The sequence below is a fragment of the Methylobacterium sp. E-045 genome, from assembly GCF_022829685.1.
Taxonomy (GTDB): domain Bacteria; phylum Pseudomonadota; class Alphaproteobacteria; order Rhizobiales; family Beijerinckiaceae; genus Methylobacterium.
Window position 1 is genome coordinate 1 of sequence record NZ_JAKSYE010000025.1, and the last position, 57,154, is coordinate 57,154.

Below are 57,154 nucleotides of genomic sequence, written 5' to 3' on the forward strand. Positions count from 1 at the left end.
CCGGCATCACCCAGGTTCGCATGATGCGGGGTGAGCGGATGATGATGAAGAAGCGCATGATGCGGAAGCAGATGATGAAGCGCCGCATGATGAAAAGCCGGATGATGAACCGCGGGATGTGAGCCTACGGGAAGCTCGGAAAAGGGCTTCCCACTCGCCTACCAACGATGCGGGGCGGTGAGACTTACTCTCCTCACCACCTCGCTTTTGACGAAACGGCCTACAGACCTTCGGCGTGCCATGACCCTGACCCAGCAAACTGGTCCGCGCTGAGCGCAAGTTTTTCGGGCATCTGGAGTTGACCCCGTTTGTGGTACACGGCCTATGCAAGTTCTCGGGCTATGACAGCTTGGTTGGCGAAGGCTCGGGGCGTCAAGCCGCCCAGGGCCGTGTGGGGTCGATCTTCGTCGTAGTGGCGCCTCCAGTCCTCGATGCGCTCGTGGGCATCAGCCAGCGACAGGAACCACGAGGCGTTCATGCATTCCGCCCGCAGACGGCCGTTGAGCGACTCGATGTAGGCGTTGTCGGTCGGTTTACCCGGTCGCCAGAGCCGGAGGCGTGGAAAGAAGTTGTCTTCAGCTATTCACCAACGGTAGCGTAGCGTCGCCAGCACGGTTTGACGATTGCCGTAGAAGCAGCCGGTCGCGGCGATGCAGGTCGACACGTAGGTCGTATCGAACAGGTTCGTCGCATTGACGGCGAGGTCCACGCCTTTGAGCGCCGGATAGCGGTAGCCGAAATCATACCGGACAGCCGCGTCGACCAAAGTGACGACCGGGATATGATAGAGGTTGGCGTTGTCCCCCACCGACGCGCCGATGTAGCGGACACCCGCCCCGAGACCGAGCCCGGCCCAATCGCCGGTTCGGACCGTGTAGTCGAGCCAAGCCGATGCCTGGTGCTGGGGCACGAAGGGGAGTTCGTTCCCGATGATGCTTGCCCCGGACGCATTCGCATTGGCCTTGGTGATCTCGCTGTTCATGGCGGCATAGGAGGCGATCAGGTCGAGGCTCTCGGTCAGGCTGGCCTTGACCTCCAGTTCCACACCGCGGACGCGCGCCTCGCCGGTCTGCGCATTGAACCGGAAATCCACCGGGTCCGGTGTCAGAACGTTCTTCTGCGTCAGATCGAACACCGTTCCCGTCATGAGGAGGTTCGTGCCGGGCGGCTGAAACTTGATGCCGCCTTCGATCTGCTCACCCTCCGTCGGTGCGAAGGGCTGACCGGCGCGGTTCGTCCCGGCCGTCGGCTGGAACGAGGTCGCGTAGCTGATGTATGGGGCCAATCCACCATCCAGCAGATAGCTCAGCCCGACGCGACCCGTGAAGGCGGCGTCATCCTGTTTCACGCGCGTGAGCGCGCCGGTCGCGGCATTCGTCGTGCGGGTCACCGCGTCGGCCCAGTCCTGACGCCCGCTCACGGTCAGGCGGAAGCCGCCGAAGCGGATCTCGTCCTGCGCGTAGAGTCCGGTCTGGTTTCGTCCCTGGGTGATCCGCGTACCGAGCGGGGGACGCGTGACCGTGCCGGCATAGACCGGGGCGAACACGTCGACGGAGGGCACGATCCGGAGCTGGGACTCATCGTACCGGGCGTCTTCGCGCAGGTAGTCCGCACCGAAGAGAAGCGTATGCGCGACGGGGCCGGTGGAGAAGCGGGCTTCGGCCTGATTGTCGATGTTGAACAGGTCCGACCGCTCCGGGAAGGCCCAGGCGTAGCGGGAGAGCGTGCTGTTATCGGCGCCGAGGCCGATCGCCTGCACGCGCTGCGTATCGGCATCGACATGCGAGTAACGCAGGTTCTGCCGGACGGTCCAGACGTCGTTGAAGTGATGCTCGAACGCGTATCCGATGAAGCCCTGCTGCAGCTTGAACCGGTCGTAATTCGGCTCTCCGATGAAGCGGCTGGTGGGGATGCGGCCCTTCGGGTTCGCGTAGAGCGTGCCGAGGGCGGGCAGGCCCTGAGGCGCTCCGCCTCCGGGCGAGTCGATGTTGAGATACTGCGACAGGATCGTCAGGGACGTATCGGCATCCGGCCGCAGGGTGAGGCTCGGCGCGATGAAGACGCGGTCTTCCTCGAGATAGTCGAGCTGCGTCCCCGTGGTGCGCGCCAGACCGGTCAGCCGATAGAGGATCTTGCCATCCGGATCGATCGGCCCGGACAGGTCGAAGGCAGCCTGCGCACGCCCGAAACTGCCGGTCTGGAGTTGGATTTCACGCAGAGGCGTCGCCGTCGGGCGCTTGCTCACGAGGTTGAGCAGGCCCCCTGGGGAATTCTGACCATACAGTCCCGATGACGGACCCTTCAGCAACTCGACACGCTCGAGACCGTAGGATTCGACACGCGGTTGCGAGTAGCCTCGGGCTCCGAAGGGCAGCCGCAATCCATCGAGGTAGCGGCCCGGCACGAAGCCGCGGACGTAGAGCCAATCATAGCGCACATCCGTGCCGTACTGATTCATCACGCCGGGCGTATAGAGCAGGGCCTGACTGACGCTCTGGGCCTGACGGTCCTCGATCTCCTTACGCCCGACCACGTTGATGGCCTGAGGGGTCTCCAGGATCGGCGTTCCGGTCTTGGTCGCGGTGGCGCTGCGGCGGGCGACGTAGCCGTGGACGGGACCGATGGCGTTCTCGCCCGTCACCTCCAGCACGTCGAGGGCAACGGCCCCGGCCTGATCCGGGGCGACGATACCGGCCTGTGCCACCACGCGCAGGAGGGTGGCGGAGCGCCCGGCGGTGAACTGGGGTGTCAGTCCCGTGCCGGCCAGGAGCCGTTGCAACCCTTCGGCACGGTCGTAGCGTCCGATGACCGCGACCGAGCGTAAGTATCGGGTGGCGCTGCTGTCATAGATCAATTGAACGCCACTGGCCGCGCCATAGGCCGCGAGCGCTTCGTCGAGGGGCATGGCGGGAAGGGCGAAGTCGATCGCCGTGTCCTGGGCCGGCATGAGTGCCGATGCCTGGACGAGGTATGGTCGACCCATCGCTGCGGCCGGGCCGGCATGCTCGATCGCCGCCGATGCCGGAGCCGGCAGGGCGGCGACCAATGTCGCGAGACCGCTCAATCCAATGGCCATCCGGTACTGGTCCCGTCCCCGGTCTTGTCTGTTACGCCGCACCGTCATCAGCCCCATCGTCTCAAGGCGGCTTGCCACCGCTGTGCGACGGGTCGTGATCGCCCGTCTGATTCCTGAGACGCTGCGGAGCCCGTCACCCCGCAAGAAAAGTCCATGACGGGTCAGCGCAGGATGACGAGCCGGTCGCTGAGCCTGACTTCGGAGAGAGCGAGAGCGGTGCGGATGCTCGTGAGAGCCTCCTCCGGACGGGACAGGTGGAAGATGCCCGTCACCCTCCGGGCGGAGGCCGCCGAACTGCCCAGCACGATCCGACCGGGGCGATAGCGGTTGAGATCGTCGACCACCTGAGACAACGGGGTGTCGCGGAAGACGAGAAGGCCGCGCCGCCACGCCGCTGTCGCCGCCGTGTCGATGGAATGAACGCTCCGTGCCCCGCGCTTCGTATCGACCCCCTGGCCGGCGGCCAACACCATCGGCGGTGCGCCCGGCTCCGCGACCACCTCGACGGAGCCTGAGAGGCAGGAGAGCTCGGCGTCCGTCCCGCCTGTCCAACCGGTGAGCCCCTCGGCCGGACGGCATCGAACGACGAACTCCGTGGCCATCCCGGGTCGCGTGGCCACATGCGCCGGACCGACCGTCAGGAGGATCGGACGCGCATCGGCGGGGACCGTGACAGCGACAGCCCCTGCATGCAGGACGAGGGCGCCGGGGTCGGCCGTCCTGGCGTCGAGAGCCGTTTCGGCGTCGAGCTCGATCCGGACCCCTCCCGGCAGATCGACCGTCCGCACCTCTCCGGTGCCGGTTCGAAAATCAGCGCTCAGTTCGGGCCAGTTCGCAACCAAGGCGGCCCCGCTCGCGGCGATGGAGGCCGAGGCAATGCCCAGACCCGCGCCCCGGAGAACCCGGCGGCGGGAGATGTCACGCGGTGCCACACGGACAAGGGCGGGGGCGACCTGCTTCGGGAGCGCGATACCGGCTTGGCGCCACAGCTTCGATGCGGCGAGGAAGGCGGCATCGTGCTCGGGCCGCGCGCGCCACGCGGTGAGGGCCTCGGCATCGGCGTGCGTTGCCGTCCCGGACGTCAATCTGACGATCCAGGCACGAGCCTCGCGTTCGACGGCCGCTAGGTCGCCGGACCCATCTTCACGATCGTGATCCCCGGCGATCATAGCCTTCGCGCCTTCTCCTCGTGGACACGCCGCAAGAGCATTCCGAGGCTGCTGCGTGCAAGGGCCACTCTCCCGGGACGACGGCGTGGACAGCCTCTCCGACCGGATGCTCGGAGCCTTCGCTCGGCATCGGCATGGCCCTGTAACACAGCCCCCCGGTTGCGGGCCGATACGTTGGAAGACGCCTCCGCCGGTGCTGCCCCACAATCAGTGTCCATGGTGATCGATCCGTAGACGCTCGGCGCAATGGTCCAGTGCCATCCGAACCTCCGATTCGACCGTGCGCAGTGAAACACCGAGATGCGTGGCTATGGCCGCATGGGTCATGCCCTCGATCCGGCTGAGACGGAATGCGGTCGCCCGGCGAGGCGGCAACTCGGACAGCGCCTGCGTCAGACGGCGGAGATCGGCACGTGCCTTGGCATCCCGGTCCGGTCCCGGTGCGTCATCCGGCACCGAAAGATGGGCGGCAATGTCCTCCGCGGTGAGCAATCGTGTCCGACGTGCCTCGGCTCGCCGATGATCGATCGCCAAGTTCGCCGCGACCTTGAACAGGAATGCACGTTCGTTCTGCAGCGGGGGATCGTCCAGGGCAATGTGGGCGACGCGAAGAAACGTCTCGTGCGCGAGATCGGAGGCTTCGTGAACGCCCACCTTCCGACCGAGAAAACGCAAAAGTGCCTCGCGATGGGTGCGATAAAGTATGCCTAGCCGGGACTCCTGTTCGGACTGCGTTCGAGAAACGCGGAGCATTTCGAGTGCCGAGTTCAAGCATCCTGGAACAGATGCGCGTAAAGGATCGAATTGCAAAATTCCGTTACACACACAAGAGGTAATCCACGCAGGGACGCGATGTTGCAAATATTAGAATTAGTACAATTTAACGCTACATCAAATTTCGGGCGGGGGCGTACGCAGCTATAAATTGGATGCGTTCCTCAATTTTCTCATTGAAGATTATTGTTGTATGTATTGTAAATTAAATTACGGCCGGTTAATTGTGTATCGCAGCATAAACAATTACGTTGAGCCGTAGTATTCCTATAAAGTTTTCGGACGGTAACCGGAGAATTCGCCGCTTTCTGTAATGGATTTATATTAAGGCAATTTATATCACAGAAAAACGTTGCGATACGGTTTCGGCGATGGATCACCGATCCCAAGGCGGGCGCGGCTGCCAGGACGCCGTCAGAAGGTCCACGAACGCCGTGACCTTGGGAGGCAGTAGCCGGCGGATCGGGTAGACGACCGACAGGGGCTCGCCTTCCGCGGCATGGCTGGCAAGGATCGGGACGAGCCTGCCATCGCGCAACGCGTCGGCGATGAGGAACGTGGCCAGCTGCCCGATCCCGAAGCCCGCGGCGACGATATCGCACAACCCCTCGGCGTTGGTCGAGGTCAACGGCCCCCCGACCGAGACCTTTCGCGGAGCATCGGCGACCCGAAAGCGCCATTCGACCGGGCGGCCACCATGGGAGAACGTCAGGCAATCGTGGTTCGCCAGATCGTCGACCGTCGACGGTGTCCCACGTCGGGCGAGGTAGTCCGGCGAGGCGCAGGTCACGAGCGTATGGGGCGCCACCTTTCGACTGACGAGGTTGCTGTCGCTCATGCCACCTACGCGGACCGCGACGTCGATGCCCCCCTCAATGAGGTCGACGTAACGGTCGTTGAAGCTGATGTTCACCTCGACCGCGGGCCAGAGGCGCATGTACCGCTGGACGATGGGCAGCACCTGCAGGCGTCCGAGCGACACCGGGACGTCGATCCTCAGGCGACGCTCGGCGAGATGCCGCGTGCCGTCACCACCGCCTCGGCGGCTTCGAGCGCTTCGAGGATCTCCGTACAGCGCCCGTGGAACGTCGCGCCCTCGTCGGTCAGGGTCACGCTGCGCGTCGAGCGATGCAGCAAACGAGCGCCGAGGCGTCCCTCAAGGCGCGTGATCCGCTTGCCAACCGTAGAGCGCGACAGGCCGAGACGCTCGGCGGCGACCGTGAAACTCCGTGCGTCCGCCGCGTGCACAAAGGCGACGATATCCTCGATGCGTTCAGGCGACACGGCCGAGCCACCGTTCGAACCATTCCCGGTCGCGACGAAAGGCCCGCCAATTCCATGCCGCTCCCGTCCGGGACGCCGCGCGGGCACCTCGGACAGGACCGTCAGCGACCCAGGAGTGTACCCGTATGCAGAAGGTGGAGGACATCGGCGGCGATCTGGTTGCGGGCACCGAGCCTCTCAATAAGCTGGGCCGGACGGCTGCCCCGGAGCCCGGCGAGCGTGAGCTGCTTGTCACGGACATACGTGTAGACGCCGCTCACCGCAAAAGGCGAGGCATGGGCGATATCGGCCGCCCGGCAGTCGCCCGCTGCGTGTAGTACAGCGCGGTCATCTCATCCGCGGCGTCTTTGGAGGCCCTGGACCGGGTCAGCGGCGCCATCACGATCCGATTGGTCAGTTCCAGGCCGGCCAAGGAGAACGGGGAGAACAATGGTGACACGAGGTTCCTTCCGAACTAGGCGACCGATCCATGTCTGTGCTCGCCGCGATCTCCCGCTAAAGTATGGGTGCCTCAGAACTACGGAAGGCGCACGAGATCCGATCTGATGGGACGCCGGGTTCCCAATCGAATGGCTGGCGGATAAGGGCCTTCCGCGGGCCCATCATACGTTGAGGCTGGCGTAGCCCGTGCTTGATGGCCGTGACCAACCTTGCACCTCATCTCTCTGGACCAGGCGAACGGGCCAGACTCCGTTTCACGAGCGACGTAGCGAACGTGCGCCTCAGGAAGCCATTGGGGTTCCCTCCTGCGACCAAATCGGGATGGGACCCGTCCGTTCTATGCCCGCATAGGGTGGAGGCTGTGTGAAAAGAGCGTCTGGTGATTAGGCCGAGCTGACGTCGCGGAAGTTTGCCCTGAGGTTTTGCAGGACATATGGGTCGTTGGTGGCGACCTCGTAGAAGCTGTTGTCGATGGTGCGCACGATCAACATGGGCACCGTAGCGCTCGCATCTCCCCGGCCGCAGCCGCGAAGACCACGCCGGCGGCGAAGTGTTGGATCGCGCTGACCAGGATTGTGCCCGGCCGGAGGTTGACCGCCACGGCGGCGCCGAGGATGGCGGCCGCCGGGATCAGGATGTAGGCCCAGGCCTGCATGACCGCCTCAGACGACGTGGTCGGGTTCGAGGGCGCAGTTCGCGTTCGCGCTAGTCTCGACCTGGAGGGTGGTGTGCCCGATCCCGAACTTCCGCTTCATCTCGTCGGCCGTCCGCATCAGGAAGTCGTCGCCTGGATGGCCTTCCGGGATGACGAGGTGGGCGGTCAGCGCGGTCTCGGTGGTGCTCATCGGCCAAATGTGGAGGTCGTGCAGGCCGACGACCCCCGGCATGCCCCGAAGGTGTCCGTCCACGGCGACGGGGTCGATGCCGGGCGGCACGGCGGCGAGCGCCATCACGATGCTGTCGCGCAGGAGTCCCCAGGTGCTCCAGACGATGATGGCCACGATGACAAGGCTGATGACCGGGTCGATCCATTCCCACCTGGTGAACAGGATGGCGAGACCGGCCAAGACCACGCCGGCGGAGACCGCGGCATCGGCGGCCATGTGAAGGAAGGCGCCCTTCAGGTTGATGTCGCCCTTGGCCCCGGCGACGAACAGCCATGCCGTGACGCCGTTGATGACGATGCCGATGGTGGCGACCACCATCACGGTCGTTCCCGCGACCGGTACCGGTTGGCCGAACCTCTGGACCGCCTCCCAGGCGATGGCGCCCGCAGCGACAAGCAGGAACACCCCGTTGAACAGGGCGGCCAGGATCGAGGACCCCTTCATCCCGTAGGTGTAGCGCGAGGTCGGGGCACGCTTCACCAGGACGCTGGCACCCCATGCGACCAGCAGCCCGAGGACGTCGGACAGGTTGTGCCCGGCGTCCGCCAACAGGGCCACCGAGTTGGCGAACACGCCGTAGGTGGCCTCGATGGCCACGAACGCGATGTTCAGTGTGATGCCGATGGCGAACGCCCTGCCGAAGCTTGCGGGGGCATGGGCGTGGCCCGGGCCGTGTGAATGCCCGGCATGGTCATGTCCGGAATGCGCAGCGTGATCGTGCGCTCCATGGTCATGTCCGGCGTGAGTGTCCTGCGCTGTCATCGTCGTCCCGTCCGGTCTTCGTCGCCTGATGGATCGCGTCTCGCGAGGGAACGGCTGCGCGCCGTCCCTTTCAAAGCGTCGGAAACGAGACTACAACCTCTAGCGACTAGAGGTGCAAGGAAAAAGATCATGGACATCTCAATCGGTGAGTTATCCCGCCGGACCGGCGTGAAGGTGCCAACCATCCGCTACTACGAGCAGGTCGAACTGATGCCTGCGCCTCCTCGAACTGCGGGCTCGCAGCGTCGCTACGGCGAGGCCGAGGTGAGACGGCTCTCGTTCATCAAGCATTCGCGCGACTTGGGCTTTGATGTCGATGCCATCCGCGAACTGTTGGAGATGAGCTCGCATCCGGAGCGCCCTTGCGCCGAGGTCGATCTGATCGCCCGTCGTCATCTGGTCGAGGTGGAGCGCCGGATTGATCAACTCACGGCGCTGCGGGGCGAGTTGAACCGGATGCTCGCCGATTGCGGCCAGGGTCATGTCGGCGAGTGCCGCGTAATCGAAACGCTTTCGAATCACGCTCGATGCGCAAACGAACACCACTGACCCATTCGCGCCGAGGGTGGCTTGCGGATTGGCATCATAGGCGGCGCGGACCTTTTTTCTATTAGTAGAGCGATGGCTTTAATATTAAAGTGCAATAGTCCGGCTTATGCAGTATGCAATAAATCTATTTTGATGGATTTGTCATAAATTTGATAATAAGGGTAGTTGTTTGTGCATAGTTATATCAGAAATTTGGCTGCCCCGTAATGCCGAAAATTACAATTCAGCGATTGTTGTCAAGCTTAAATATATAGACTTACCATTTTATATCTACATTCTGCGAGTCATTGAAGGCGCGTCCGCTTTGCAGATGCCCTGGCCGAAAGCAGAAAGGCAAGAATTCACCCAACCAAGCCGTTCGGTATAGCCTCTTCGCGCCATTAATTGCCGTTAAATAGAGCCTCGTCAAATTTTGGCTTCTAGGCATCGCTTGCTACAGCTGATGTGATTATACTAAACTGAACGCAGCCAAAAACACCGAGTAAGCTATTGATCCGCTAGCTACTTGGCTACAGCACGAGCCGGTAATCGAAGGCGAGGAGGTCCTCGCTCGCGCCGATCCAGCGCGCGTCGTCCGCTCGGGGCTCGACGAGGTACAGGCCGTCCCCCAGATCGTCCGGCCGGCGCACCAGATACCGGTACGCCCTGCGCCACGTGACCCGTCGGACGCGCTCGCCTTGCCTGAGCCAGACGAGCGCCTGTTCGAAGTCGTGTCCGCTTTCCCGGACAGGCCGGAGGACGACGAGAGGGCCGGTGCCGACGTCGGCAAGCCCGATGCTTCTGTCCGCATATCCGGTCAGCATGTGGTCCTACCGCTCATCGATCATCAGTGCGGCCCTGGCCTACGGGGTCGAGGGCCTCACGAAGCGGAGCGCGATGGACCACGGCCGCGGGCTCTGGGAGGCCAACATCTCCAGTGTGGGTGTCCGGTACTCCGAGGCATTCAGGCAGCGCTTGAGGCGGTCGCACCGTTCGATCCTGTCCTGCGCCGGACCGGGCGACATCATGATAGCGGTGCCGAGGAGATGCAGTTTGAGACCGCCTTTGCGGACGCACACGACGAGGTCGCCCGCCGCCACGGGGTGCCCCTCGCCCGGCGCGCGCTAACCACGGACGAGGCCGAGGCGGAGGTCCTGGCGGAGCCGGTGCGGGCAACCTGGTTCCTGCGTCTGTTCCACCGGCGCTGGTGGTTCCGGGGCGACGAGTACCGTTCCGAGGCAGGGGCGGTCTGTGCCCGACAAGAGGCCGCCCCGAGACGCCCGGACCGCAGTGATGGTAGCTAACCCCGATTTATGCCAACATTCTGAAGTTGTTGATATTCGTTCCTGTTAGCGACAGTCATCAGCACGAAGCGCTCCTCGTGGTGAGAACAAAAAGCCAGGCCGCCGTCAGGGCGCGCCGGGCTTTTCAACGATGAAGCGGTGATTCGGGCTTTGGACTATTTCGGCTACGAGCAGTGGCGAAAGCCAGATGCGGAAAATCTTGCCGTGGCATCCCAACAAAAAGCCCGGCGCGGAGTGATCCGGCCGGGCTCAGAAGGGTCAAGCGCCAAATGTGAAAAGATCGTTGATGTGAGCGCGAACGTCGACCACGGTCACATCGTGAAGAATAATCTTGTTGGTTCCTTCCACGCCAGCGAACGTGACGATGGTGTCCTGGCCGCCGTGGAACGACGTGAGCTGGATATCGGTGGCATCGACACCGGCAATGTCGATGGCGATGTGATCGGAGGCAGCGTTCAACCCGTAGACGTTGTCGCGACCGAAACCGACCTGAAAGTGGAAGGTATCGGCGCCCGAACCAGCGAACAACTTGTCATCCCCAGTCCCGCCATCGATCGTATCATTACCCTTGCCAGCGAGGATACGATCAGCGCCGGACGTACCAATAATTTCGACGACGTGGCCAGTCGTAGACGTTGATACAATCCTTTCTCCAACATCGACGGCCGACATATCTACTTTTGTGTTATCTCTAACGTAAACTGCTTCAATGCCTTGAAATGCTGACTCCGCAAGAAGAATAGTTCCGCCTCCTTGAACAAACAAGAAATCAGTTCCCGAACCGCCGTCGATCGTCGCCGGTGTGTCGGTAACGATAAGGCGGTCGTTTCCGGCCATCCCATACAAAGCATCATTACCGCCATTGCCATTGAGCGTGTTAGCCGAAGCGTCACCAGTCAAGCTATCAGCATGCACGCTGCCGATCAGCTTCTGTATGTTAGCCAAGCTATCCCCCGCAGCATCTCCGCCAGTATTAACATTCGTGGTCAGGTTGACATTCACACCTGCAAAAGACTGCTGATAGCTTGCAGTGTTGATACCCGTGCTGCCATCGATGGTATCAGCACCTGCGCCCCCTTTAAACAAATCATTGAATATTGTCCCTTGCAGTATCTCTCCGCGATCGGATCCCATAATCAGATAATTATGCCCCGGATCCAACCGGAATATAGTGGTTCCCTCAACTGATGTTTCATTCCAGTACCAGGCGTGATGAATCCCAATGTAGGAACTCGTGCTGGTCTGAAGGTCATTGTCATAAACGGGCAATGATCCATCGGCCAATGGATCACCGAGTATAGTAGTGGTATGGTGGCCAGATCCATCTTTCCATACCATCCTTACAATATCGCCCGGCTTAGTCAGCGTGGACCAGTCTTGGACACCATTTGGGCCGTCGCCCCGGTAAACGACGCGCCAGAAGCCGCCGGAGACATTCTGGCTTGGTATATCCGAGTAATTATCGTACGGCATAGCTGCGCCTGCGGCCGCAGCAACGTCGTCTGCTATCCAGTTGCAATTATTTTCGTTCAACCAAATTGGATATTCATTATTGAATTGGTAAGCAGATGTGACGATATCGATGGGATCAACATTCCCTGAGTCAAACTGCGCGCCCATGACTTTGAACTGCGTAGTCCATATATTATAGGTTCTGTATAGCTGGGTATTATCTTGGCCAACCTCTGAAACTGGCACACTGAAGGCCACAGTGTTCATCATGCTATTGCCGACTACCAATTCGACGTCGCCGATGTTTGAGGCATCGATTGTTACGGGCGACGTTATCTTCTGGCCATTTACGAGCCAATATGAGTCTTGAGCGGCATTATTGTACCCCCAATAAGAAGTCTCGGTTTCTCCAGGAGCGCCCTTTGGTTGGTTGTCGTGCAAATTTTCCAGTGTATACGTTTCGAATCCTTGCGGACTATTCGTACCAAATGAGTTTTCGAGTAAAGTAGAGAGTTCTATTTTTTCGCCAACATACCCGAGGGCCGACAGTGGCAGGGAATCGAGCTGGTATATATTTTGCACGGTTCCTAATGCGTTGCTTATAGACGATTGATGTGTGGCATCTGTATTGCTAACGCTTGCTGAAGTTGTCGCATCGGGCTCGCCCCCCTTGTCTGAGGTTCCATCGAGCAAGTTGTAACGATTTGCGCTCATTTCAATTTAACCTCAAATCATAAATTTTGACCTGGGCGAGGGAGAAGCCCGCGCTTAGCGTTCAAACCTACTTCGAATTTGTGAATATAATGTGGATTCTGCTGTTGGCTTCAAATTTCCGAGCTCTCATGCTGCCTAGCGAAGTCGTTAGGCCAACAGATTTTTCGTCCGAAGCCAGTCGAGCACGATCGCAGCGACCGCGTCACTGTTGCGGTCGCACATAAGAGCGTGGCTATTGCCCGTGATGCCTTGTGCCGGCAGATTGATCCAGGTTACATCGCAACCCGCGGCATTCAGAGCATCACGCCAGCGTTCGACGGCCGGACGTGCATGCACCCAAAAGCTATGCTGATCGAGGTAGTCGCCCCAGATGAAGAGGTGGGGCACTCCCTTTAGGCGACCGGGATCCTGTCGTGTCGGATCTGGTGCACCGGAAGGTTCCAGGGAGATCACCGCGCGGACGCGATCAGGAGCCGTGAGCGCGGCCGTTAGCCCGAAGTTGCCACCCTGACTATGTGTAAGAACGATGGCGCCTGTCTCGATCCGCTGGATCAGCGTGTCGTAGGCCGTCTGTGTCAGAGCATCATTGCAGCCCCAGCGCGGGACGCTCTGGCTGAGGAACGTCTCGAAGCACTCTGCCGGGAAATTCAGGCCCGGATGCGAGCGCCTTTGGGCAGGGTCCGCGTGCCAGGATCCCACCGGACCAAACCGGAAGGTCTCCTCCCATGCCTCTTTAGCGGTGCGAAAGTAGGGTGCCTCTGGATAGGCCTGTGGGAATGGTGCCCAGGAAGCGCGTCCTCGCTCAACCGCATCCGAGACATAGGTATCGAAGCCAGCGCGTAGGAACGCCATTTGCCATCCTGATCGGCCGTCGGGCGTGGTTTCCCAGTTCACCCCAGTCATTCCACCGCCGTGCCACATCAGGATCGGTGCGTCTGCACGAGGTTCAGCCAGACGCACGTACTGGACGTACAGTTGACCCACGATGATCTCACCGTTCGGATCAATGGGGTGGACAGGGCCACCGGTTGTGCTGACACGCTCCCGGAGTGGTAAGCCATCGAGACGAGTAAGGTGTCCACCAACGTGAAAGCTGCCGATTTCGCGCACCACAATATGATTGTGCTTAGTCATCGCTACCTTCCCAACAGTGGTTCACAATCGGGTTATGCACGCTCGGTCCCCAGCTCTGACATTAGTGGGCGAGCCATAATCCACATAGGCCAACCCCGTGCTCAACCTGCTTTCCTTCGTCGTCCCAGTGCTCGACGCACTGGTCCTGGACCTCTGTGAGATGAGCGCGCAGTTCGGCGTTCTCGGTCGCTGAGGCAAGCAGGATAAGGGGATCGGAAACGGCGCGCCTCCCAGGGATCGAGCAGGCCGTGGGCGTCGCCGATGAGTGTCAGCGTTGACTTAATCGCGTTGCCCGGCAGGCATGCCAGGATCGACCTGCTTGATCACTCCGAGTCGTGAGCCGGCATCAGGAGAGATCACCGAGGTGCTCTCCATCCGGCCGCCCTTGCCTTCTCCTCACTGCAGAACGTGCAAACGCAGTACCCAGTGACGTGAGGATGACGAAGGCGCGAAGGTGAATTAATTTTATCAATACCGGCTATCGATTTGATCTGTTTGAATGATGGTGCACCGCAGCGCATATCCCTCTCATCAGACGGGGCGCAGGCCCCGACACACCAGAGGGGTCAGTACCATGACCGTCCGTAAAATCGTTCTTGTCGCTCTCGCCGCCGCCACCCTGACCGGTACGGCCATGGCTGAGGATCGTATCAACATCACGCCGACGCTCTACCGTGAACAGGCTCGCGCCACGGCATCGGTTCGTCCGGCTTCCGAGCTGACGACCACGCCGTCCCTGACCCCGCGTGCCCCCGCGACCCGGCGCCTCGTCGCCGACGCAGAAGCCTCGGCTCGTTGAGACGGCTTCCCGGCCGGCTTGGTCCCAGCACAAGGTCGGCTAGGATGTGATGCTCATTCTGCCGGATCGCGCCGTGCGCCCGTCGCCACCACCTTCATCATGGCGTCGGGCAGCGGGCGCTGTAGCTTAAGGGCGATCTCGGTCGGCGCCTCAAGCCACGTCCGCCACTCCTCCGGCGTCGTCAGCAGGACCGGCATAGCCTTCGGGTGGACTGGGCCGACGACCCCATTCGCGTCACAGGTGAGGAACGAGAACAGCCGGTGCTCGGCCTCCTCCCTATCGGGGTTCTCGGCCTTGGTACCGCGCACGCCGGTCCAGGGCCGCCAGATGCCGGCGAAGGCGAACAGCGGCCGATCGTCATCGAGGGCGAACCACGTGGGTGTCTTCCTGGGCTTGGTGTCAGCGTACTCACTGAAGGAAGAGACCGGGACGAGGCAGCGGTATTCCGGCTTGAGCCAAGGCCGCCAGTGCGGGCTCTTTACATTCCGGACGTTCGTGACCGGGTGCTCCCCGTACTGCTTGGGACCGGGAATGCCCCATCGGAACATCTCAAGGACCCGCCTACCGTCATCGATTCGCACGATGGGCGCCATCTGGTCGGGGAAGATGCCGGGCATCCTCGGGAGGTTTCCGGCGCGATCCTCCGCAACGCCGAATGCCTCACGGATTTCCGCTTGCGACGTAACCAAGCTGTAGAGGTTGCACATCCTCACGTCCTTTGGGAGCAGTCAGTTGCTCTCTCGCACCTGGACTTTCACGCAGTCTGCGCGGACCGAAACACACCCAACTCATTTGCTCGACGGCAGCACGGAGTTCGATGGCATAGTCCGGAGGACAGGATCCGCCATCCCCAGCCTCAATGCCGCGCCTGCCCCGCAGGTTCTGGCGCGGCTGATCCTCACCCCCTATCCCGACCGGCCCATCACAGCCACCGGGCCTCTTGTCAGCATCACCAGCCTTCAAGATCGAGCCCGGCAGCCCGCAAGCATGGCGTGAGGCCTTCCTCGACATGAAGCCGAGCGTGGTCCCGTGCCCTGGACTCACGCCCGCCGGATGGCAGGCCGTTCACGCCGCGTCGCTCGATTTCCTCGACAAGCATGCTGACGAGGCTGGCCGGCTCGGCCGGACGACGCTGCAGCTCTTCGGCGTGCACCCTTCCCTCGGCGTGATCCGCTCCGACTTCTGCGGGGCCATGGTCCTGAGCGGCGATCTGGTGTCGAGGGTCGAGGCGGATTTCATCCGGTTCGAGGGGACGCGGTACTTTCGGGATGTGCCGGGCCGGCCGAAGGGCACCGTACCAATCTGGGCAGTGAAGAGGTAGGCGGTCCGAACGCCTGCCCTATGTCTTCGCGGTCGTCGCTAGGATTCCGATCATGAGTACCGAACGCATCGAGGGCTACCGAGAGGCTTTGTCGAACGTCAAAAGCACGATCCAGCGCAGGCTAAGCGCGGATGGGGTGCCAGAGGAGGGGAGACTCGAACTGTCAAACCTCCTGATCATGCTCGACGACATGCTGCAGCCCACCCGTAAGGTTCCTGAAGCTGGAAGCGATGCGCCGGAGCCGCTGAGTGGCAGCTTCTGAGCACACCACGATCCGCTTTTCCCTCCGCATCACAGAGGTAGGCGAGGCCATCGCCGTGCTCGACGCGATTGGTACGACTCGGCCGCCGCTCTGATACGCGCGATTTTCAATGCCCCGCAGTATGCCGTTCCAGCTCTCCTCTGAAAGGACCCACCGTGAACTTGTTCAAAGGGATCTCGGCCGGAATTGAAAACTGGCTCGATCAGAGCATAGCTAGCGCCGAGAAAAAGGAAGCGGACATAGCCCGCCGCAGAGTCGAATATCTCGAAATGGTGCAGCAACATAGAGCGGCAAAAGGCGTGGCCATTGAACCGACTGCGCATCCCCGCAGGCCGGGTCACCCCGCCACCTGATGCGAGCGGAGTTCGGAGCGTCGGCCAACCACCTCTTCGCCTGCGCCAGAGCGGCGGTTATGATTGCGGCCGAGATGAAGGGAAGTTGAGGTTGGCTCACCGCAACCGTTGCCTGTTCCCAGTTCGGGATTGCGGATGCCGGACGCTCGACCTCGGCCTTAACTGATCCGGGCCCATTCTCTCGGTCGAGCCATGTTGCGTACCGGCTCAGCGTGAGATGGGCGATTCACCCCGCCGGCCCCGTGAGCAGATCGGGGACGGCGGGGCTGCGTGCTTTAACGGTTGAATACTTATTGCATCGTACCAGCTTGGGAAACATGCTGAACTAGCTCGGCTGCTCCTCTGTCTTTTCGATCTCCGGATCGTCTTCCTCCGGGATCGAGGGCGGCTTGCGCTCAGGCGGTTGAGGCGTGGCTGGCTGATTGTCGATAGGCTGCAAATCGGCGCCTGGCTGCGGTGTATCGGCTGCGGTCACTGGTTCGTTCCCTCATCGTTGTAAGAAGCAAAGCCCCCTATGATCGGAAGCGTTCCAGAGCGTGACCGCCCCTCGGCTCTGCCCGCTGGAGCATCATGCACATCGCAGACGAAAAGGCCGGCATCAGCACTGCCTTTCGACCGGTCCCGGTACTTCAGCACGACGCACTAGTTCCGGTTTGCTCTACAAGCCGGTTCCAAGAGTGAGACCTTACTCTCCACAATCGGCTTCGAACTGAATTGCATCAGGCTGCTGGGGACTTTCGCGATCCAGTCCCGCCGTGGAGGAACACCTCAATCCCGCTTCCGTTGAAATGGAAACAGGGAGCGAACCAATGGTCGATGACGACGCATCAGGTGAACCTAAAACCCCGTCACCACTCCACCCCGCCGGAAAGGCTAGAGAACCTGATGGTCTCGCCGATGCGGGTCCAACAGGGCCGCGCTCTGTAGAGCCCTCGACGGATAAGGGGCCTTCGACAGGGGGGTATGACGACCATTCCCCGAGCAATCACTCAACCAACGAAAAGGGTGGCTACGGCGCAGGTTAACCCCTGTCCATCGACCGTGTCTCGAACGTGGCCCCGCGGCCATAGGCGTCGCGGGGCATTCTCGGTCAGGCTGATTGGACGGACGGGATTATCAGCAGTCGTCGCTGCCGGGCTTTACAACCTGCCCTTCAGCCGACTTCTTCTCGCCGGCGGCGGGCTGGGTGCTCGAGCCAACATTGTTCATGGCGCCGACCGTGCCGGGCGACTCGGCCTTCGCGCCAGGGGTCACCTTGGCGTCGGAGCCGCCGTCTACCTTGGAACTCTTGTCAGCTGCGGCTTGCTTGTCCTGGCTGTTCGAGGTCGTGCCGACGGCGCAGGGGGCTGCGATCGTGGCGGCGGCCGTGAGCGTCAGTAGGGCCGTTGCAGCGGCGAGCGAACGAATGATCGTCATGTTTCCTCCTGGATCGTTGTCCAGGCGACCAACCATGTGATGGGTTTGCCTGTTCCTCCACGAATAAGTCGCACCCAAAAAGCCCTCAAACTCGATGGGCGTCGTGACCCTTTTCAGCGCCGATGCGTTGGCTGCTGCCGAACAAGGAGACCCTCATGGCAGCGAACGACAAGGCCACGACCTATACCCTGAAGCAGGCTCTTGCGGCGAAGGTTGGCAACCACGTTGAGATCGCTGTGGAAGCCGAGGATGGTACTAAGTTCAAGATCGTGGCAACCGCCGAGCAGCTCGACGCTCTCACCGGCGATCTGGAGGGTATCCTCGACGAGGACGACGCCAAGGCCGAGGCTGCGGAGTAGCGGATCAGGGCCCGTCATTGATCGTCAACCAAATGATCTCCATATGAGGATCACGCCGATCACGACCCACGTCGTTTGATCGGGAACGGCCACGATGCCGGGATGGGGTGACGCCGGATGTACGCGCACCTCGGCCCAGCGTCCGTGGCCGTTGGCTTTGACAGGGCCTGAAAGCACTTTTTTTGAGCTTACATTCCCTTTTCCATACTCTCGAGCGGCTACTTCCATCGACGGGCGCGAAGGCACGCGCCACCGAGCGGTCGCCCTCTTGAATGCACTTCGTTCACGATCGGTGTTCCACGGTATCCCGATATGGTGACGGTTTTCGACTACGGCAAAATCGGCGCTCCGGCATCGGTGCGCTGATGAGCCATGCATCCGCCCGCAAAGGTCTCGAAGCCTGTTCTCGATGATGTGTTTCGCCGATTGCCGAATTTCCGCGCTCGCCGCCGGCATTGCGTTAATTGCGGTCCGTCTCCCGTTCTAATCCACCGCTTTGAGAAGGATCTGCGACTTGGATCGATCGACGGATGTCTCCGATGTCACGCATGTCGAGCCGAACGAGGCCGTCGAGACCGCGCCGGACGCCGTCCTCGAGCCGCTAGCCGACTTCCCTCATATTGATCTTCGCACCGGTGTAGAGCCCTGGGAAAAACGCCGGGCCGCCGGCAAGACCTTGCGGGCGAAAGTGCCTCATGCGGTCCATGCCGCTCTGAACACAGGCTCTGACCGCCCCGATCCGGTCTCGCTGATTGAGGGTGCGCATCAGGGCAGGCAAGGCCATCTGATCCCGCTGAGGATCGCTCGGATGGCGAGTTCTCCCTTCGCATTCCTGCGCGGTGCAGCGCATGTGATGGCCTGGGACCTGTCACAGGGCGCACGCGGTGCGATCGACGTCGTCATGAACGGCGACGCGCACATCTCGAATTTTGGGTTGTTCGGGACTCCGCAGGGCGAAGTGGTGTTCGATCTCAACGATTTCGACGAGGTGACGATCGGACCCTGGGAATGGGATCTGAAACGGCTCTGCGCCAGTGTCGAAGTGGCGGCGCGTGACGATGGTGTGCGGGCCGTGGAGCGGCGGGAGGCCGTGCTCGCGGCCGTGGCCGGGTATCAACATACCATGGACGATCTGGCGCCCCGCGGCTCCCTTGATGTGTGGCAGCGAGCGGCGCGGGCCGACCAGCTCGAATTTTCCGGTATCGAGATCGACGCGCAATCCCAGACGGTGGTGCGCAAGGCCGTCGAGAAGGCGCGTCGCAAGAACAATAAGAGCCTGCTCGACCGGGTCGGCGAGCGGCGCACGGATGGCAGTTGGCGGTTTCGCGAGGAGCCGCCCATCCTCATGCGCGTCGACGAGGCCACGCGCCAGAACGTAACCTCGGGCCTTGAACGCTATGCCGAGACTTTACCGCGCGAGCGCCGCTTCATGCTCAACCGCTATCACGTGGTGGACGTCGCCCATCGGGTGGTCGGGGTCGGAAGTGTCGGAACCCGCGCCTACGTGGCCCTGCTCTGCGGCAATTCCGATCAGGATGCGCTCTTCCTTCAGGTCAAGGAGGCGGTTCGACCGGCCCATGCACCCTATCTGGTCGGCATGCCCGAACCTTATGCGAGCCACGAGGGCGAGCGCGTCATCTACGGGCAGAAGCTCCTGCAGGCAGTGGGAGACCCCCTCCTCGGTTGGACATCGATCGACGACCGGCCCTTCTATGTCCGTCAGATGAAGAACATGAAGGGGGAGATCCCCATCGCCAGGATGGCAGGGCAACCCCTGCTGTACTTTTCCCACGCCTATGGAGCGCTCCTCGCCCGCGCCCATGCCCGCACGGGCGATGCGGCGGCGATTGCTGGCTATTGCGGTCATGACGGACGCGCGGATCTGCGCGAAGCGTTCGCAGATTGGGCCCACGCTTACGGGGATCAAAACGAGGCGGACTATCATGCGTTTCTGTCCGCGATCTCTGCTGGCCGCCTCGAGGCTGCACAGGACGCCTGCCTTTGACCAATGGGACGGCTGTTAAATGTCGGACGTCTGAATCCGGCAGGCGCAGTGCCTATTTCGGTGGTTAGGCCTCAGCGGCCTTGCGCGACCGACCTGCGACGCTTCCGAGCGGCCGCGAGGAGTGCTTCGGAAACACCACGCTCGGCCTGGAAGCGGACGAATTCAGGGAAGGACATGGAACGGATTGCAGACTGCACGACAGGCTCCTCGGATAGGGATTCAGGGTGCGCGAAGTGTGCCGGATTAGGGCTGTGGCGAGATACGTCGTGATTTCCGCAGCGTGCGGGTTCAGCCCCTTTGAGTCCGTCCGATAAACTGCCAGTGAGGAATCCTCCTCCCACCCCAATCCCGCCACCCTAAGCGTGATGCCCGCTTTGCCCGTTTTCAGCGATCTGGCACAGGTCGTGCCTTGTGGTTTTTGACCACTTTGACGGATACGTGGCTTTGGGAGTTTCGGGATGGCCAACGTGATGGATCGCAGGCGGTTTCTGCAAGGCAGTGCGGCACTGGCCGGGGTCAGCCAGATCAACCCGGATTTCCTGATCTCCTCCGCTTTCGCGCAAGGGGGAAAGCCGCTGGTGTTCCTGTCCGCCGAGAACATCACCGGCAATTGGGATCCGACCGCTCACACCACGCTCTCGCAGAAGAACATCGAGGGGTTCGTGATGGGCTTCCTCACCCGCACGCCGATGACCCTCGATGACCCGAGCAAGGTGGTCTACGAGCTCGCCACCGACATCCAGCTCCTCGAGCCCACCCGCCTGCAGATCAAGCTGCGCAAGGGCATCCACTTCCATGACGGCAAGCCGTTCAAGGCTGAGGACGTCAAGGCCACCTTCGAGTACGGGTCGGGCAAGGATCGGCCGGCGCAATGGTATCCCGGCCCGACCGAGTCGCTGACCATCACGACGCCCGACGACGAGACCGTGATCGTCGACACGTCGAAGGGCGGCTATCCCGCCCATCTCTTCATCTTCCTCGCCTCGTTCCTGCCGATCATGTCGGCCAAGGACATCGCGGAGGGGCCGGGCGGTGCCCTGACCCGCCGGCTCAACGGCACGGGACCCTTCCGCTTCGTCGAGCAGCGCGGCAACAGCACCGTCCTCGCCGCCTTCGACGGCTACTTCAAGGGCAAGCCGGCGATCCCCGGCATCGACTTCACCTTCACCGGCGATTCGACGACCCGGATGCTGTCGCTGATGAACGGGCAGGCCTCGATCGTCGAACGGCTCGAGCCCGAGCAGGTCGAGACCGTGAAGGCCAATCCGAAGATCGCGATCAATCAGGTCGTTTCCGTCGAGAACAAGTATCTCTGGTTCCGCTGCTCCAAGCCGCCCTTCGACGACGTGCGCGTCCGGATGGCGGCCTGCCACTCCATCGACCGCGCGATGATCGTCGAGCTGCTGGGTGCGGCCGGCCACGCATCCGCGAACTACGTCTCGCCGGTGAAGTTCGGCTACGTCGATCTCAAGAACTACCCGGCCTACGACCCCGCAAAAGCACAGGCGCTGCTGGCGGAGGCCGGCTTCCCGAAGGGGAAGGGATTGCCGCCGCTCGAATACATCACCTCGGTGGGCTTCTACCCGAAGACCAAGGAATACGGCGAGGTCATCACCGCGATGCTCAACGAGCAGGGGTTCCCGGTGAACCTCACCGTCCTGGAACCGGCGGCATGGAACGAGCGCCTCTACCATCGCCCCGGCGGCGGCCCCGGCCATATGGTCGATTGCGGCTGGTCCACCGGCTCGCCGGAGCCGGATCTGGTGCTGCGCACCCATTTCCACTCGTCCTCGCACCGCATCACCGGCATCGAGGACGCCGCGATCGACGCGAGCCTCGACAAGGAGCGGGCCGCGCCCACCCTGGAGGCGCGCAAGGCGATCCTTCAGGACGAGACCATGCCGCTGCTGGCAGCCAAGGTGCCGGCGCTGTCGCTGTTCACCTCTGTCATGATCCACGCGATGCAGAAGGAACTCCAGGGCCTCTACGTCTATCCCGACGGCTCCATCGACGCTTCCAAGACGGTCTGAACAACCAGCCCGCTCTCATGCGCGTCGGGCGCGCGCCACGGTCCGCTCGGGCGGAAACCGTGTCGCGCCCTACCGAACCCGTCACCGGACCTGCACCCGATGTTCGTTCTCAGTTTCCTCGCCCGGCGCCTCGCGCAGGGTGCGGTCATCATTTTCCTGGTCTCGCTTCTGATCTTCACGCTGCTGCGGGTCGTGCCGGGCGATCCCGTGCGGCTGATGGCCGGCGGCATGGCACCCGAAGCGCTGATCGAGCAGATCGCCACCCAGATGGGGTTGCGCGATCCGATCCCGGTCCAGTTCGGCCGCTACATGGCGCGCGTCGTCCAGGGCGATCTCGGACAGAGCTTCGTGCGGCCGGCCAACGGCGCGGCGACAGGAGGCGCGAATTTCAACGACACGACCCGCGGCGAGCGCGCGAAGGTCATGGACCTCATCCTCGACGCCCTGCCGATGACCCTGCAACTGGCGGCCCTGGCCCTCGTCTTCGCCCTGGTCTTTTCGAGCCTTCTGGGGATCGCGGCGGGCCTGCGCCCCGGCGGCATCGCCGACAAGCTCGCCTTCACGGTCTCGTCGGTTTTCGTCTCGCTGCCGAACTTCTGGCTCGGCATTGTCCTGGCCCTGCTCCTGTCGGTGAAACTCGGCTGGCTGCCGGCCATCGGCTATGGCGGCTTCTCCTACACGGTGCTGCCGGCGCTGGTGCTCGCGGTGGAACTGTCGCCGGTGCTGATCCGGACCCTGTCGGGGGCCGTGGCCGCACAGATGGGCGAATCCTACGTTACCGTCGGGCAGGTCCGCGGGCTGTCGCCGACCCGGATCGTCGCCGCCCACGCCCTGCGCAACGCGTCCGTCCCCCTGCTAAACCTCCTCGGCGTGCAGTTCTCCAGCCTGCTCGGCGGCGTGATCATCGTCGAATACATCTTCGACTATCCCGGCCTCGGACTGCTCACCATCAACGCGGTTCTGCAGCGCGACTTCCCCCTGATCCAGGGCATCGCGATCGTCACTAGCGCGATCTTCGTCCTCATCAACATCCTCGTCGATCTCGCCGCCACCTCCATCGATCCGAGGCTCGAATATTGATGGGCGCCCTCGAAACCACCCTGATCGTCGCGCCGCCGCCACCGGTCGACGTCGCCGCCTCCCGCTCCATCGGCCGGCGCATCCTCTCACATGCCGCCCGCTCCACCGAGTTCCGAATCGGGTTCGCGCTGTTCACGATCCTCGCACTGGCCGCCGCCTTCTACCCCGAGCTCAGCGGCATCGACCCGCTGAAGATGAACGTGCGTGCCCGCCTGCTGCCGCCGTTGTTCGTGGGTGAGACCTGGAGCTGGGCTCACCCGCTCGGCACCGACCAGATCGGCCGCGACATGCTGGTGCGCAGTCTCGTCGGCCTGCGCTACTCGTTCCTGATCGGCGTCGCCTCGGTCGCCGTCACCCTTCTGATCGGCTGCGCGCTTGGCACGATCTCCGGCTATTTCGGCGGCCGCACCGATACGGTGGTGATGCGGATCACCGACGCGCAGCTTTCGATCCCGATGATCATCCTGGCGATTGCGGTGCTAGGCGTCTCGCGTCCGACGATCCCGGCGATCATCCTCGTGCTCGGCCTGTCGAACTGGCCGGTCTATGCCCGGGTGATGCGCTCGGTTGTCATGGCCGAGCGGGGCCGCGAATACGTACGGGCCGCCCAGGTCTCGGGCGCCACGCACCCGCGCATCATCCTCACCCTGCTGGTGCCGCTGCTGGTCCCGCCCCTGCTGTTCACCTCCGTGCTCGACGTCGCCCGGATGATGATCTTCGAATCGACCCTCGGCTTCCTCGGCCTCGGGGTGCAGCCGCCGACCCCGACCTTCGGCAACATCATCGCGGATGGCCGCAAGTACCTCCTCAACGCTTGGTGGATCGCCACCATGCCGGGGGTGTTCCTGTGCCTGACGCTGACCAGCATCAACCTGATCGGCGCCGCCTTCGAACGGGCTCGCAACGCGATCCACGGAGGCGCCTGATGAGCCCGGTTCTCTCCGTTCGCGGCCTGCGCATCGATCTCACCCTTCCAGGACGCGAGCGCCGGATCCTCGACGACATCTCCTTCGACGTCGCGCCGCGCGAGATCGTCGGCGTGGTCGGCGCGTCCGGCGCCGGCAAGACGGTGCTGTCCCGGGCGGTGGTCAACTGGATCGCGCCGCCCCTCACCATCGGCGCCGGCGAGGTGCGTTTCCGCGATCGCAACCTGCTGACGCTGCCCCCGCGGGAGATGCGGCGGCTGCGCCGCGACATCGCCTATGTGGGCGCCAATCCCATGGGCGCCCTCGATCCGACCCTCCCGGTGGGTCGCCAGATCGTGGAGAAGATCCGGGCGGTGATGCCGGAGGTGACGGCGGCCGAGGCGCAGGACCGCGTCATCGCGCTACTCGACGCTGTGCGCATCCCCTCGGCGAGGGCACGCTTCCACGATTACCCCTCGCAGTTTTCTGGCGGGATGATGCAGCGCGCCCTGATCGTCGACGCGATGATCTCGAATCCCGCGCTCCTCGTCGCCGACAACGTTACCCAACCCCTCGACGTCACCGTCGCCGCCCAGGTGATCCGCCTGATGCGCGAACTCACCGAGGGCTTCGATACCGCGATCCTGTTCGTCTCGTCCTCGCTCCCCGTCGCCAGCGAGGCGGCGAGCCGCATCCTGGTCATCGACGAGGGCCGGCTGGTGGAGGAGCAGCCGACCGAAGCGCTGATCTCCGCGCCGCGCCACCCCTATACCCGCGAACTAGTGGCGCAGATCCCCGCGATTTGGAGCGTGCGGCCCACCGTCCCTGCCGTCCCACGGGAGGCCCGGCGGCCAGATACCGCCATCGTCAGCCTGCGGGACGTGTCGCAAACCTACCGAGTGAGAACGCGCGGCAGCTTCGCCGGGACGAGTGAGCTGCGCGCCGTGCGCCACGTCACCTTCGACATCCACAAAGGCGACAGCTTCGCGGTAGTCGGTGAATCGGGCTGCGGCAAGTCCACCCTGATGCGCCTCCTCAGCCGCCTGGAGCGACCCACCGGCGGCACGGTCCTGTGCGACGGCCGGGACATCGCCCGGTTCTCCGGGGCCGAACTTCTGGCCTTCCGGCGCAAGCTCCAGCTCGTGCTCCAGGATCCGTTCGACTCGCTGCCGCCACGCACCGGCATCGGCGCGATGCTGGAGGCGCCCCTGCGCACCCATGGCTGGCGCGACGCCGGGCGCATTCGCGACAAGGTGCGTGACGTCATGAACGACGTGGGACTACCCGTTTCGCTCTACGACCAGCTTCCCCTCGGCCTCTCCGCCGGGCAGCGACAGCGCATCAACGTCGCCCGCGCGATGGTGCTCGACCCGGAGATCCTGCTCATGGACGAGACGCTTTCGGCCCTCGATCAGACCGAGCAGTTCAAGCTGCTGGCGCTGTTCGACAAGCTTCAGCGCGCCCACGGGCTGACCTACATCTACATCAGCCACGACCTCGCCATGGTGCGCAAAGCCTGCAACCGCATCGCGGTGATGTATCTCGGCGAGGTCGTCGAACTCGCCGACAACGAGCGCCTGTTCTTCGATCCCGGGCATCCCTACACGCGGACCCTGCTGTCGGCGATGCCGACCCTGGAGAAGCGGCGCTACCGTCCGGAAGATTGCCTCCTCGAGGGTGAGCCCCCGAGCCCGATCGACCTGCCCACCGGCTGTTCATTCCGCTCGCGCTGCCCGCAGGCGTTCGAGGATTGCGTCACGCTGAGCCCGCATCTGGCCGTTCGCGGAACCCGCGATCTGGCCGCCTGTCATCTTGTGACGGAGCCGGTCACCGACTCCGTCGCCGGAGCGGCCTGATGCACGGCACGGTTCATCAGAAGTCCCGTCTCCTACCCAGCCACGGAACCGGCGGACGAGGCCCACGATCGGCGGCAAGGGAGGGAGCGCCCGCGATGGGGATCACCGAGCGACGCCTCGCGCTCGTCCTCGACGCCCTCGAGCGCGACGGACGGGTCAGCGTGAAGGATCTGGCGATCCGGCTCACCATCAGCAGCGAGACCGTACGGCGCGACCTGCGCGACCTCGAACTGCGCGGCCATGCGCGGCGGGTCTATGGCGGGGCCGTCATCGACCGGAGGGAGCGCGACCGGCCCTTCGACGAACGGGTCCGGGTGGGTGCCCGCGAGAAGGCCCGCATCGCCGAGGCCGCCCTGCCCTTGGTCAAGGACGGAATGACCGTCTTCCTCGATGCGGGCACCACGACGCTGGCCTTCGCCCGTCGGCTGCTGGGCCGGCGGGTCCGTGTCCACACCAATTCCATCGACATCGCAGCACTTCTGGCCGGTGATTCCAGCGCGCAGGTCACGGTACTGGGCGGCGACATGAAGCCCGACTACAGGGCGTTGTTCGGCCATCGTACGCTCGCCGCCCTTCGCGAGCACGTCTACGACCTCGCCATCATGGGCATCGTCACCGTGCATCACGAGCACGGGTTCATGGATCTGGGCGAGGACGAGGCGGTCCTGCGCCGTGTAGCCGTAGAGCGGACGCGCCGATCCGTCATCCTGGCCGATTCCTCGAAGTTTGGGCGGTTCGGCACGATCCGCACCTTCGGCCTCGACGCCGTCGATACCCTCGTCACCAACGCGCCCCTCAGCCGCGATGCGGCGCGGGCCTTCCAGCACACACAAGTGGATGTCATCCATGCCTGAGACGACGGCTCCTTCCTCCGTGCGGATCGATCCCGCACGTCTTCAGGCCATGATGGAAGCCGTCTCCGTCTTCGGCGGGGGAGCGGACGGCGCCATGACCCGCCTCACCCTGTCGGCCGAGGACGGGCAGGCCCGCGACTGGCTCGCCGCCTGGTTCCGCGAGCACGGCTTCGCGGGAAGGGTCGATGCCATCGGTAACCAGTTCGGCTGTCTCGATCTCGCCGGCGCCAACGCCCCCGTGGTGATGGTTGGGTCCCATATCGACAGCCAGCCCAATGGCGGCCGCTTCGACGGTGCACTGGGTGTGATCTCGGCCTGCGAAGCAATCCTCGCCGTCCGCGAAAGCCTGGCGGCAAGTGGTGCGCGGGCGGCCTGCAACTTCGTGGTCGCCAACTGGACCAACGAGGAGGGGGCACGCTTTCAGCCGAGCCTCCTCGGCAGCAGCGTCTTCACGGGGGCAGCGGACCTCGCCTGGGCCCTTGACCGGCGAGACGGCACCGGGATCTCGGTGGGCGAAGCCCTGGAGAGCATCGGCTATGCCGGGACCGACAAGGTGCCGGTTCCGGCCGCCTATCTCGAGCTTCACATTGAAGGCGAGTCGTTCCTCGAGCGCGAGGGTCGGCGGTTCGGTGCCTTCACGCGGTTTTGGGGAGCCGTGAAGTATCGCCTCGCTTTCCTTGGGCGGCAGGCCCATACCGGACCGACCCCGATGGCGGCGCGGCACGACGCCCTCCTGGCCGGGGCCTACGTCATCGCCGATCTCAAGGCGCTCGCCGGAGGGTACGGTCTAGACCTGCACACCTCCGTCGGGCGGATGGAGATCTTCCCCAACTCGCCCAACACCGTGCCGAGCGAGGTCGTGCTGTTCATCGAACTGCGCTCGGGTTCGCAGATCATCCTGGCCGAGGCGGAGGCGCGGCTGCGTGCGAGCATTGAGGCGGCGGCGGCGCGGGCCGAGGTGGGGCACGAGGTCCGCTCCATCGACCGTCGTGTGGCGGGAGAGATGGCGCCCGGTCTCGTCCGCCTCGCCGAGCGCGCAAGCGACGTCAACGGTGCCCCGGCTCGTCACCTCGACACGATCGGCGGCCACGATGCGATCAGCCTCGCGGCGGTGTGCCCGTCCATCGTGATGGCGGTGCCCAGCGTCGGAGGCGTGATTCACCACCCCACGGAATTCACCCGACCGGAGGACCACGCCTTCGGCACGCAGGTTCTGGCCGATATGCTCCTCATCCTGGCCAACGAGGGCCTGTCGGTCATCGAGATGGAGAAGGAGCGCCCGTGAAAGCGGTCGGCATGCTGGGGGATTCACAGGAGAGACTCGCCGAGGCGGCGCTCGCCACCGCGCCGATGCTGGCGGGGCGGAGGCTCCACTACCGCGAGGCCGTGCCGGGGGTCGCCTCGCCCTCCTACCATGGGGTCGAATCGACCTCCTACCTCGTCGCCGAGGTGGAGGGGGCGGCGCCCCGCTACTTCCTGAAGGTGGGTGAACGCGCGGCCGCCGCCCTGCTCGATCCCTCCGCCGCCTTCCGGGCGGCACAGAGGATCGCTTCCCTCGGCCTCGCACCCCAGCCCCTGCATCTGGCCGAAGCGGAGGGCGCGATCCTGTTCGCGTGTCTCGGCCCCGAATGGCGCCCGGCCACTCTCGACACCCTGCGCCGGCCCGAGCGCATGGGCGCGGTCATCGAGGCCTTCGGCCGGATCGGCGCGGGCGAACCGCTCGGACGCCGCTGGAATGTCTTCGAGGCGATCCGCGCGCTCCTTACCCGTCTCGGCGAGGAGGCCGACACCCTGCCCCAGGACGCGTGGTTCCTGATCGATTGGGTCGACGGCATCGAGGCGGCGCTGGTAGCCGCCGGGACCGAGAGCCGCCCGGCCCATGCCGACCCCCATGCCTCGAACCTGCTGTTCTCCCCAGACGGCGAACTCCGGCTGGTGGATTTCGACATGGCCTGCGACACCGATCCCCACTACCAGCTCGGCGTCTTTCTCAACGAAGCCTGCCAGTTCGACGCTCAGATGAAGCCCGGCATCGAGATGGCGGAGGGACGATTCCGCGAGGACGTCTTCCACCGATGCCTGGCCTATGCCGCCGCCGACGACCTCCACTGGGGCCTCCGGGCCCTGGCGATGGACCGCCTGTCACCCCGCCGCACGCTGGAGTTCCGCAAATACGCGGGCTGGCGCTTCCTGCGGTGCCGGATGCGGGTCGGCAGGCCGGGCTTCGAGGAAAGCCTGAGATCCTTGTGAGGTAGCGAGCATGATCTCTCTCGGCGACGCCACCACCGAATCCGAGCAGGCCTTCGAGGCGATTCTTCGCTCCGTCGCGCCCTGGCAGGGACGCCCGATGCGTTACCGCCCGGTCCTAGGCGGCATCAGCAACATGAATTGGCGCGTCGAGATCGACGGCGAACCGCACGCCTACTTTGTGAAGATGCCCGGTCGCGGAACGGAGATGTTCATCGACCGCGCCGCCGCCCGTGCCGCCAGCCGGCAGGCGGAGGCGATCGGCCTCGGCCCCCGCACCTTCAACCATCTCGACGCGCAGGACATCGAGATCGCCGAGTTCGTGGAAGGCCGGCGACCCTCGACCCACCGCGACTTCGCCGACCCTGCGCTGCGGACCGAAGCGATGAACATCTATCGTCGCTTCCACGCGGCGGCATTGCTGCCGCTCACCAAGACCGTGTTCGAGATGATCGCCGAGCACGACCGACAGGTCGCCCAACTCCAGGCGCCGGTGCCGCCCGATCACGTGTGGCTGACACGCCAGACCCATCTGGCGCAGGCGGCGCTCGAAGCCTCCGGTCTCGATCTCGTACCCTGCTTCAACGATCCGATGCCGGGCAACTTCCTCGTCGGCGAGGACGACTCCATCCTGCTCATCGACTTCGAATACGCCTCCAACAACGATCGTCTCTACGACCTCGCGATCTGGAGTGGAGAGATGTTCTTCTCCGAGAGCGTCGACCGCGAGCTGATCGAGGCGTATTTCGGACGCTACGACGAGGCGCTGTTCGCCCGCCTAATGGTCCACAAGGCGCTGGCCGACATTAAATGGTCGACCTGGGCGATGGTGCAGAACGCGATCTCCAGCCTCGACTTCGACTTCTACAAGTACGGCATCTGGAAGCACATGCGTGCCCGTTCGATCATGAATGATCCACGCTGGCCGGTCTTTTTAAAGGCGCTTTGATCGAAAGGCTCCCACTCCGCGCCGGACGAAACGCCCGTATCGAGCCCTGCTGCCTCGATCCAGGCACCTTCGACGAGGAGATGGAACGGTGCGGTCTCGGTCATCGCCTCCTTTGACGGGACGACGTGTTTCGTCACCGCCCTGCGCCCTTCGGCACCCTCATCCCCGGGCCTCGATCAGAACCTGGATATCGCCCCCCTCCCTGCGGGTCGGGTAGGTGCGAAGATCGGGGAAATTCCATCCAGGCGAGACGGCACCATTCGCGAGCGCGAACCATGCCAGGTGCCGCGGGCAGAACAGGCGCCCTCCGGAGCAATGGCCCAGGGCGAGATCCGCCCCCTCATGCGGGCAGGCCCGGTCCGTGGCGAAGATCCCGTCGCCGTCCTGCACGAGGACGAGATGACGGCCCGCCACGAAGACCGGGATGATCTCACGGCCGGCGAGAGCCTCGATACGGCAGACCCGAACCCAGCGCCCGCTGTCAGCCACCGAGATAGGCTTGGCGCACATGCGGATCCGCGATCAGCGTCGAGCCCGGCCCCGCCAGCACGATGCGGCCCGTCTCCAGCAGGTAGGCGTAATCGCAGAGTTCCAGAGCCGCGAAGGCGTTCTGCTCCACCAGGAGGACAGTGGTGCCGGTGTCGCAGATCGCCCGGATGACGGCGAACATGCGCTCAACGATGTTGGGGGCGAGGCCGAGGGAGGGCTCGTCGAACAGGACGAGACGGGGACGGGACATCAGCGCGCGCCCGATGGCCAGCATCTGCTGCTCGCCCCCCGAGAGGGTGCCGGCAGCCTGATTGCGGCGCTCGGCGAGACGCGGGAACTCGCCGTAGATGCGCACGAGATCGGCGGCGATTCCGGCCGGATCGCGCCGCAGATAGGCACCCATGGCGAGGTTCTCGGCGACGCTCATCTGCGGGAATACCCGCCGCCCCTCCGGGCAATGCGCGATGCCCTGGGCCAGCACCTTGCGCGGGTCGGTGCCGGTGATGTCCCGGCCGGCCAAGTGAATGCTGCCCGAGCGCGCCGGAATGAGCCCGGAGACGGCCCGGAGCGTCGTCGACTTGCCGGCGCCATTGGCGCCGACCAGAGCGACGAGCTGTCCCTCCTCGACCTTGAGCGAGAGACCCTTCAGGGCCGTCACCGCGCCGTAGCCGCAGACGAGATCGCGGATCTCAAGCATCGATCGTCTCCCTGGCGGCCTGTGCGGCTTCGCGGGCGGCACTGCCCTGGCCGAGATAGGCTTCGATCACGGCTGGATCGGCACGGATCGCCGCCGGCGGCCCCTCGGCTATGAGGCGGCCGTAATTCAGCACCACAATCCGGTCGGAGACCTCCATGACCATCGGCATGTCGTGCTCGACGAGCAGGATGGTGATGCCGCGCTCGCGGATCGAGCGGATCAGGCGCACGAAGACCTGGGTCTCGGAGGCGTTCATGCCCGAGACCGGCTCGTCGAGGAGTAGCATCGCCGGCTCGGTGGCCAGCGCCAGCGCGACCCCGACGAGGCGCTGTTCGCCATAGGCCAGCGACCCGGCCTTGTCCTGAGCCCGGCCGGAGAGTCCGACCCAGTCGAGGAGTGCACGGGCCCGGTCTCGCAGAGCCGCCTCGCCGGTGCGGTCCTGCCCAAGCAGCGAATCGACCAGCCGCCCGCGGCCCCGCCGATGCAGGCCGATCATCACGTTGTCGACCACGGTGTCGTCGGGGAACACGCTCGTGCGCTGGAACGTCCGGCTCAGGCCGAGCCGCACGATCTCGTGCGGCTGCAAACCCTGGAGGCTGGTGCCGCGGAACCGGACCTGACCCTGGCTGGGCTTCAGGAAGCCCGTCATCACGTTAAAGGCCGTCGTCTTGCCGGCCCCGTTCGGACCGATCAGGCTGACGATCTCGCCGGGATGAACGTCGAAATGCAGGTCGGCGATGGCGACGAGGCCGCCGAAGCGCACGCCGACATGGTCCACCGAGAGGATGGGAGCGTGGATCTCGCTCATGGCCTGGCCTCCGCGGGCATCCGGGCGGGTGCGCCACCGGGCGCGTGACGGCGCGTGGCGAGGCGGGCGAGGCCGGGCACGATGCCCCGGGGCATGACGAACTGGATCACGATCAGAACGACGCCGAACACCATCCACTGCGCCTCCGGCACCATGACCGGGCGCAGGGCGACGGGGAGCAGGCCGAAGATCAGGCCGCCCACGACGGGGCCGAGAAGCGTGCCCTTGCCGCCGCCCACCACCATGATGACCATGGTCACCGTGGTGGAGAACAGGAACACGTCGGGGTCGATGATGCGCAGGTAATGGGCGTAGAGACTGCCGGCTGCCCCCGCCATTGCCGCCGAGATCACCGCCGCGAGGGTCAGGGTCCGGGTGGCGTTGATGCCGACCGAGAGGGCCAAGGACTCGTTCTCCTTCAGGCCCCGCATGGCCCGGCCGAAGCGCGATCGGACGAGGAGGGCGATGAGGGCGTAGCAGAGCGTGCCGACCACGAGGACGAGATAGTAATTCTGCATCTTCGTCCGCAAGGTGACGGAGCCGAGGCCGGGCAAGCCGAGGCTGAAGGGCGGGATGCCCGTCAGCGCCAGGGGGCCTTGGGTCAGCTCCACCCAGTTGAGGGCGACGAGGCGCACCACCTCGGCGAAGGAGATCGTCACGATGACGAAATAGGCACCCCGCACCCGGAAGGAGAGGCGACCGACGAGGTAGCCGCAGCCGGCCGTCGCCAGCACGGCGAGGCCGAAGCCCACCACAGGCGGCCAGGGCTCGTGTACGATGCGAAGGCCCCAGAGCAGCTCTACGTCGAAGCCGAGGCTCGTGAGGGCGCTGACGTAGGCACCGATGCCGAAGAAGGCGATGTGCCCAAGGCTGAGCTGCCCGGTGAAGCCGAGCAACAGGTTCAGGCTCATGGCAGCGATGGTGACGATGCCCGTCGTGATCAGCGCGTTGAGCAGGTAGGGGTTGTGGCCCAGCGCGAAGGGCAGGGCGGCCAGTGCCGCCAGGAGGGCGAGAGCGGGGAGGTGCCGGGTCATCCGATGCGCTCCGCCTTGGCGAAGAGCCCCGTCGGCTTGAAGATCAGCACCGCGATGATGATCAGGAAGCCCATGGCGTCCCGGTAGCCCGACGAGATGTAGCCGGCGCCCAGTTCCTCGGCCAGCGCCAGGATGAAGCCGCCGATGGCCGCCCCGGTGATGTTGCCGAGCCCACCCAGGATGACGATGGCGAAGGCCTTCAGCTCGGCCATGCCGCCCATCTGCGGGAACACCACGTAAACCGGCCCGAGGAGTGCGCCGGCCGCGGCCGCGAGGCTGGAGCCGATGGCGAAGGTCGCGGTGTAGATGAGCCGTACGTTGACCCCCATCAGCGAGGCGGTGTCGTGGTCCTGGAAGGTGGCGCGCATGGCCAGCCCGAGGCGGGTCCGGTTGATGAGCCAGTAATTCAGCCCGATCAGCGCGAGGGCCGCGCCCAGCACGAACAGCCGCAGCCACGACACGGAGACGGGTCCGAGCTGGAGCGGCGCGTCCGGAAACGGCGTCGGGATCGATTTGGCGACGCCGCCGAACAGCCAGAGCGTGCCCGATTGCAGGACGATGCCGGCTCCGATCATCACCAGCATGGTCGTATCCATGTCCGCGCCGCGTAAGGGCCGCAGCAGCACGAGATCGAGGATTGCGCCGAGCAGGAGGCCGCCGAGGATCGCGGTCGGCAAGGCGGCGAAGAAGCCGAGTCCGAGGGCGGTGACGGCGAGGTACATGACGTAGGCGCCCACCGTGTAGAGCGCGCCGTGGGTGAAGTTCACCACGTTCATGATACCGAAGATCAGGGTCAGCCCGATGCCAAGCAGGGCATAGGTGCCCCCGAGGACCAGGGTGTTGAGGAGGTGCTGCAGGAATTCGGTCATCGAGGCCTCGCCTGTAAGCAGGTGATACGGTCGTCGGCTGAGTGTCAGTGAAGAGTCAGCAAGCTTGGCGCGGGTCCACTCTTCTTGAAGGAGAGGGACAAGGTGAGGTGTGTGACTTCTTCGGAGGTGGACGACACCTCACCCCAACCCTCTCCTTTCAGGAGAGGGGACCTGTTCAGCCCGTGACACCCGAGGCGAACACACACGGATCATAGAAACCCGGAGCCCCGGCCGCCGGAAGATTTGCGCTCGGCTAGAGTTCGGGCACCATGACCTTCCCGCAGTCGATCTTTACGAGGTAGACGTCGGGCTTGCTCTGGCCGCTCTCGGACCCGGCAGGGCCGGCCTTGGCGAAGCGGATCTGTCCGTTGAGCCCGGTGAAATCCACCGACCAGAAGCCCTTCTTGATCGAGGCCGCATCGGCGGCGCCGCCCTTCTCGATGGCCGCCGCGATGGCGCGGATGCCGTCGTAGCCCCGGAAGCTCTCGGTGACGCCGGCGAACTCGAAGCCGCGCTTCTTCCACTCGCCGATGAAATAGGCGGTGGCCGCAGGGTTCGGGGTCTTCTCGGGATACCAGGGCAGGAAGGTGGTGAGATGCATCGTCCCCTCTGCGGCAGCACCCGCCTGGGCGATGATCTGGTCAGGGTTCTGGGAGCCGCCGGTGGTGATGATCCGCTTCTTGAGGCCAAGGGCCGCCATCTGCTTGAACAGCAGGGTGAGCTGGTCGACGGCGGCCGTGATCAGAAGCGTGTCGGCATCCGAGCCCTTCAGCTTGGAGAGCTGGGCGCTCATGTCCTGCGCGCCCTGGTCCATGGTCTCCACGAGGCCGACCGTGACGCCCTTGCCCTTGAGCATCTTGCCGAAATCGGCCGCCGCCCCTCGGCCCCAGTCGTTGTTGATGGCGAGGAAATCGACCTTCTTCAGACCTAGCTTTTCGACCATCGGCGCGAAGGCCTCGGCTTCCAGGGCCGAGGGCGGAGAGATGCGGAAGACATAGGGGTTGCCCGAGGTGGTGATCTTTCCAGACGACGAGGTCTCCACCAGCATCGCGGTCTCGTAATCGGCGAGCTTGGGCATCACCGCGAGGGTCAGGCTGGAACCCCAGGCGCCCATCAGCACCGGGGTCTTGTCGCTGGTGATGAGTTTTTCGGCCACCGCCGCCGCTTCTGTGGGGTTGCTCTTGTTGTCCTCGACGACGAGTTCGAGCTTCTTGCCCAAGACGCCGCCCTTGGCGTTGATCTCGTCGGCGGCGATCCGGGCGCCGTTGACCACGTAGGTGCCCGACGCCGCGAAGGGGCCGGTCAGGGGCTCGTTGACGCCGATCCGGATGGCCTGCGCGTGGGCCACCCCCGCCGACAGGACGAAGGCGAGGGTCAGAGCGGGGATCGTGTGGCTGCGCGTCATAGTGGTCTCCGGTCTTTGGCAGAATCGCGGGCAGAATCGCGGGGAGGAGGCGACGGTCAGGGACGGCGGCCCCATGCGGCGAGGCGTCGGCGCAGGGAGGTCGTCAGCATCGTGAGGAGCAGGCGCAGGGGGTTGAGGCCTGCGGCGGCCGGGGCCGGCGCACCGGAGAGCCGGGCTTCCAGGTTCGCGGCGAACTCGGCCCCGAGTCGTCCGGCGAGGTCGCGCACGAGCCCCGGCCGCCCGAACTGCGCCAACGGTCCTTTGAGGGTGTAGCCGACGGCGAGATCGATCCGGGCCATACCGGGGGCCTCGCCCGATCCAACGCGGTAGCGGATCTCCCCCTGGGTGGCGGAGCGGCCACCCGCGTCGCTGCCCGCGCCGAGAATGCGTCCCGTACGGGCCACCTCATCGCGAAAGATCCGGGCACGGCCGCGAAAGCGCGCAGCGATGGGTCCGATCCGCACTTGCAGCGCGCCCTCGACGGCATCCGGGGTCGGCTGGCCCGTCAGCATGGCACCGGGCAGGCAGGCAGCCACGGCCTCCACGTCGCCGAACAGGGCGAAGACGGTGTCGGGCGGGTGCGCTACGGTGAAGGCCTGCTCGAAGCGGTGGGCGGGCACGAAGTCGCCGTCGAGATCGGCGATGTGCGGCACGGCTTCGGCCGGCGCGACGGGCCGCAGGGGCGTGCGAGCCGCCTCCGATGCGGGGCCGGACGGCGTGCCGAGGCGTGCGCCGACGGGACCGAGGCTGCGCTGTCCGCCGGTCATCGGAGCGATGCCGCGGGCGCGGCGCTCGGCGATGACGCCGCGCACCGCCCGGACGATGCCGACATAGCCGGTGCAGCGGCACAGGTTGCCCGAGAGGCCGGCGCGGATGCGGCGCTCGTCGGCGTCCGGCAGGCGCAGGACGAGGTCGCGGGCGGCGATGAGCATGCCGGGCGTGCAGTAGCCGCACTGAAGGGCGTGCTCGCGGTTGAACGCCGCCCGCAACTCACCGGCGACCGGGTCGTCGTCGAGTCCTTCGATGGTGGTCACCTCGGCGCCCGCGCAGGCGCCGGAGAAGGTCAGACAGGCCCGCGCCGGCTCACCGTCGAGGAGGACCGTGCAGGCGCCGCAGATTCCGTGCTCGCAGCCGAGATGGGTTCCGGTGAGATCAAGGGTGTCGCGCAGCACGTCGCCGAGATGCGTGCGCGGCTCGGCCCGAAGGCTCCGCGCCCGGCCGTTGACGGTGACGTCTAGGGGCGAGCTCTCGTCGCGGAGGGCGACCGATGCGGTGCTCATGCGGCCTCGCCGACTGTGCGTGTGAGGGAGGGTGGCGCGGCAGCCGCCTGCGCGATGGCGCGGCCCAGAACGGTGACGTGGACGTGGCGGTCGACGGCGTCGGACATCCCGGCCTCTCGCAGGAGCGCATCGGCCGCTCGGGCGTCGAACCGGTCGGCGAAGTCGGTGCCGATCCGGCCGCCGAACAGGTCGGATGCGTCTGGGATCACGAGGGGCGCACGCTCGATGGCCCCGATCACCACGCGGCCGCGCCCGGCGTGAGGCTCGATCCGCACGGCCCCGATGGCGTGGGCGAACTCGCCGATCTTGGAGCAATGCTTGACGTAGCCCCAGGCGGTGCCGGGAGGGAGGGCGGGAATCCGCACGGCGACCAGCATTTCGCCGGGCGCCAAGGCTACGTCGAGGGCGCCTGTGACGAAGTCCTCCAGGGCTAGCCGGCGGCGTCCGGATGTCGAAGCCAGTTCGACTTCAGCGCCGAGCGCGATCAGCGACGTGACCCAATCGGCGGCCGGATCGGCATGGACGAGGGAGCCGCCGATGGTGCCGCGATTGCGCACCGGCCGGTAGGCGATGGCCATCGCCACCCGCGCCATGGCGCCGCCGGTGAGGTCGGGAACGCGCCCGTCCTCGATATCCGCGTGGGTGACGCAGGCACCGAGCACCAGGGTCTCACCTTCAACGGACGCCCGGCGCAGCTCGGGGATGCCCGTGATGTCGAGGACGAGATCCGGCTCCACGAGGCGCAGGTTCAGCATCGGTCCGAGGGACTGCCCTCCGGCCATCAGCTTCACGCTGCGATCGGCGGTGGCGAGCCGAGCAAGCAGGGCGGGCAGGGCGTCGGGGCGCTCATAGGCGAAGTGGGCGGGTTTCATGCGGCCTCCCGGCTGTGGGCAGTGGCCGCAGCACGAGCCTCCAAGACGGCCTCGACGATCCGATGCTGGCTGACCGGCGAATGCAGCATGGCGACACCCAGCGGGCGCAGGGCGTCATTGATGGCGTTGGCGAGCGCGGCCGGGGGCGCGATGGCCCCGCCCTCGCCGATCCCCTTCACGCCGAACTGCGTGTAGGGGGAGGGGGTCTCCATGTGGTCGATGCGGGGTTCGGGCACCTCCGCCGGCCCAGGCAGAAGGTAATCGGCGAAGGTGGAGGCCAGCGGCTGGCCCCGGGAATCGAAGCGCATCTCCTCGTAGAGGGCCGTGCCGATTCCCTGCGCGAGGCCGCCATAGATCTGGCCGTCCACCACCAGCGGGTTCACCAGGGTGCCGCCATCCTCGACGATGACGTAGTCGAGAATTTCCACCGCCCCGAGATCGGGGTCCACGGCGACAAGGGCCGCATGGGCCGCGTACGAAAAGGTGCCGGAATCGCGTTGCGGCTTGTAACCGGCGGTGACTTCGAGGCCGCCCGGATTGACGTCCAGGCTCAAATCCTGCGGACGCCGGTACCAGGTGTGGGCGATCTGCGCGAGGCCGACATCGCCCGAGGGACCGACGACGCGGCCCGCCTCGAAACGGCAAGCGGCCGGGTCGGCCTGGAGGAGATGTGCCCCGATGCGGAGCGCCCGGTCTGCTAGTTCGCGACAGGCTGCCGCCACGGCGCCGCCGGCCATCACCATCACGCGCGAGCCCCAGGAGCCGGTAGAATAAGGCGTCATGGCAGTGTCGCCGTGGACGAGGCGCGTGCGGGCCACCGGCACGCCGAGGATCTCGTGCGCCACCTGCGCGAGGGTCGTCTCGAGGCCCTGCCCGTGGGAATGGGCGCCGATCCGGAGCTCGAGCCCGCCATCGGGAGTGAGCCGGGCGCCCGCCTGTTCGTGGCCCGGCACCATGGGGATGCCCCAGCCCGAATAGACCGAGGTGCCGTGCGCCGCCTGCTCGCAATAGATCGAGAGCCCGAGGCCGATACGGCGCCCGTCGGGCTCCGGTGTCCGCTGGCGCGCCCGTATGGCGTCGACATCGATGGCCTTCAGGGCGCGTCTCAGCGCCTGCGGGTAGTCGCCGCTGTCGAAATGCTTGGCGGTGATGTTGTCGAAGGGCATCTGCTCGGCCCGCACGAGGTTCTTCTCGCGCATTGTCCAGGGCTCGATGCCCGCCTCGGCCGCCACCGCGTCGAGGATCAGTTCCATGGCGAAGCACACGCCGGTCCTGGCCACCCCGCGATAGGGCAGGATCGGGCACTTGTTGGTGGCGACCGACCAAGTCCGACAGCGATAGGCCGGGAAGTCGTAGGGGCCGGGCAGGATGCTCGCCACCTGCGCGGCCTCCAGGCAGGCGGAGAACGGGTAGGCCGAGTAGGCCCCGGAATCGACGGTGGCCTCGCAATCGATACCCCGGAGGGTGCCGTCCCGCTCCGCATAGGCGGTGATGCGGTAATGGTGCTCGCGGCAATTGGCGTTGGCGGTGAGGTGCTCGCGCCGGTCCTCGAGCCAGCGCACGGGATGGCCGACCCGCAGCGCCAGCCATGCGAGGCAGACATCCTCAGCGAGTAGGATCGCCTTGTAGCCGAAACCGCCACCGACATCGGGCGAGACGATGCGCAGGCGCCCCTGCTCGATCCCAAGGCATTCGGAGAGGCCGTTGCGCACGATGTGGGGCATCTGGCTCGCCGTGTGGACCACGAGCTGATCCATGCGGTGGTCGAGATGGACCACCGTTCCCCGCCCCTCGATGGGCGCCATGCACTGGCGACCCGTGGAGATGGTGCGCGAGACCTTGATCGGGGCATCCAGCGCCGAGGCGAAGTTCACATCGACCAGGGTTTCAAGAAAGACGTTGTCGCCCCAATGCTCGTGGACCAGAGGGGAGTCGGGCTCGCGGGCGGCCAGCATGTCGTGCACGGCCGGAAGCTCTTCGAGGTCGAGGACGATGGCGGCGGCGATGTCCTCGGCTTGCGCCCGCGTCGGCGCGAGGCAGATCGCCAGCAATTCGCCGACCTGCCGGACCTTGTCCTTGGCGAGAATCGGCTGCTCGGAGACCTTGAAGCCGGCGAGCCCCGAAACGGCCCGGATCGGCTGCACGTCCGCGAGGTCGGCCGCGGTGAACACCTGCCCGCGAAACGCATCCGGTACGTGGATCGCCCGGATGCGGCCATGGGCCAGGGGGCTGCGGACGAAGGCGACGTCCTGCAGGCCGGGCAGGCGCAGGTCACCGACATACTGTCCGCGCCCGCGCATCAGGCGGTCGTCCTCCTTGCGGGGCAGGCGGGCGCCGACGCCTTCGGTGAAGCCTTTAGCGTCGCTCATGCTTCTCTCCCGTCGATGAGATCGATGGCGGCGCGCATGAGCACGCCGCTGGGACGACGCAGTTCGTTCAAGATGGAGAAGTGTTCGGCCCCCGCGACGGGAAGGAGCGGCCCCGGCGCGTGGTGGGCGCTACGCAGGGCGTGGAAGTCACGGGCGTCGTGGACGAGGGCCGGGCGCTCGGCGCTGCCATAGGCAATGGCCAGGGGTTTCCCCACTACCGGCAGGCGCAGCGGCGACAAGGCCGCGACCTCCGCGTCGGTAAGGGAAAGGGCCTGGTTCAGCCCGGTGTCGCGGATGGGTCCGAGTTCGTAGACGCCCGAAATCGCGAGCCCCGCCACAACGGCCGGATGATGGAGCTGCATCGCCGCGAGATGCGCCCCCGCCGACCAGCCGGCGATCACCAAGGGACCGGCAATGCCGTGCGCAGGCCCGTGCTCTGCCAGCCAGTCGAGGCATAAACCGATCTCATCGACGATCCGGGTGAGGCTCGCCTCGGGGGCGAGGGTGTGGCCGGGCATCGCCACGGACCAGCCGGCGGCGGCGGGACCTTCGGCGAAGCAGGCGAACAGGTCGCGGGAATTGCGCTGCCAATAGCCGCCATGAATGAAGACGAGGCAGGGCGCCGCCGGGTTTTTCGCCGGATAGAGGTCGAGGGCCGTGCGCGGCGCCGGCGCATAGGGGATGTCGAGGGCGCCCGGATGCGCGGCGCGGTAGGCGACGGAGGCCGCGTTCCGCGCAGCGGCCTGGGCGGCGGCATCAGGCACCGCCGCGTTGTTGTCGTAGGCGGCATCGCGCACTGCCCGGTCGAGGCGCGACCAGTCGTGCCGAGGGTCGGGCGGCAGCGGGGACGGATCGGCCCTCATGCGGTCGTCTCCTTGAGTGCCGGGGTCAAGCCGCGATAGCGCTGGGCAGGATCGGCGAGTCGGCGTCGAAGCGCTTGCCAGCGCGCAGGCAGAAGGCCGGCTGCAGCAGGCGCTGGGCGATGACCTGCGTGTCTTCGTTGTCGCGCAGCAGGAATCGGCCGCGATGGTCGTGCAGCACCGAGACGTCGGCGGCGAAGCCCGGCGTCAGGGCGCCGATCCGGTCGGACAGGCCTAGCATCTCCGCCGGATGCTTCGTCACCATGGGGACGACCTGTTCGAGGCTGAGGCCCAACGCCATCATCGAACTCATGGCCTGGGTCAGGCTGAAGCGGGCCTGGCCGAGGAAGGGGTGATTCTCGTCGTCGTGGTGCTCGTCGGGCGTGCCCGCCGGCCGCGGCACCTCAGTGTTGTAGCCGTGCATGTCGGCGCCCAGCGTGTAGGGCACGACGCCCGCCGGCAGGGAGGCGCGGGCGACCCGATAGGAGAAGTGGCTGCCATGCCCGACATCGACCCGGAGGCCCGCATCCATCGCCGCCCGGATGATCGGGTGGACCACGCCCTCCTCGTTGATGAAGCCGCCCGGATGACGCGTGAACGGGTGGGCGAGGAAATCCCCGGGGCGCAGCAGGGGGATCACCCGCTCCATAATGGTGTTGGCGTCCTCGCCATTGGCACCGCTCTCGGGCAGGCCCCAGAGCTGGCCGAAATGCACGTAGAGGGGCAGCTCGGCCCGGCGGCTGATCTCGGCCGCCATCTCCATCACTTTGATGCCCCAGCGGGCGAAGCCCCCGATCTCGGCATGCCCCTTGATGCCGCGCACGAGGTCGCGGTTCTCCACCGCAGACTTCACCGTGGCGTCGATGTCGACTCCGTCCGGGCTGTAGAGGTTCGGATAGAAGTGCCCTTCGAGGCCGCCGACCAGATAGGCGGAAAGGAACGCGTAGATCCGGGTCTCGGCCTTCTCGGAGACGAAGTGGCGAAAGCCCGGCAGGGTCATGCAGGACGCGCCGCCCTGGTCGATGACCGTCGTCACCCCCGAGCGCACGCCGACCATGTCCGGCGGCAGGCCGAACCGGCCGGTGACGTATTGGTAGACGTGGCCGTGCGTGTCGATCATCCCCGGCAGGACCAGCTTGCCCTGGACGTTCACCACCTCGGTTGAAGAGGAGGGGACGATGTGGTCCTCGACGGCGGCGATCCGGCCGTCACGGATGGCGACGTCCTTGATGCCGTCGATGCCGGAAACCGGGCAGATGACCCGTCCGCCGCGCAGCAGCGTGTCGTATCGACCACTGTCCATGTCGTCTCCTCCATCGTCTCGCGTCGGCCTTCGTCTTGCCTCGCACAGACGCGACCGGGAAATGCGAAGTATGCTTCGTATATCAGGGTAAGCATGGTACGTGCCATGACGCGTCCGGGGCTTGGATCGAGATCGGGAGACGGGATGCAGATGGACGAGATGGGGCTGGTCGAAACAGACGTGGCGCCGTTACTGGAGGCACGTCAGACCCGGGGAGCGCCTTGGCTTTTGCCGGAGCGGCCGGGATTTCTAATCCGGCGCCTCCATCAGATCCACGTCGGCCTCTTTTCGGAGCGTTGTGGCGCTTTCCGTATCACTCCGCTGCAGTATAGCTTGCTCTCTCTGCTGGCAGAACGCAGCGAAGCCGATCAGACGACCTTGGCCAATTCGGTTGCCTTAGACCGCACGACGACGACCGGCGCCCTCAAACGCCTGGAAGCTCGCGGATTCGTCGAACGCTCGGCTTCGCTGACAGACCGACGTTCACAACATTGCCGCCTGACCCAGGCTGGCCATGCCTTGCTGGGCCGGATGGAGGCGGTCGTGCGAGAGGCCCACGACGCTACGCTCGAAGCCCTCTCGGAGACGGAGCAAGCGACCTTGATCCACCTCATGAAGAAAATCACCGCTGCCCACCAACAGCGGAGGGGCGGGGATGAGTTGCTTGAGTGATGGCCTTGCAATGGCCGCAACCGCATCTGCGCCTCGATGAAGCCCACGAGCTTGACGGCGCAGGCCTTGTCGCCGGGGCGGCCAAGCGCATTGCCTGGCAACCAATTTGCCCTCGAGCGAAACACAGAGCGTTTTGAGTGCGGACCGGAGCGCATCCTGCAATGGAAGACCGTTTTGACATCGCCGTTGTCGGCCTCGGCGCCATGGGCAGCGCGGCCCTCTATCAACTGGGGCTGCGGGGCGCGAAAGCAGTCGGCCTCGACCGCTTCGCCCCGCCGCATGCCCTGGGGTCGAGTCACGGCGAGAGTCGCATCACCCGGCAGGCCGTCGGCGAGGGCCGCGACTACGTCCCCTTCGTCCTGGCCTCTCACCGGATCTGGCGAACCCTGGAGGCGGAAACCGGGGAGACGCTGCTCACGGCCTGCGGCGCTCTGGTGATGGGGCCGGGCAGCGGTGTCACCTCCCATCACGGCAAGCCAGATTTCGTCGGGCGCTCGATCGATGCCGCGCGGGCCTTCGCGATTCCGCACGAGGTCCTCGACGGACGCGAGGTCGCGCGACGCTTCCCGCAATTCCTGAACCTCGGCGGCGACGAGAAGGCCTATTACGAGCCGGGCGGCGGCTACGTGCGACCCGAACGCTGCATCGCCGCCCAACTGCGGCGCGCTGGCGAACTCGGCGCCGTGATCCGCACCGGGACGACGGTGCTGTCGATCCTCCAGGAGCCGGGCGGAGTCCGGATCGAAACCGATTGCGGCGTCGTCCTGGCCGATCAGGTGGTGGTCTCGGCAGGAGCTTGGACCGCGTCCCTTCTCGGCGCCCCCTTCACGGACCTGCTCACGGTCAACCGCCAGCTCCTCCACTGGTACGCCCTCGACGACGCCTCGGCCTATGGCCCCGAGACGCCGGTCTTCATCTGGATGCACGGTTCCGGCGAAACGGACTACCTCTACGGCTTCCCGCCCCTGCCGGGGGAGGCCGAGGTCAAGGTGGCCACCGAGCAGTACGAGACCTCCACGCGGGCCGAGACCCTCGACCGTGCCGTGAGCCCCGAGGAGTCCGCCGCCATGCATCGGCACCACGTGGCGGGCCGCCTCGCCGGCGCGACGGCGCGGGTGACCAAGGCCGCCGCCTGCCTCTACACCGTGACCCCCGACCGCGGCTTCATCATCGACCGCCACCCGCGGATGGACCGGATCCTCCTCGTCTCCGCCTGCTCAGGGCACGGCTTCAAGCACTCGGCCGGGATCGGCGAGGCCGTGGCAAACGAGATGGTTCAGGCCAGCGGACGCATCGATCTCGCCCCGTATTCGCTCGCGCGGTTCGGCTGAACGCCACAGTGATGGCCTGCCGATTGCTTGACGCGGTCGAACCGGACAAGGCAGTCTCTCTGAAGAGCGACCGTCGCGCCCGGATCTCGTATCCGGTCGACCCGGATGTCCCAAGCACAGGTGTCGTTTCATGCGCAAGCCGACTCGGGCGTTTCTCGGCTCCGGCCTCCTCGCGGCGGCCACACTGCTCTCTGCGTCCCTAGCCACGGCTGCGGATGGGATCGAAGCGATCAAGCAGCGCGGGACGCTCATCGTCGGTGTGAAGGCGGATTACCGCCCCTTCGGCTTCCGCGATCCGAGCGGAGCGATCATCGGGCTGGAACCGGACCTCGCGGCCGATGTCGCCAAGCGCCTCGGCGTGAAGCTCGAACTCGTGCCGGTGGTCTCCTCCAACCGGATCGAGTTCCTGCAGCAGGGCAAGGTCGACCTCCTCATCGCCACGCTCTCGGACAAGCCGGAGCGCCGCCGCGTGGTGCAGGCCATCGACCCGCAATACTACTCCGACTTCGTCAACGTGATGCTGCCCAAGAAGGCGGGCATCACCGACTGGGCGCAGCTGAAGGGCAAGCCCCTCTGCGCCACCTCCGGCGCCTGGTACAACAAGGACGTGGCCCGTACCTACGGCGCGGAGATCGTCGCCTTCGACGGTTCCGAGAAGCCGCTCTTCGCGCTCAAGCAGGGCAACTGCCTCGGCTACGTCTACGATCAGAGCATGCTGCAGGGGAAGCTCCTCGACGCCGACTGGAAGGCGGATTACGCCCTGCCGCTGAAGGGCATCCTCGACGCCCCCTGGATGATGGCGGTGGCGCCCGGCAACGGCTCCCTGCAGACCATGTTGGAGACGACGACCAAGGACTGGATGAAATCCGGATTCATCGTCGAGGGAGAGAAGAAGTGGGGCATCGAGCCGACGGAATACTCGAAGGCGATGCACGAGAAGTACAAGAACGCGACCAACTGAGTGTCTCTTACGAAACTCCCGCCGCGCGGTAGGGTTCAGGGTGAGAACCGGCCGCGGTCGGGAGTTTCGTGAGGCACTCCGAGCCGCGCCGGGTCGATCGACCGGCTGTCTTGAGGAACATGATGGACGCCGTTCCGAACTGGTTCCGGACCCTTTACGACACCACGGGCTTCAACTTCACCGTCTTCTATGATCCCTACGACTGGGACCGCTACGTCAATGGTCTGAAGACGACCCTGCTGCTGGCGGTGACGACAATCCTGGCGAGTCTCGTCATCGGCGCCGTGGGGGCCCTGCTCCAGGGCGGCCCGTCGCGGTTCCTGCGCGGACTCGTCAACGGCTTCGTTGTGGTGTTCCGCAACACGCCGCCGCTGGTGCAGATCTTCTTCTTCTACTTCGGGCTCGGCACCCTGCTGCCGGCTGCCCAGACCGCAGACGGCCTGCGCGTGCCGATCCTCGACAACGTGCAATGGGCCATCGTCTCGCTGGCGCTGTTCGCCGGAGCCTTCAACGTCGAAATCTTTCGCTCCGGCATCGAGGCGGTGCCGCGCACCACCATCGAGGCGGCCGAGGCCCTCGGCTATACCCGCCTGAAGGCCTACCTCTACATTGTCCTGCCGCTGGCGCTCCGCGTCTGTCTGCCGGCCCTCAACAACAATCTCATCAACCTCCTGAAGACCACCACCCTGGCCTATGCCATCGCGGTGCCCGAGACGCTCTACGCTGTGAAGCAGATCTGGTCGGAATCGCAGAACGTGCTCGAGATGATGATCGTCCTGCTGGCGACCTACGCGGTCCTCGTCGGCATCCTCGTCTGGATCATGCATCGCTGGGAGCGGGCCCTGCGGATCCCGGGCTACAGCCGATGAAGGCGCCACCGCCGACCGCCAGCGACCTGCCGGTCCTGCTGCCGTTCCGGGTTTCGCGCACGCGGACCCGGTTCGCCCTCCGCCCGGCTCAGGGGTGGCTCCTCGGGGCGTGGCTCGCCGGCCTCATCCTCGTGGTGCCGGCCTTCGCACAAGGGCCCGACGCGGTTTTGTCGCCGCTCCAGGTCGTTTTGCGCTGGGCGCCGCTGCTGCTGACGGGCTTTGCCTTCAACGTCGCGATCTCGCTCGTGGCGATGCTCCTCGGCACGGGGGCGGGTCTCGGGCTGGGGCTCGCCCTCGTGAGCGAGGGCCCGGTCCTGCGCCGCATCGCCTGGGGCGTGACGCAGGTCTTCCGCAACGTGCCCTGGCTGGGGCTGCTGTTCTTCGTGATGTTCCTCGTGCCGTTCCAAGTCACGGTGTTCGGCCTGCGCGTGCCACTGCCCGACTGGGTCAAGGCGACGGTGGGGTTCGCGCTGCCGGTGATGGCCAACGTCGCCGAGATCGTGCGTGGCGCCGTGCGCTCGGTGCCGGCCACCCAGTGGGAGGCGGCCGAATCCCTGGCCTTCACCCGGCGCCAGACACTGTTTCGCATCATCCTGCCCCAATGCCTCAAGCGGATGCTGCCGCCCTGGATGAACGTCTACGCCCTGATCGCCATGGCCACCGTCCAGGCCTCCATCGTCGGCGTCACCGAGATGCTGACGCTGACGGCGCAGGTTCACGCCGCCGAAGGCGGGCGGCCCGAGCTGTTCGCGCCCCTCTACGGCTTCGCCCTGCTGTGCTTCTTCCTCTACTGCTACCCGATCGACCGGCTGACCGCGCGCCTGGAGCGGCGCTTCGAGACGGCGTGAGACCAGTGTTCCCTATGGTGCGTCCCCCATGCTGAAGGTCCCGACCGCCGATGAGCCGATCATCCAGCTGCGCGACGTGCACAAGTCCTTCGGCGAAGCCGAGGTTCTCAAGGGCATCAGCTTCGATGTGCGCCGGGGTGAGGTCGTCTGCATCATCGGGCCGTCCGGCTCGGGCAAGTCAACGCTGATCCGCTGCATCAACGCCCTCGTTCCGGTCACCTCCGGCACCATCCGGGTCGACGGGATCGAAGTGGCGGACCCAAAACTCGACAAGCTCGCTTTGCGCCGCAAGGTCGGCATGGTGTTCCAGCAGTATAACCTGTTCCCGCATAGGACGGCGCTGCAGAACGTCATGATGGCGCCCATCCACGTGCTCGGCCAGGACAAGCGGGAGGTCGAGGTCCGGGCACGGGCGCTCCTCGCCAAGGTGCGCCTTGCCGGCAAGGAGGCCGCCTATCCCGGCGAGATGTCGGGCGGGCAGCAGCAGCGCGTGGCCATAGCCCGCTCGCTCGCGATGCGGCCTAAGGTCATGCTGTTCGACGAGGTCACCGCCGCCCTCGATCCCGAGACGGTCAAGGAGGTCTTGGTCACCATCCGCGAGCTGGCAGAGGAGGGCATGACCTGCCTCCTCGTCACCCACGAGATGAACTTTGCCCGCGAAGTCGCCGACCACGTCTACTTCACCGATCACGGCGTCATCGTCGAGCACGGGTCACCCGAGACCCTGTTCTCGTCCGCCGTCGATCCGCGCACACGGCAATTCCTGTCTCAAGTTCTTTAGGAGCCCATTCAAGCGTAGCTAGGTATACTGTAGTTTGTAAACAACGGACCACCATGCACAAATCGACATTGTCTTTGCCAATGTCGGCGGTGGCGAGATGATGCCACTCGGCGCTATAACCGAGGACCACGATTAGCGCATCTTCGACACCGACGGGAATGACGCTCACTTTACTGTCAGGAAGGCTCCATCAATGCTGACAGGATGGCGGTTCGGCCATCCTCCCTCGGTGAATCACCTGTATTTCGGACACGTCCACCATAAACGTCTTTTCGGCGACCAGATCATCTCTGCACCACATCGCCCGCAACTGGATCCTCGATCTCAAGGACCGCAGCATCGGGGTGAAGGTCATTAGCCTCGGCGTGAATGAGACCGCTGGCCTGAACGAACTGTTCGACGGTGGCGACCAAGCGAAAGGCACAAACATCTATCTACAGCGGTGTTCCTGTTGCAATGCGATGAGGCTATCGAAACTAAGATTTTGCATCTCCGTTAGGAGCCTCCCGTCCGTCCCATTCCTAAATGCGGGCGAACATATACTCCTAAGCAACGTCAGGTATTTCTGAAGAACTCTCATTAGTGATTAGTATAAAATAGCAAATTTATGAAAGTTGTTTGGCAATATCATAATGACACGCCCGCGGTAGTAAGTCCCTAGTGCAATTGTTTCTTTGTCTACTCCCTCATATTGACCTGACCGTTATTTTAGACCGAGCCGGTTGAGAGGCTACTGCATGGTGGCGGCCATGGGTAGCCGGAAGGCCAGATCCGGGAAGGTGACAGGCGCGGGCGGCCGGTAGCCCAAGGACGAATGCGGTCGAACGCGGTTGTAGGTATTCGGCCAGATCCCAATCACAGTCTGTGCCTCCTTGCAAGAGTAGAAGATCTCTTGGCGTAGGCACTCGTCCTTCAGCTTGTCATTGAAGCTCTCACAATAGCCATTCTCCCACGGCGATCCTGGTGCAATATACTGGATTTACGGGGCGGTTTTGGCGACCCATTTCCGCAAAGCCTTCGAGATCATCTCAGGGCCGTTGTCGCAGCGGATGTTGTTGGGGATGCCATGCAGGCACATCGCATCGGCCAGCGCCTCGATCACACCCAGATTGTTGATGCGCCTCGCGACCTTTTAGCGCCAGGCAGGTGCGACTGTGCTCTTCGATCAGCGTCAGGATACGTAGGCTTCACCCGTCATGGGTCTGGCCCTGCACAAAATCGAAGCTCCAGACGTGATTGCGATGGAGAGGCCGCAGCCGTACGCAGGAGCCATCGTTCAAAAATGTAGTTATCCGCTGAGAAGAGCGCGCATTTGCCTTGCGATATCGGCAGCGCGAATGGAGCGGTTTTTTCTGACAGGCAGTGCCTGTGTGGGTCGAAAGACAATGTCTCGGTTTCGACCATCGTCGTTCACCTCTTTAAGGCGGCGTTCGGCTCATATTGCGCGTCCATAACGCTGGGCGATTGGCGGTGGTCGCCGCGGTCTCGTACATGACCACAAGCCGGTGTGGGTCGAGATCGGGTTGGCATTCGAATTCCGAAATGCACCACTGACTCCGAGGATGAATTTAGCGCCTTCACCGGAGGCTCGGCGCGCGTCATGCTTGCGCGGTATCGGGTCTGCTCATTCTTCCCCAGGTGAGGAACTCCGATTCGATGACGCCCTTCGACTGGACCACAGGCTACCCCACCGTGCGGATGCCGATTTTCGGCCGCAACATGGTTTCGACCTCGCACGCGCTCGCGGCCCAGGCCGGCATCCGCATGCTGTGGCAGGGCGGCAATGCGGTGGACGCCGCCATCGCCACGGCGGCGGCCAAGACCATCACCGAGCCCTGCAGCAACGGCCTCGGCTCGGACGCCTTCTGCATCCTATGGGACGGCAAGCAACTCCACGGGCTCAACGCCTCCGGTGGGGCGCCCGCCGCCTGGACTCCCGACTACTTCATTCGAAAATACGGCGCGGCCGAACGGCCGCCGATGCGCGGCTGGGATTCCGTCACGGTGCCGGGCGCCGTCGCGGCCTGGGTCACTTTGAGCGAACGCTTCGGAAGGCTGCCCTTCGCCGATCTCCTTCAGCCCGCCATCGCGATTGCCGAGCGCGGCTACCTCGCGCCGGTCGTGGTGCAGCAAAAGTGGGCGGCCGCCGCCCGGGTCGCGGATCTCGTGCGCCAGCCCGGCTTCGCCGAGACCTTCCTGCCCCACGGCCGCGCTCCGCATGTGGGCGAGCGCGTCGTCCTACCAGGCATCTCTCGTGCGTTGAGGGCCATCGCCGAGACGAAGGGGCGCGCCTTCTACGAGGGCGAGATCGCAGAGGCCATGGCTTCCCACGCCGCCAATCACGGGGGCGCCATGACGGTGGCGGACCTGTCTGCCTTCCGGCCCGAATGGGTGACGCCGACAGCCAAAGACTACCGGGGCTACACCCTCCACGAGATCCCTCCGAACGGGCAGGGCATCGCCGCTCAGGTCGCCCTCGGCATGCTCGAATCCTTCGACCTCGCCGGCCTATCCCCGGACGGGCCGGAGGCGCAGCACCTTCAGATCGAGGCGATGAAGCTCGCCTTCGCCGACACTTACCGCTACGTCTCCGATGCGCGTACCATGGAGGTGACCCCGGAGGCGATGCTCGATCCGGCCTATCTGGCGGCACGTGCGAAGCTGATCGACCCGCGCCGTGCCCAGGAATTCGGCGCCGGCAACCCGGTCCGGGGCGGCACCATCTACCTCACCGCCGCCGATGAATCCGGCATGATGGTCAGCTTCATCCAGTCGAACTTCATGGGCTTCGGCTCCGGCGTGGTTGTGCCCGAATGGGGCCTGTCCCTGCAGAACCGCGGCTACGGCTTCGTGCTGGATGAGCGGAGCCCTAACGTGGTGGCGCCGGGCAAGCGGCCCTTCCACACCATCATCCCGGGCTTCCTCACGCAGAACGGTGCTCCGGTCATGAGCTTCGGTGTGATGGGCGGCAACATGCAGCCCCAGGGCCACTTGCAGACCCTGGTGCGGATGATCGACCACGGTCAGAACCCCCAGGCGGCCTGCGACGCGCCGCGCTGGCGGTTCAACGCCGGCCTGGAGATCAACGCCGAGGCGGCGATGCCGGCCGCGACCCTGCAGGGCCTCGTGGAGCGCGGCCACCGGGTCGACGTGATCGAGGACAGCTACCAGGATTTTGGCGCCGGCCAGTTCATCTGGCGGATGGGTGACCCCGGCACCGAGGGCTATGTCGGCGCCAGCGATCCCCGCCGCGATGGACAAGTGGCGGTGTGGTGAGCGACCGCGCTCAAGCAAACATCCGCTGGCACGGATAATGTATGCACCTTCGAATATCTTCCCGGTTCGCGCCGATCGGTCCTCATGTGCGGCGGGTCTGTGATCCGGACCTATCTCACTTCCGAAGGAAGCTCGATGCTGCGTCTGTTCGCTGCCGGCCTCGTTGCGGGCATTGCCGCGCTGTCTCCTGTCCAGGCCCAGACCCTGCGCTTCGGGCTGATGGAGGATCCGGACGCCCTCGACCCGACGCTGGCGCGCACCTTCACCAGCCGCATGGTCTTCGCCGCAATGTGCGACAAGCTCGTGGATATCGGGCCCGACCTGAAGCCAGTGCCACAGCTCGCCACCAGCTGGAACCTGTCGGAGGACCAGAAGACCCTGACCATGACCCTGCGGCCGGGCGTGCTGTTCCATGACGGCGAGAAGCTCGACGCGGCGGCGGCGAAGTACAGCATCGAGCGGCATCTGAAGCTGCCCGGCTCGCAGAGGCGCGGCGAGATCGCGCCGATCGACCGGGTCGAGGTGGTGGACGACCTCACCTTCACGATCATCCTGAAGACGCCGTTCGCGCCCCTGATGGCGCAGTTCACGGACCGCGCCGGGATGATGGTCTCGCCCAAAGCTGCCGAGCGCCTGGGCGACAAGTTCTCCACCGCTCCCGTCTGCGCTGGACCGTTCAAGTTCGTGGAGCGGGTACCGCAGGACCGGATCGTGGTCGAGCGCTTCGACGAGTACTGGAACAAGGATCAGATCCACCTCAAGCGCATCGAGTTCCGGCCGATCCCCGACGGTACCGTGCGGTTGACCAACCTGCGCGCCGGTCAGCTCGAACTCCTGGAGCGCCTGACCCCCACCGACCTGCCGCAGGTGACCCGCGACCCGAAGCTTAAGGTCGGATCGACCATCGAGCTCGGCTTCCAGTCGATCGTCTTCAACCCGAACAGGGCCGGGTCGGCCGTGGCCGACCCCCGCGTACGCGCCGCCTTCGATCTCGCCATCGACCGCAACGCCCTCAACCAAGTGGTGTTCAGCGGCGAGTTCCTGCCCGGCAACCAGTGGGTCTCGCCCAAGCACCCGGCCTATGTGAAGGAGTACCCGCTCCCGAAGCGGGATGTCGCCAAGGCCAAGGCCCTGCTGGCGGAGGCCGGCGTGCCGAAGCCGAGTGTCACCCTGACAGTCTACGCCAACAACGAGGCGCCACAGGTGGGACAGGTCATCCAGGCGATGACCCGCGAGGCCGGCTTCGACGTGAAGCTCCAGGCTACCGACTTCACCACCGCGCTGGATGCCGCCGACAAGGGCAACTTCGACGCCTACCTCTATTCGTGGAGCGGCCGCCCGGACCCCGACGGGAACACCTTCAGCTTCCTCGCCTGCAAGACCCCGCTGAACTATGCCCGCTACTGCAACCCGGAGGCGGATGCGGCGCTGGCCGCCGAGCGCGCCACGGTGGACTTGAGCCAGCGCGCCGAGGCCTGGAAGTCGCTCGCCGACCGGGTCATGGCCGACCGGCCGTTGATCTACCTGTTTCACCGCAAGCTGTTCTGGGCCTACAGCACGAAGCTCAGCGGCTTCACGCCCTATCCCGACGGCCTCGTACGCTTCACTGGCCTCATGCTGAACTGAAACAGGGGCCCGGCCGATGCTGCGCTTCCTCGTCCAGCGCCTCGCGCTCGCGATCCCCACCCTGGTGATCGCCTCGATGATCATCTTCACCCTGCAGCAATTGCTGCCGGGCGACACGGCGACCGCCCTGTCGGGGGAGGAGCGCGACCCAGAGGTCATCGCCTTCATCCGGCAGAAGTACCACCTCGATCAGCCCTTGCCCGTGCGCTACGTCCTCTGGGCCGGCGGCGTACTTCAGGGCGATCTCGGCGAATCGATCCGCCTGCAGAAGCCGGTCATCGACCTCGTCATCGAGAAGCTGCCCGTCACCCTCGAACTCGCGTGCCTGGCCATGCTGGTGGCGCTCGTCATCGGCGTGCCCATGGGCATCCTGTCGGCGGTCAAGCGCGGCACCGCCGCCGACACCATCGCCAACGGCATCGCCCTGTGGGGCCTGTCGGTGCCGAACTTCTGGCTCGGCATCCTGATGATCCTGCTTTTCTCGGTGCAGCTCGGTTGGCTTCCGGCCTCCGGCTATGTCTCGCCCTTCGAGAGCCTGTCCGAGAACCTGCGTTCCATGGCGATGCCGGCCTTCGTCCTTGGCAACGCCATCGCGGCGGTGATGATGCGCCACACCCGCGCGGCGATGTTGGGCGTGCTGGGCTCGGACTACGTCCGCACCGCCCGGGCCAAGGGCGTCTCCCCCTTGCGCCTGATCCTGCGCCACGCCCTGCCCAACGCCGCGATCCCGATCATCACCCTCGGCGCCCTCGAATTCGGGCAGCTCCTGTCCGGCGCGGTGCTCACCGAGCAGGTGTTCTCGGTGCCGGGCTTCGGCAAGCTGATGGTCGATGCCGTGTTCAACCGGGACTACGCCACCGTGCAGGGCGTCGTGATCTGCACCGCCACCACCTACGTGCTGCTGAACCTCGCAGCGGATCTGCTGGCCGCCTTCGTCAACCCGAAGCTGAGGCGCGCGTGAGCAACATCGGCATCACCCAGCCGGGCGTCATCGAATCCGGTACGGGGCTCCCGCCCGCAACGTCGCTTCGTGCCGAGCCCGGCCCCATCCGCGCGTTCTGGGCGCGCCTGACTGCGCGCCGCACCGCCATGGTCGGCCTCGTCATCGTCGTGGCGATGATCCTGATGGCGGTCTTCGCCGACTGGGTCGCGCCCTACGATCCCATCGCCACGGACTGGGGCGCGATCCGCTCACCTCCGAGCTGGGCGCACCCCTTCGGCACCGACGAGGTCGGGCACGACGTGCTCTCCCGCATTGTCTTCGGCGCGCGCGCCTCCCTCGGCGCGGGTCTGACCTCGGTCGCGCTCGCGGTGGCTCTTGGCCTGCCGTTCGGGCTGATCGCGGGCTATGCCGGCGGCATCGTCGATCTGCTGATCATGCGCCTCACCGACGCGCTCCTGGCGATCCCGTTCCTCATCCTCGCCATCGCGCTCGCTGCCTTCCTCGGCCCCAGCCTGACCAACGCCATGGTGGCGATTGGCCTCTCGGCGACTTCGACCTTCGTGCGCCTGACCCGGGCGCAGGTGCAGGCGGTGGCGGCGGAGGAGTTCGTGGAGGCGGCGCGCGCGGTCGGCAACCCGCCCTGGCGCATCGCGATCCGCCACATCCTGCCCAACATCGTGCCCGCCATCCTGGTCCAGGCGACGCTGACCATCGCGGCCGCGATCATCGCCGAGGCCAGCCTGTCCTTCCTCGGCCTCGGGCAGCAGCCGCCCGAACCGTCCTGGGGCTCGATGCTCAACGTCGCCAAGAATTTCCTCGAACAGGCGCCCTGGATGGCGATCTGGCCCGGAGCCTCGATCTTCCTCGCGGTGCTGGCTTTCAACCTCCTCGGCGACGGCCTGCGCGACGCCCTCGACCCCCGGCAGAGGACCTGAGCATGGCGCAGGACAGGGTAACCCTGCTCGATGTCCGCGACCTTGCCGTCGCCTTCGACAGCGAGGGCGGCGTGGTCCACGCGGTCAACGGCGTGTCCTACACGCTCCGCGAGGGTGAGACCCTCGGCATCGTGGGCGAATCCGGGTCCGGCAAGAGCGTGCACGTGCTGGCGATGCTAGGGCTGATCCCGCGTCCGCCCGGCCGCATCACCGGGGGCCAGGTGCTGTTCGAGGGCCGGGACCTCTTGCGCCTGCCGGAAAAGGAACTGCGAAAGATCCGGGGCGGACAGATCGGGTTCGTGTTCCAGGACCCGATGAGCTCGCTCAACCCCGGCATGACGGTGGGCGCGCAGATCGTCGAACCCCTGCGCATCCATCTCGGCCTCGACGGACGGGCGGCCCGCGCCCGCGCGAAGGACCTCCTCGACCTCGTGCGCATCCCCCATGCCGGGGCGCGCCTCGACCAGTACCCGCACGAGTTCTCCGGCGGCCAGCGTCAGCGCGTGATGATCGCCATCGGCCTGTCCTGCCGCCCCAAACTCCTCATCGCCGACGAGGCCACGACCGCCCTCGACGTTACGGTGCAGGCCGAGATCATCGGTCTGGTGCAGGAGCTGAAGCGCGAGATCGGGATGGCGATCGTCTGGATCACCCACGACCTCGGGGTGGTGGCCGGCATCGCCGACACCGTGCAGGTCATGTATGCCGGCCGCATCCTTGAGCGCGGCCCCGTGGACGACATGTTTCGCGATCCGCGCAGCGCCTACACCCTCGGGCTGCTGCGCTCGCTGCCCGATCTCAGCCGGGGCCGGGCCGGGCGCCGGCGCCTGCACCAGATCGAGGGCGCCCCCCCCGACATGCGCCATCCGCCGCCGGGCGATCCCTTCGCAGCGCGCAACGTCTACGCCACCCCGCGCTGCCTCACCGACACGCCGCCCCTGATCCAGGCCCCCGGCGCCGCGCCGGGCCATCTCGTGGCCGCCTGGTACGACCTGCCGGCGCGGCTCGCCGCCGAGGAGGCCGCGCGATGAGGCCCGGACCCGCAGACCGTTATCCGCTGCTCTCGGTGCGCAACCTCAGCAAGCACTACCCCTTGCGCAGCTGGTGGGGCGGCAAGGGCTCGGTGTTCCGGGCGGTGGAGGATGTCAGCTTCGACATCCGGCCCGGCGAGACCCTGGGGCTGGTCGGCGAGTCCGGCTCGGGCAAGTCCACCATCGGCCGGGCCGTGACCATGCTGAACCCGCCGAGCGCCGGCACCGTCGCCTTCGAGGGCACGGATCTGGCCAAGCTCTCCGCCCGGGAGATGCGCCGGATGCGCGCCCGCATCCAGATGGTGTTCCAGGACCCCTACGCCGCCCTCAACCCCCGGATGAGCATCGGCGACTACGTAGCCGAGCCCTTCAAGCTGCACCGACACGACATGGCACGGGCCGAGCGCCGCGACGAGGTCGAGGGCCTGCTCGCCCGGGTCGGGCTCGATCCGCGCTTCGCCCGGCTCTACCCGCACCAGTTCTCCGGCGGCCAGCGCCAGCGCATCTGCATCGCCCGCGCCATCGCGCTGAAGCCGAGCTTCATCGTCGCCGACGAGCCCATCGCGGCGCTGGACGTCTCGATCCAGGCTCAGGTCGTGAATCTGCTCCAGGACCTGCAGGACGAGCTCGGCATCTCGTACCTGTTCATCTCCCACGACCTGCGCATGGTCCGTTACCTCTGCCAGCGTGTCGCCGTGCTCTGGCACGGCCGCGTGGTCGAACTCGCAGAGGCGGACGCCCTCTACGAAGACCCGCGCCACCCCTACACCCGGCGCCTCCTCAGCGCGGTGCCGGTGCCGAACCCGGTGGAGGAACGCGCCCGCCTCGGCGCCGCCTCCCTCCTGCCCCCCGCCGACCCGGACGCCACGGGCGGCTTGGTCGAGGTCGCCCCCGGCCACTGGGTCGCCGACATCCGCTACGCCTGACCCTCCAGGATTCGATTCAAGGACCCGACGCCGTGAGAGACTTCTCGAAACCGGGCCGCTCGCCGGTCTATGCCGCCGAGGCCGCGGTCGCGACCTCGCATCCCCTCGCCTCGCTGGCGGCCATCGAGATCCTGAAGGCGGGCGGCAACGCCGTTGACGCCGCCATCGCGGCGGTGGCGGTGCAGGGCGTGGTCGAGCCGGCCATGACCGGCATCGGCGGCGACTGTTTCGCCCTCTACGCACCGAAGGGCACCGCAATCCCCATCACCCTGAACGGCTCCGGCCGCAGCCCGGCGGCCGCGCACGATGCCTGGTACGTGGAGAACGGCATTGTCATCGAGGCGACCTCGCCGCACGCCGTCACGGTGCCGGGGGCCGTCGCGGCCTGGGCGCGACTGCTCGCCGACCACGGCACGCGTAGCTTGAGCGAGCTCCTGCAACCCGCGATCCGCTACGCCGAGGAGGGCTACCCGGTGCAGCCGCGCGTCGCCTACGACTGGGAGCGCAACCGCGACAAGCTGCGGGCCGATCCGGGCTCGGCCGCGGCCTACCTCGTCGACGGCGAGGCGCCGAAGGTCGGCACCCTCATGCGCCACCCCGTGCTCGCCGCCACCCTGCGGCGCATCGCCGAGCACGGCGCCCCCGGCTTCTACCATGGCCCGGTGGCCGAGGACATGGTGCGCACCTTACGCGAACGCGGCGGCCTGCACACGCTGGAGGATTTTGCGAGCGCCGCGCCAGAATACGTGACCCCGATCTCGACCCGCTATCGCGGCTACGACGTCTACGAGTGCCCCCCAAGCGGCCAGGGCCTCGCCGCTCTGATGATGCTCAACGTGCTCTCGGCATTCGATGTCGGAGCGCTGTCCGAGCTCGACCGGGTCCACCTCTTCGCCGAGGCCTGCAAGCAGGCCTACCATCACCGCGACGCCCTCTTCGCCGATCCGGTCGTGAATGCGGTCCCGGTCGAGCACCTGCTCTCCCAGGCCTGGCAGGCGCGAGCGCACG

The 57,154-nt window shown here is 65.5% G+C and carries 52 protein-coding genes and 3 pseudogenes (1 of these 55 cut by a window edge); 30 read left to right on the forward strand and 25 right to left on the reverse strand.

Features of this window, described 5'->3' with window-relative positions:
- Positions 1-322: 322 nt before the first annotated feature.
- The 6 genes and pseudogenes from MKK51_RS01385 to MKK51_RS01410 form a co-directional block, all read right to left on the reverse strand.
- Positions 323-544: pseudogene (locus MKK51_RS01385) on the reverse strand (integrase core domain-containing protein); the annotation flags it as partial.
- 39 nt (positions 545-583) lie between these two features.
- A complete protein-coding gene (locus MKK51_RS01390) occupies positions 584-3,124 on the reverse strand; it encodes a TonB-dependent siderophore receptor (protein WP_243974516.1) in 2,541 nt (846 codons plus the stop codon).
- Positions 3,125-3,237: 113 nt separating this feature from the next.
- Positions 3,238-4,245, reverse strand: coding sequence for a FecR family protein (locus MKK51_RS01395; RefSeq protein ID WP_279600913.1), 1,008 nt, complete (start codon positions 4,243-4,245; stop codon positions 3,238-3,240).
- Between the two features lie 207 nt (positions 4,246-4,452).
- A complete protein-coding gene (locus tag MKK51_RS01400) occupies positions 4,453-4,998 on the reverse strand; it encodes an RNA polymerase sigma factor (protein WP_243974518.1) in 546 nt (181 codons plus the stop codon).
- Between the two features lie 397 nt (positions 4,999-5,395).
- Positions 5,396-5,980 (reverse strand): substrate binding domain-containing protein, encoded by a 585-nt coding sequence (locus MKK51_RS01405; protein ID WP_243974519.1) that lies wholly within the window; start codon positions 5,978-5,980, stop codon positions 5,396-5,398.
- 35 nt (positions 5,981-6,015) lie between these two features.
- Positions 6,016-6,303, reverse strand: a complete 288-nt coding sequence (locus MKK51_RS01410; protein WP_243974520.1) for a LysR family transcriptional regulator — start codon at positions 6,301-6,303, stop codon at positions 6,016-6,018.
- 125 nt (positions 6,304-6,428) lie between these two features.
- Here MKK51_RS01410 and MKK51_RS01415 point away from each other — a divergent pair, with 125 nt between their 5' ends.
- Positions 6,429-6,620: a hypothetical protein gene (locus MKK51_RS01415; RefSeq protein ID WP_243974586.1), complete on the forward strand. Its 192-nt coding sequence runs from the start codon at positions 6,429-6,431 to the stop codon at positions 6,618-6,620.
- Positions 6,621-7,252: 632 nt separating this feature from the next.
- Here MKK51_RS01415 and MKK51_RS01425 read toward each other — a convergent pair.
- Positions 7,253-7,399, reverse strand: a pseudogene (locus MKK51_RS01425) (transporter); the annotation flags it as partial.
- A 7-nt stretch (positions 7,400-7,406) separates the two neighbouring features.
- A complete protein-coding gene (locus MKK51_RS01430) occupies positions 7,407-8,393 on the reverse strand; it encodes a cation diffusion facilitator family transporter (RefSeq protein ID WP_243974521.1) in 987 nt (328 codons plus the stop codon).
- Between the two features lie 129 nt (positions 8,394-8,522).
- On the opposite strand from MKK51_RS01430, the gene MKK51_RS01435 reads away from it, so the two are divergent.
- The gene (locus MKK51_RS01435; protein WP_243974522.1) at positions 8,523-8,942 is read left to right on the forward strand and encodes a MerR family transcriptional regulator; all 420 of its coding nucleotides are present in this window, start codon (positions 8,523-8,525) and stop codon (positions 8,940-8,942) included.
- 509 nt (positions 8,943-9,451) lie between these two features.
- Here the strand turns inward: MKK51_RS01435 and MKK51_RS01440 are convergent.
- Positions 9,452-9,745, reverse strand: a complete 294-nt coding sequence (locus MKK51_RS01440) for a hypothetical protein (RefSeq protein ID WP_243974523.1) — start codon at positions 9,743-9,745, stop codon at positions 9,452-9,454.
- 222 nt (positions 9,746-9,967) lie between these two features.
- Between MKK51_RS01440 and MKK51_RS01445 the strand changes: the two genes are divergently transcribed.
- Positions 9,968-10,225: a hypothetical protein gene (locus MKK51_RS01445; protein ID WP_243974524.1), complete on the forward strand. Its 258-nt coding sequence runs from the start codon at positions 9,968-9,970 to the stop codon at positions 10,223-10,225.
- A 258-nt stretch (positions 10,226-10,483) separates the two neighbouring features.
- Here MKK51_RS01445 and MKK51_RS01450 read toward each other — a convergent pair whose 3' ends face one another.
- A complete protein-coding gene (locus tag MKK51_RS01450; RefSeq protein ID WP_243974525.1) occupies positions 10,484-12,391 on the reverse strand; it encodes a calcium-binding protein in 1,908 nt (635 codons plus the stop codon).
- 147 nt (positions 12,392-12,538) lie between these two features.
- Positions 12,539-13,525, reverse strand: a complete 987-nt coding sequence (locus tag MKK51_RS01455) for an alpha/beta fold hydrolase (protein WP_243974526.1) — start codon at positions 13,523-13,525, stop codon at positions 12,539-12,541.
- Between the two features lie 574 nt (positions 13,526-14,099).
- Between MKK51_RS01455 and MKK51_RS01460 the strand changes: the two genes are divergently transcribed.
- On the forward strand, positions 14,100-14,324 hold the full coding sequence (locus MKK51_RS01460; RefSeq protein WP_243974527.1) for a hypothetical protein: 225 nt from the start codon (positions 14,100-14,102) through the stop codon (positions 14,322-14,324).
- Positions 14,325-14,377: 53 nt separating this feature from the next.
- On the opposite strand, the gene MKK51_RS01465 is transcribed toward MKK51_RS01460, so the two are convergent.
- Entirely contained in the window at positions 14,378-15,031 is a 654-nt protein-coding gene (locus MKK51_RS01465; protein WP_243974528.1) for an SOS response-associated peptidase, read from the reverse strand.
- A 233-nt stretch (positions 15,032-15,264) separates the two neighbouring features.
- Between MKK51_RS01465 and MKK51_RS01470 the strand changes: the two genes are divergently transcribed.
- From MKK51_RS01470 to MKK51_RS01480, 3 genes are all read left to right on the forward strand, one after another.
- Positions 15,265-15,645, forward strand: a complete 381-nt coding sequence (locus MKK51_RS01470; RefSeq protein WP_243974530.1) for a hypothetical protein — start codon at positions 15,265-15,267, stop codon at positions 15,643-15,645.
- 52 nt (positions 15,646-15,697) lie between these two features.
- A complete protein-coding gene (locus MKK51_RS01475; RefSeq protein ID WP_243974532.1) occupies positions 15,698-15,907 on the forward strand; it encodes a hypothetical protein in 210 nt (69 codons plus the stop codon).
- Positions 15,908-16,062: 155 nt separating this feature from the next.
- A complete protein-coding gene (locus tag MKK51_RS01480) occupies positions 16,063-16,260 on the forward strand; it encodes a hypothetical protein (protein WP_243974534.1) in 198 nt (65 codons plus the stop codon).
- Between the two features lie 1,116 nt (positions 16,261-17,376).
- Here the strand turns inward: MKK51_RS01480 and MKK51_RS01485 are convergent.
- Positions 17,377-17,676 (reverse strand): hypothetical protein, encoded by a 300-nt coding sequence (locus MKK51_RS01485; protein WP_243974536.1) that lies wholly within the window; start codon positions 17,674-17,676, stop codon positions 17,377-17,379.
- 155 nt (positions 17,677-17,831) lie between these two features.
- On the opposite strand from MKK51_RS01485, the gene MKK51_RS01490 reads away from it, so the two are divergent.
- From MKK51_RS01490 to MKK51_RS01535, 10 genes are all read left to right on the forward strand, one after another.
- The gene (locus tag MKK51_RS01490; RefSeq protein ID WP_243974538.1) at positions 17,832-18,035 is read left to right on the forward strand and encodes a hypothetical protein; all 204 of its coding nucleotides are present in this window, start codon (positions 17,832-17,834) and stop codon (positions 18,033-18,035) included.
- Positions 18,036-18,549: 514 nt separating this feature from the next.
- Complete coding sequence (locus MKK51_RS01495; RefSeq protein ID WP_279600914.1) at positions 18,550-20,040, forward strand: DUF2252 domain-containing protein; 1,491 nt, start codon at positions 18,550-18,552, stop codon at positions 20,038-20,040.
- Positions 20,041-20,498: 458 nt separating this feature from the next.
- A complete protein-coding gene (locus tag MKK51_RS01500) occupies positions 20,499-22,070 on the forward strand; it encodes an ABC transporter substrate-binding protein (RefSeq protein ID WP_243974541.1) in 1,572 nt (523 codons plus the stop codon).
- Positions 22,071-22,169: 99 nt separating this feature from the next.
- Positions 22,170-23,150, forward strand: coding sequence for an ABC transporter permease (locus MKK51_RS01505; RefSeq protein ID WP_243974543.1), 981 nt, complete (start codon positions 22,170-22,172; stop codon positions 23,148-23,150).
- Positions 23,150-24,076, forward strand: coding sequence for an ABC transporter permease (locus MKK51_RS01510; RefSeq protein ID WP_243974545.1), 927 nt, complete (start codon positions 23,150-23,152; stop codon positions 24,074-24,076). Before MKK51_RS01505 ends, MKK51_RS01510 begins: the two co-directional genes overlap by 1 nt.
- Complete coding sequence (locus MKK51_RS01515; protein WP_243974547.1) at positions 24,076-25,911, forward strand: ABC transporter ATP-binding protein; 1,836 nt, start codon at positions 24,076-24,078, stop codon at positions 25,909-25,911. Before MKK51_RS01510 ends, MKK51_RS01515 begins: the two co-directional genes overlap by 1 nt.
- A 95-nt stretch (positions 25,912-26,006) precedes the next feature.
- The gene (locus tag MKK51_RS01520; protein ID WP_243974549.1) at positions 26,007-26,765 is read left to right on the forward strand and encodes a DeoR/GlpR family DNA-binding transcription regulator; all 759 of its coding nucleotides are present in this window, start codon (positions 26,007-26,009) and stop codon (positions 26,763-26,765) included.
- Positions 26,758-28,050, forward strand: coding sequence for a Zn-dependent hydrolase (locus MKK51_RS01525; protein WP_243974550.1), 1,293 nt, complete (start codon positions 26,758-26,760; stop codon positions 28,048-28,050). Before MKK51_RS01520 ends, MKK51_RS01525 begins: the two co-directional genes overlap by 8 nt.
- Complete coding sequence (locus MKK51_RS01530) at positions 28,047-29,015, forward strand: phosphotransferase (protein ID WP_243974551.1); 969 nt, start codon at positions 28,047-28,049, stop codon at positions 29,013-29,015. Before MKK51_RS01525 ends, MKK51_RS01530 begins: the two co-directional genes overlap by 4 nt.
- 10 nt (positions 29,016-29,025) lie before the next feature.
- On the forward strand, positions 29,026-29,961 hold the full coding sequence (locus tag MKK51_RS01535; protein ID WP_243974552.1) for a phosphotransferase: 936 nt from the start codon (positions 29,026-29,028) through the stop codon (positions 29,959-29,961).
- A 159-nt stretch (positions 29,962-30,120) separates the two neighbouring features.
- Here the strand turns inward: MKK51_RS01535 and MKK51_RS01540 are convergent, their stop codons facing one another.
- The 11 genes from MKK51_RS01540 to MKK51_RS01590 form a co-directional block, all read right to left on the reverse strand.
- The gene (locus MKK51_RS01540) at positions 30,121-30,471 is read right to left on the reverse strand and encodes a Rieske (2Fe-2S) protein (protein WP_243974553.1); all 351 of its coding nucleotides are present in this window, start codon (positions 30,469-30,471) and stop codon (positions 30,121-30,123) included.
- Positions 30,443-31,147, reverse strand: coding sequence for an ABC transporter ATP-binding protein (locus MKK51_RS01545; protein WP_243974554.1), 705 nt, complete (start codon positions 31,145-31,147; stop codon positions 30,443-30,445). The genes MKK51_RS01540 and MKK51_RS01545 overlap by 29 nt, the downstream gene beginning before the upstream one ends.
- Positions 31,140-31,955: an ABC transporter ATP-binding protein gene (locus tag MKK51_RS01550; protein WP_243974555.1), complete on the reverse strand. Its 816-nt coding sequence runs from the start codon at positions 31,953-31,955 to the stop codon at positions 31,140-31,142. The genes MKK51_RS01545 and MKK51_RS01550 overlap by 8 nt, the downstream gene beginning before the upstream one ends.
- Positions 31,952-32,989 carry a branched-chain amino acid ABC transporter permease gene (locus MKK51_RS01555; RefSeq protein WP_243974556.1) on the reverse strand — a complete coding sequence of 346 codons (1,038 nt, stop codon included), beginning with the start codon at positions 32,987-32,989 and terminating at the stop codon, positions 31,952-31,954. The genes MKK51_RS01550 and MKK51_RS01555 overlap by 4 nt, the downstream gene beginning before the upstream one ends.
- Complete coding sequence (locus tag MKK51_RS01560; protein ID WP_243974558.1) at positions 32,986-33,858, reverse strand: branched-chain amino acid ABC transporter permease; 873 nt, start codon at positions 33,856-33,858, stop codon at positions 32,986-32,988. The genes MKK51_RS01555 and MKK51_RS01560 overlap by 4 nt, the downstream gene beginning before the upstream one ends.
- Before the next feature lie 253 nt (positions 33,859-34,111).
- On the reverse strand, positions 34,112-35,263 hold the full coding sequence (locus MKK51_RS01565; protein ID WP_243974560.1) for an ABC transporter substrate-binding protein: 1,152 nt from the start codon (positions 35,261-35,263) through the stop codon (positions 34,112-34,114).
- Positions 35,264-35,319: 56 nt separating this feature from the next.
- Positions 35,320-36,543: a xanthine dehydrogenase family Fe-S subunit gene (locus MKK51_RS01570; protein WP_243974562.1), complete on the reverse strand. Its 1,224-nt coding sequence runs from the start codon at positions 36,541-36,543 to the stop codon at positions 35,320-35,322.
- Positions 36,540-37,415, reverse strand: coding sequence for an FAD binding domain-containing protein (locus tag MKK51_RS01575; protein WP_243974564.1), 876 nt, complete (start codon positions 37,413-37,415; stop codon positions 36,540-36,542). The genes MKK51_RS01570 and MKK51_RS01575 overlap by 4 nt, the downstream gene beginning before the upstream one ends.
- Positions 37,412-39,784, reverse strand: coding sequence for a xanthine dehydrogenase family protein molybdopterin-binding subunit (locus MKK51_RS01580; RefSeq protein ID WP_243974566.1), 2,373 nt, complete (start codon positions 39,782-39,784; stop codon positions 37,412-37,414). Before MKK51_RS01580 ends, MKK51_RS01575 begins: the two co-directional genes overlap by 4 nt.
- On the reverse strand, positions 39,781-40,647 hold the full coding sequence (locus MKK51_RS01585) for an alpha/beta hydrolase (protein WP_243974567.1): 867 nt from the start codon (positions 40,645-40,647) through the stop codon (positions 39,781-39,783). The genes MKK51_RS01580 and MKK51_RS01585 overlap by 4 nt, the downstream gene beginning before the upstream one ends.
- Before the next feature lie 25 nt (positions 40,648-40,672).
- Positions 40,673-41,947, reverse strand: a complete 1,275-nt coding sequence (locus MKK51_RS01590; protein ID WP_243974568.1) for an amidohydrolase/deacetylase family metallohydrolase — start codon at positions 41,945-41,947, stop codon at positions 40,673-40,675.
- 150 nt (positions 41,948-42,097) lie between these two features.
- Between MKK51_RS01590 and MKK51_RS01595 the strand changes: the two genes are divergently transcribed.
- The 6 genes from MKK51_RS01595 (at position 42,098) to MKK51_RS01620 (ending at position 47,409) form a co-directional block, all read left to right on the forward strand.
- Positions 42,098-42,619, forward strand: coding sequence for a MarR family winged helix-turn-helix transcriptional regulator (locus MKK51_RS01595; protein WP_243974582.1), 522 nt, complete (start codon positions 42,098-42,100; stop codon positions 42,617-42,619).
- 161 nt (positions 42,620-42,780) lie between these two features.
- A complete protein-coding gene (gene solA, locus MKK51_RS01600; RefSeq protein WP_243974569.1) occupies positions 42,781-43,950 on the forward strand; it encodes an N-methyl-L-tryptophan oxidase in 1,170 nt (389 codons plus the stop codon).
- Between the two features lie 130 nt (positions 43,951-44,080).
- Positions 44,081-44,911, forward strand: coding sequence for a transporter substrate-binding domain-containing protein (locus MKK51_RS01605; protein ID WP_243974570.1), 831 nt, complete (start codon positions 44,081-44,083; stop codon positions 44,909-44,911).
- A gap of 122 nt (positions 44,912-45,033) precedes the next feature.
- Complete coding sequence (locus MKK51_RS01610; protein ID WP_243974583.1) at positions 45,034-45,780, forward strand: amino acid ABC transporter permease; 747 nt, start codon at positions 45,034-45,036, stop codon at positions 45,778-45,780.
- Positions 45,777-46,628, forward strand: a complete 852-nt coding sequence (locus MKK51_RS01615) for an amino acid ABC transporter permease (protein WP_243974571.1) — start codon at positions 45,777-45,779, stop codon at positions 46,626-46,628. Before MKK51_RS01610 ends, MKK51_RS01615 begins: the two co-directional genes overlap by 4 nt.
- 28 nt (positions 46,629-46,656) lie before the next feature.
- Entirely contained in the window at positions 46,657-47,409 is a 753-nt protein-coding gene (locus MKK51_RS01620) for an amino acid ABC transporter ATP-binding protein (RefSeq protein WP_279600915.1), read from the forward strand.
- Between the two features lie 730 nt (positions 47,410-48,139).
- On the opposite strand, the pseudogene MKK51_RS01625 reads toward MKK51_RS01620, so the two are convergent.
- A pseudogene (locus MKK51_RS01625) lies at positions 48,140-48,695 on the reverse strand (integrase core domain-containing protein); the annotation flags it as partial.
- Between the two features lie 370 nt (positions 48,696-49,065).
- Between MKK51_RS01625 and MKK51_RS01630 the strand changes: the two are divergent.
- The 7 genes from MKK51_RS01630 to MKK51_RS01660 form a co-directional block, all read left to right on the forward strand.
- Positions 49,066-50,685, forward strand: coding sequence for a gamma-glutamyltransferase family protein (locus tag MKK51_RS01630; protein ID WP_243974572.1), 1,620 nt, complete (start codon positions 49,066-49,068; stop codon positions 50,683-50,685).
- A gap of 135 nt (positions 50,686-50,820) precedes the next feature.
- Complete coding sequence (locus MKK51_RS01635) at positions 50,821-52,311, forward strand: ABC transporter substrate-binding protein (protein ID WP_243974573.1); 1,491 nt, start codon at positions 50,821-50,823, stop codon at positions 52,309-52,311.
- Between the two features lie 16 nt (positions 52,312-52,327).
- A complete protein-coding gene (locus tag MKK51_RS01640; protein WP_243974575.1) occupies positions 52,328-53,272 on the forward strand; it encodes an ABC transporter permease in 945 nt (314 codons plus the stop codon).
- An 86-nt stretch (positions 53,273-53,358) separates the two neighbouring features.
- Positions 53,359-54,189 (forward strand): ABC transporter permease, encoded by an 831-nt coding sequence (locus MKK51_RS01645; protein ID WP_243974585.1) that lies wholly within the window; start codon positions 53,359-53,361, stop codon positions 54,187-54,189.
- Between the two features lie 2 nt (positions 54,190-54,191).
- The gene (locus tag MKK51_RS01650; RefSeq protein ID WP_243974578.1) at positions 54,192-55,220 is read left to right on the forward strand and encodes an ABC transporter ATP-binding protein; all 1,029 of its coding nucleotides are present in this window, start codon (positions 54,192-54,194) and stop codon (positions 55,218-55,220) included.
- On the forward strand, positions 55,217-56,146 hold the full coding sequence (locus tag MKK51_RS01655; protein ID WP_243974580.1) for an ABC transporter ATP-binding protein: 930 nt from the start codon (positions 55,217-55,219) through the stop codon (positions 56,144-56,146). Before MKK51_RS01650 ends, MKK51_RS01655 begins: the two co-directional genes overlap by 4 nt.
- Positions 56,147-56,178: 32 nt before the next feature.
- A protein-coding gene (locus tag MKK51_RS01660) for a gamma-glutamyltransferase family protein (RefSeq protein WP_243974581.1) crosses the window boundary here: on the forward strand, positions 56,179-57,154 show its 5' portion. Its footprint extends 602 nt past the window's final position; the window shows 976 of its 1,578 coding nt (coding positions 1-976); the start codon lies at positions 56,179-56,181; its stop codon lies beyond the right edge, outside the window.

Coding starts and splice junctions, on each gene's coding strand:
- MKK51_RS01555 (WP_243974556.1), bottom strand. CDS start 32,989: ATGACCCGGCACCTCCCCGCTCTCGCCCTCCTGGCGGCACTGGCCGCC.
- MKK51_RS01505 (WP_243974543.1), top strand. CDS start 22,170: ATGTTCGTTCTCAGTTTCCTCGCCCGGCGCCTCGCGCAGGGTGCGGTC.
- MKK51_RS01590 (WP_243974568.1), bottom strand. CDS start 41,947: ATGGACAGTGGTCGATACGACACGCTGCTGCGCGGCGGACGGGTCATC.
- MKK51_RS01585 (WP_243974567.1), bottom strand. CDS start 40,647: ATGAGGGCCGATCCGTCCCCGCTGCCGCCCGACCCTCGGCACGACTGG.
- MKK51_RS01465 (WP_243974528.1), bottom strand. CDS start 15,031: ATGTGCAACCTCTACAGCTTGGTTACGTCGCAAGCGGAAATCCGTGAG.
- MKK51_RS01440 (WP_243974523.1), bottom strand. CDS start 9,745: ATGCTGACCGGATATGCGGACAGAAGCATCGGGCTTGCCGACGTCGGC.
- MKK51_RS01485 (WP_243974536.1), bottom strand. CDS start 17,676: ATGACGATCATTCGTTCGCTCGCCGCTGCAACGGCCCTACTGACGCTC.
- MKK51_RS01510 (WP_243974545.1), top strand. CDS start 23,150: ATGGGCGCCCTCGAAACCACCCTGATCGTCGCGCCGCCGCCACCGGTC.
- MKK51_RS01610 (WP_243974583.1), top strand. CDS start 45,034: ATGGACGCCGTTCCGAACTGGTTCCGGACCCTTTACGACACCACGGGC.
- MKK51_RS01620 (WP_279600915.1), top strand. CDS start 46,657: ATGCTGAAGGTCCCGACCGCCGATGAGCCGATCATCCAGCTGCGCGAC.
- MKK51_RS01445 (WP_243974524.1), top strand. CDS start 9,968: ATGCAGTTTGAGACCGCCTTTGCGGACGCACACGACGAGGTCGCCCGC.
- MKK51_RS01550 (WP_243974555.1), bottom strand. CDS start 31,955: ATGAGCGAGATCCACGCTCCCATCCTCTCGGTGGACCATGTCGGCGTG.
- MKK51_RS01580 (WP_243974566.1), bottom strand. CDS start 39,784: ATGAGCGACGCTAAAGGCTTCACCGAAGGCGTCGGCGCCCGCCTGCCC.
- MKK51_RS01615 (WP_243974571.1), top strand. CDS start 45,777: ATGAAGGCGCCACCGCCGACCGCCAGCGACCTGCCGGTCCTGCTGCCG.
- MKK51_RS01430 (WP_243974521.1), bottom strand. CDS start 8,393: ATGACAGCGCAGGACACTCACGCCGGACATGACCATGGAGCGCACGAT.
- MKK51_RS01605 (WP_243974570.1), top strand. CDS start 44,081: ATGCGCAAGCCGACTCGGGCGTTTCTCGGCTCCGGCCTCCTCGCGGCG.
- MKK51_RS01475 (WP_243974532.1), top strand. CDS start 15,698: ATGAGTACCGAACGCATCGAGGGCTACCGAGAGGCTTTGTCGAACGTC.
- MKK51_RS01565 (WP_243974560.1), bottom strand. CDS start 35,263: ATGACGCGCAGCCACACGATCCCCGCTCTGACCCTCGCCTTCGTCCTG.
- MKK51_RS01595 (WP_243974582.1), top strand. CDS start 42,098: ATGGACGAGATGGGGCTGGTCGAAACAGACGTGGCGCCGTTACTGGAG.
- MKK51_RS01395 (WP_279600913.1), bottom strand. CDS start 4,245: ATGATCGCCGGGGATCACGATCGTGAAGATGGGTCCGGCGACCTAGCG.
- MKK51_RS01635 (WP_243974573.1), top strand. CDS start 50,821: ATGCTGCGTCTGTTCGCTGCCGGCCTCGTTGCGGGCATTGCCGCGCTG.
- MKK51_RS01520 (WP_243974549.1), top strand. CDS start 26,007: ATGGGGATCACCGAGCGACGCCTCGCGCTCGTCCTCGACGCCCTCGAG.
- MKK51_RS01515 (WP_243974547.1), top strand. CDS start 24,076: ATGAGCCCGGTTCTCTCCGTTCGCGGCCTGCGCATCGATCTCACCCTT.
- MKK51_RS01650 (WP_243974578.1), top strand. CDS start 54,192: ATGGCGCAGGACAGGGTAACCCTGCTCGATGTCCGCGACCTTGCCGTC.
- MKK51_RS01540 (WP_243974553.1), bottom strand. CDS start 30,471: ATGTGCGCCAAGCCTATCTCGGTGGCTGACAGCGGGCGCTGGGTTCGG.
- solA (WP_243974569.1), top strand. CDS start 42,781: ATGGAAGACCGTTTTGACATCGCCGTTGTCGGCCTCGGCGCCATGGGC.
- MKK51_RS01570 (WP_243974562.1), bottom strand. CDS start 36,543: ATGAGCACCGCATCGGTCGCCCTCCGCGACGAGAGCTCGCCCCTAGAC.
- MKK51_RS01435 (WP_243974522.1), top strand. CDS start 8,523: ATGGACATCTCAATCGGTGAGTTATCCCGCCGGACCGGCGTGAAGGTG.
- MKK51_RS01490 (WP_243974538.1), top strand. CDS start 17,832: ATGGCAGCGAACGACAAGGCCACGACCTATACCCTGAAGCAGGCTCTT.
- MKK51_RS01415 (WP_243974586.1), top strand. CDS start 6,429: ATGCAGAAGGTGGAGGACATCGGCGGCGATCTGGTTGCGGGCACCGAG.
- MKK51_RS01545 (WP_243974554.1), bottom strand. CDS start 31,147: ATGCTTGAGATCCGCGATCTCGTCTGCGGCTACGGCGCGGTGACGGCC.
- MKK51_RS01560 (WP_243974558.1), bottom strand. CDS start 33,858: ATGACCGAATTCCTGCAGCACCTCCTCAACACCCTGGTCCTCGGGGGC.
- MKK51_RS01455 (WP_243974526.1), bottom strand. CDS start 13,525: ATGACTAAGCACAATCATATTGTGGTGCGCGAAATCGGCAGCTTTCAC.
- MKK51_RS01400 (WP_243974518.1), bottom strand. CDS start 4,998: ATGCTCCGCGTTTCTCGAACGCAGTCCGAACAGGAGTCCCGGCTAGGC.
- MKK51_RS01630 (WP_243974572.1), top strand. CDS start 49,066: ATGACGCCCTTCGACTGGACCACAGGCTACCCCACCGTGCGGATGCCG.
- MKK51_RS01390 (WP_243974516.1), bottom strand. CDS start 3,124: ATGACGGTGCGGCGTAACAGACAAGACCGGGGACGGGACCAGTACCGG.
- MKK51_RS01460 (WP_243974527.1), top strand. CDS start 14,100: ATGACCGTCCGTAAAATCGTTCTTGTCGCTCTCGCCGCCGCCACCCTG.
- MKK51_RS01450 (WP_243974525.1), bottom strand. CDS start 12,391: ATGAGCGCAAATCGTTACAACTTGCTCGATGGAACCTCAGACAAGGGG.
- MKK51_RS01655 (WP_243974580.1), top strand. CDS start 55,217: ATGAGGCCCGGACCCGCAGACCGTTATCCGCTGCTCTCGGTGCGCAAC.
- MKK51_RS01535 (WP_243974552.1), top strand. CDS start 29,026: ATGATCTCTCTCGGCGACGCCACCACCGAATCCGAGCAGGCCTTCGAG.
- MKK51_RS01575 (WP_243974564.1), bottom strand. CDS start 37,415: ATGAAACCCGCCCACTTCGCCTATGAGCGCCCCGACGCCCTGCCCGCC.
- MKK51_RS01500 (WP_243974541.1), top strand. CDS start 20,499: ATGGCCAACGTGATGGATCGCAGGCGGTTTCTGCAAGGCAGTGCGGCA.
- MKK51_RS01640 (WP_243974575.1), top strand. CDS start 52,328: ATGCTGCGCTTCCTCGTCCAGCGCCTCGCGCTCGCGATCCCCACCCTG.
- MKK51_RS01525 (WP_243974550.1), top strand. CDS start 26,758: ATGCCTGAGACGACGGCTCCTTCCTCCGTGCGGATCGATCCCGCACGT.